At 70.3% G+C, this 54,853-nt stretch carries 59 protein-coding genes and 1 pseudogene (1 of these 60 cut by a window edge); 28 read left to right on the top strand and 32 right to left on the bottom strand.

The genetic code is table 11. The features are described from left to right. Positions 1-192, top strand: the 3' portion of a protein-coding gene (locus tag D5H75_RS44665; RefSeq protein WP_422674066.1) for a Tn3 family transposase. 126 nt of this gene lie to the left of the window's left edge; only the last 192 of its 318 coding nucleotides appear in the window; the start codon falls outside the window, past its left edge; its stop codon occupies positions 190-192. On the opposite strand, the gene D5H75_RS31235 is transcribed toward D5H75_RS44665, so the two are convergent. Further along, positions 158-1,105, bottom strand: coding sequence for an oxidoreductase (locus D5H75_RS31235; protein WP_119930168.1), 948 nt, complete (start codon positions 1,103-1,105; stop codon positions 158-160). The two genes, D5H75_RS44665 and D5H75_RS31235, sit on opposite strands and share 35 nt — an antisense overlap. Before the next feature lie 101 nt (positions 1,106-1,206). Here D5H75_RS31235 and D5H75_RS31230 point away from each other — a divergent pair, with 101 nt between their 5' ends. Beyond that, positions 1,207-1,836 (top strand): TetR/AcrR family transcriptional regulator, encoded by a 630-nt coding sequence (locus D5H75_RS31230; RefSeq protein ID WP_119930167.1) that lies wholly within the window; start codon positions 1,207-1,209, stop codon positions 1,834-1,836. 458 nt (positions 1,837-2,294) lie between these two features. Here D5H75_RS31230 and D5H75_RS31225 read toward each other — a convergent pair whose 3' ends face one another. Then, positions 2,295-2,843: a hypothetical protein gene (locus D5H75_RS31225; protein WP_119930166.1), complete on the bottom strand. Its 549-nt coding sequence runs from the start codon at positions 2,841-2,843 to the stop codon at positions 2,295-2,297. A gap of 85 nt (positions 2,844-2,928) precedes the next feature. Further along, positions 2,929-3,549 carry a hypothetical protein gene (locus tag D5H75_RS31220; protein ID WP_119930165.1) on the bottom strand — a complete coding sequence of 207 codons (621 nt, stop codon included), beginning with the start codon at positions 3,547-3,549 and terminating at the stop codon, positions 2,929-2,931. Positions 3,550-3,703: 154 nt separating this feature from the next. Between D5H75_RS31220 and D5H75_RS31215 the strand changes: the two genes are divergently transcribed. The 4 genes from D5H75_RS31215 (at position 3,704) to D5H75_RS31200 (ending at position 9,572) form a co-directional block, all read left to right on the top strand. Next, positions 3,704-5,098 (top strand): J domain-containing protein, encoded by a 1,395-nt coding sequence (locus tag D5H75_RS31215; RefSeq protein ID WP_119930290.1) that lies wholly within the window; start codon positions 3,704-3,706, stop codon positions 5,096-5,098. Positions 5,099-5,229: 131 nt separating this feature from the next. After that, the gene (locus tag D5H75_RS31210; protein ID WP_119930164.1) at positions 5,230-6,645 is read left to right on the top strand and encodes a hypothetical protein; all 1,416 of its coding nucleotides are present in this window, start codon (positions 5,230-5,232) and stop codon (positions 6,643-6,645) included. Positions 6,646-6,847: 202 nt separating this feature from the next. Then, complete coding sequence (locus tag D5H75_RS31205; RefSeq protein WP_202638682.1) at positions 6,848-8,785, top strand: ATP-binding protein; 1,938 nt, start codon at positions 6,848-6,850, stop codon at positions 8,783-8,785. A 157-nt stretch (positions 8,786-8,942) separates the two neighbouring features. Beyond that, complete coding sequence (locus tag D5H75_RS31200; RefSeq protein WP_119930162.1) at positions 8,943-9,572, top strand: hypothetical protein; 630 nt, start codon at positions 8,943-8,945, stop codon at positions 9,570-9,572. Positions 9,573-9,696: 124 nt separating this feature from the next. Here the strand turns inward: D5H75_RS31200 and D5H75_RS31195 are convergent, their stop codons facing one another. Continuing rightward, positions 9,697-11,916 (bottom strand): sensor histidine kinase, encoded by a 2,220-nt coding sequence (locus tag D5H75_RS31195; protein WP_202638681.1) that lies wholly within the window; start codon positions 11,914-11,916, stop codon positions 9,697-9,699. A gap of 285 nt (positions 11,917-12,201) precedes the next feature. Further along, positions 12,202-12,417: a hypothetical protein gene (locus D5H75_RS31190; protein ID WP_119930160.1), complete on the bottom strand. Its 216-nt coding sequence runs from the start codon at positions 12,415-12,417 to the stop codon at positions 12,202-12,204. Between the two features lie 198 nt (positions 12,418-12,615). On the opposite strand from D5H75_RS31190, the gene D5H75_RS31185 reads away from it, so the two are divergent. From D5H75_RS31185 to D5H75_RS44535, 3 genes are all read left to right on the top strand, one after another. Beyond that, positions 12,616-13,110 carry a ribonuclease H family protein gene (locus D5H75_RS31185; protein WP_119930159.1) on the top strand — a complete coding sequence of 165 codons (495 nt, stop codon included), beginning with the start codon at positions 12,616-12,618 and terminating at the stop codon, positions 13,108-13,110. Positions 13,111-13,408: 298 nt separating this feature from the next. After that, positions 13,409-14,146 carry a GAF and ANTAR domain-containing protein gene (locus D5H75_RS31180; protein WP_119930158.1) on the top strand — a complete coding sequence of 246 codons (738 nt, stop codon included), beginning with the start codon at positions 13,409-13,411 and terminating at the stop codon, positions 14,144-14,146. A gap of 41 nt (positions 14,147-14,187) precedes the next feature. Then, positions 14,188-14,937 carry an ATP-binding protein gene (locus tag D5H75_RS44535; RefSeq protein ID WP_119930157.1) on the top strand — a complete coding sequence of 250 codons (750 nt, stop codon included), beginning with the start codon at positions 14,188-14,190 and terminating at the stop codon, positions 14,935-14,937. A gap of 63 nt (positions 14,938-15,000) precedes the next feature. On the opposite strand, the gene D5H75_RS31170 is transcribed toward D5H75_RS44535, so the two are convergent. Beyond that, the gene (locus D5H75_RS31170) at positions 15,001-15,276 is read right to left on the bottom strand and encodes an STAS domain-containing protein (RefSeq protein WP_242454641.1); all 276 of its coding nucleotides are present in this window, start codon (positions 15,274-15,276) and stop codon (positions 15,001-15,003) included. Between the two features lie 438 nt (positions 15,277-15,714). Here D5H75_RS31170 and D5H75_RS31165 point away from each other — a divergent pair, with 438 nt between their 5' ends. Continuing rightward, the gene (locus tag D5H75_RS31165) at positions 15,715-16,398 is read left to right on the top strand and encodes an ANTAR domain-containing protein (RefSeq protein WP_147425322.1); all 684 of its coding nucleotides are present in this window, start codon (positions 15,715-15,717) and stop codon (positions 16,396-16,398) included. 8 nt (positions 16,399-16,406) lie between these two features. On the opposite strand, the gene D5H75_RS31160 is transcribed toward D5H75_RS31165, so the two are convergent. Beyond that, complete coding sequence (locus D5H75_RS31160) at positions 16,407-17,120, bottom strand: ANTAR domain-containing protein (protein WP_119930154.1); 714 nt, start codon at positions 17,118-17,120, stop codon at positions 16,407-16,409. 268 nt (positions 17,121-17,388) lie between these two features. Between D5H75_RS31160 and D5H75_RS31155 the strand changes: the two genes are divergently transcribed. The 3 genes from D5H75_RS31155 to D5H75_RS31145 all read left to right on the top strand — a co-directional run bounded on the left by D5H75_RS31155 (position 17,389) and on the right by D5H75_RS31145 (position 20,883). Next, complete coding sequence (locus D5H75_RS31155) at positions 17,389-18,930, top strand: radical SAM protein (protein ID WP_119930153.1); 1,542 nt, start codon at positions 17,389-17,391, stop codon at positions 18,928-18,930. A gap of 18 nt (positions 18,931-18,948) precedes the next feature. After that, positions 18,949-19,854: a hypothetical protein gene (locus tag D5H75_RS31150; protein WP_119930152.1), complete on the top strand. Its 906-nt coding sequence runs from the start codon at positions 18,949-18,951 to the stop codon at positions 19,852-19,854. Positions 19,855-20,073: 219 nt separating this feature from the next. Continuing rightward, a complete protein-coding gene (locus tag D5H75_RS31145) occupies positions 20,074-20,883 on the top strand; it encodes an SAM-dependent methyltransferase (protein ID WP_119930151.1) in 810 nt (269 codons plus the stop codon). Between the two features lie 155 nt (positions 20,884-21,038). On the opposite strand, the gene D5H75_RS31140 is transcribed toward D5H75_RS31145, so the two are convergent. Continuing rightward, positions 21,039-22,202 carry a hypothetical protein gene (locus tag D5H75_RS31140; RefSeq protein ID WP_119930150.1) on the bottom strand — a complete coding sequence of 388 codons (1,164 nt, stop codon included), beginning with the start codon at positions 22,200-22,202 and terminating at the stop codon, positions 21,039-21,041. A 128-nt stretch (positions 22,203-22,330) separates the two neighbouring features. Continuing rightward, positions 22,331-23,056: a hypothetical protein gene (locus D5H75_RS31135; RefSeq protein WP_119930149.1), complete on the bottom strand. Its 726-nt coding sequence runs from the start codon at positions 23,054-23,056 to the stop codon at positions 22,331-22,333. Positions 23,057-23,619: 563 nt separating this feature from the next. Here D5H75_RS31135 and D5H75_RS31130 point away from each other — a divergent pair. Next, complete coding sequence (locus D5H75_RS31130) at positions 23,620-24,153, top strand: hypothetical protein (RefSeq protein ID WP_119930148.1); 534 nt, start codon at positions 23,620-23,622, stop codon at positions 24,151-24,153. Positions 24,154-24,472: 319 nt separating this feature from the next. Here the strand turns inward: D5H75_RS31130 and D5H75_RS31125 are convergent, their stop codons facing one another. Then, entirely contained in the window at positions 24,473-26,002 is a 1,530-nt protein-coding gene (locus D5H75_RS31125; protein ID WP_147425321.1) for an MFS transporter, read from the bottom strand. 77 nt (positions 26,003-26,079) lie between these two features. Between D5H75_RS31125 and D5H75_RS31120 the strand changes: the two genes are divergently transcribed. Then, positions 26,080-26,970, top strand: coding sequence for a sigma-70 family RNA polymerase sigma factor (locus tag D5H75_RS31120; RefSeq protein ID WP_119930146.1), 891 nt, complete (start codon positions 26,080-26,082; stop codon positions 26,968-26,970). Positions 26,971-27,367: 397 nt separating this feature from the next. Here the strand turns inward: D5H75_RS31120 and D5H75_RS31115 are convergent, their stop codons facing one another. Further along, positions 27,368-27,820, bottom strand: a complete 453-nt coding sequence (locus D5H75_RS31115; protein WP_242454636.1) for a MarR family winged helix-turn-helix transcriptional regulator — start codon at positions 27,818-27,820, stop codon at positions 27,368-27,370. A 94-nt stretch (positions 27,821-27,914) separates the two neighbouring features. Between D5H75_RS31115 and D5H75_RS31110 the strand changes: the two genes are divergently transcribed. Beyond that, positions 27,915-28,754 (top strand): alpha/beta fold hydrolase, encoded by an 840-nt coding sequence (locus tag D5H75_RS31110; RefSeq protein ID WP_119930145.1) that lies wholly within the window; start codon positions 27,915-27,917, stop codon positions 28,752-28,754. Between the two features lie 250 nt (positions 28,755-29,004). Here the strand turns inward: D5H75_RS31110 and D5H75_RS31105 are convergent, their stop codons facing one another. From D5H75_RS31105 to D5H75_RS31095, 5 genes are all read right to left on the bottom strand, one after another. Further along, positions 29,005-29,376: a recombinase family protein gene (locus tag D5H75_RS31105; RefSeq protein WP_277949990.1), complete on the bottom strand. Its 372-nt coding sequence runs from the start codon at positions 29,374-29,376 to the stop codon at positions 29,005-29,007. A gap of 18 nt (positions 29,377-29,394) precedes the next feature. Next, a complete protein-coding gene (locus D5H75_RS43640) occupies positions 29,395-29,736 on the bottom strand; it encodes a hypothetical protein (RefSeq protein ID WP_242454634.1) in 342 nt (113 codons plus the stop codon). Next, on the bottom strand, positions 29,733-30,380 hold the full coding sequence (locus D5H75_RS31100) for a phosphotransferase (RefSeq protein ID WP_242454633.1): 648 nt from the start codon (positions 30,378-30,380) through the stop codon (positions 29,733-29,735). Before D5H75_RS31100 ends, D5H75_RS43640 begins: the two co-directional genes overlap by 4 nt. Before the next feature lie 449 nt (positions 30,381-30,829). Next, positions 30,830-30,982 (bottom strand): hypothetical protein, encoded by a 153-nt coding sequence (locus D5H75_RS42080; RefSeq protein WP_202638678.1) that lies wholly within the window; start codon positions 30,980-30,982, stop codon positions 30,830-30,832. A gap of 150 nt (positions 30,983-31,132) precedes the next feature. Further along, positions 31,133-31,504 (bottom strand): MerR family transcriptional regulator, encoded by a 372-nt coding sequence (locus tag D5H75_RS31095; protein ID WP_119930288.1) that lies wholly within the window; start codon positions 31,502-31,504, stop codon positions 31,133-31,135. Positions 31,505-31,558: 54 nt separating this feature from the next. On the opposite strand from D5H75_RS31095, the gene D5H75_RS31090 reads away from it, so the two are divergent. Both D5H75_RS31090 and D5H75_RS44660 read left to right on the top strand, forming a co-directional pair. After that, positions 31,559-32,857, top strand: a complete 1,299-nt coding sequence (locus tag D5H75_RS31090) for an MFS transporter (protein ID WP_277949989.1) — start codon at positions 31,559-31,561, stop codon at positions 32,855-32,857. 254 nt (positions 32,858-33,111) lie between these two features. Continuing rightward, positions 33,112-33,255 (top strand): annotated as a pseudogene (locus D5H75_RS44660) (helix-turn-helix domain-containing protein); the annotation flags it as partial. Here D5H75_RS44660 and D5H75_RS40975 read toward each other — a convergent pair. The 8 genes from D5H75_RS40975 to D5H75_RS31045 form a co-directional block, all read right to left on the bottom strand. Continuing rightward, positions 33,233-34,321, bottom strand: coding sequence for a sensor histidine kinase (locus tag D5H75_RS40975; RefSeq protein WP_202638677.1), 1,089 nt, complete (start codon positions 34,319-34,321; stop codon positions 33,233-33,235). The pseudogene D5H75_RS44660 and the gene D5H75_RS40975 overlap by 23 nt on opposite strands. 41 nt (positions 34,322-34,362) lie before the next feature. After that, a complete protein-coding gene (locus D5H75_RS31070; protein WP_119930143.1) occupies positions 34,363-35,052 on the bottom strand; it encodes a response regulator transcription factor in 690 nt (229 codons plus the stop codon). A 177-nt stretch (positions 35,053-35,229) separates the two neighbouring features. Beyond that, on the bottom strand, positions 35,230-36,291 hold the full coding sequence (locus tag D5H75_RS31065; protein ID WP_340137783.1) for an ABC transporter permease: 1,062 nt from the start codon (positions 36,289-36,291) through the stop codon (positions 35,230-35,232). Further along, a complete protein-coding gene (locus tag D5H75_RS31060) occupies positions 36,288-36,989 on the bottom strand; it encodes an ABC transporter ATP-binding protein (protein WP_119930142.1) in 702 nt (233 codons plus the stop codon). The genes D5H75_RS31065 and D5H75_RS31060 overlap by 4 nt, the downstream gene beginning before the upstream one ends. Continuing rightward, on the bottom strand, positions 36,986-38,026 hold the full coding sequence (locus D5H75_RS31055; protein ID WP_119930141.1) for a peptidoglycan-binding protein: 1,041 nt from the start codon (positions 38,024-38,026) through the stop codon (positions 36,986-36,988). Before D5H75_RS31055 ends, D5H75_RS31060 begins: the two co-directional genes overlap by 4 nt. Further along, positions 38,023-38,355: a hypothetical protein gene (locus D5H75_RS31050; RefSeq protein ID WP_147425319.1), complete on the bottom strand. Its 333-nt coding sequence runs from the start codon at positions 38,353-38,355 to the stop codon at positions 38,023-38,025. Before D5H75_RS31050 ends, D5H75_RS31055 begins: the two co-directional genes overlap by 4 nt. Positions 38,356-38,648: 293 nt before the next feature. Next, positions 38,649-39,020 carry a hypothetical protein gene (locus D5H75_RS44655; RefSeq protein WP_147425318.1) on the bottom strand — a complete coding sequence of 124 codons (372 nt, stop codon included), beginning with the start codon at positions 39,018-39,020 and terminating at the stop codon, positions 38,649-38,651. A 77-nt stretch (positions 39,021-39,097) separates the two neighbouring features. Continuing rightward, positions 39,098-39,781, bottom strand: a complete 684-nt coding sequence (locus tag D5H75_RS31045; protein ID WP_119930139.1) for a carboxymuconolactone decarboxylase family protein — start codon at positions 39,779-39,781, stop codon at positions 39,098-39,100. Between the two features lie 74 nt (positions 39,782-39,855). Between D5H75_RS31045 and D5H75_RS31040 the strand changes: the two genes are divergently transcribed. Continuing rightward, a complete protein-coding gene (locus tag D5H75_RS31040) occupies positions 39,856-40,506 on the top strand; it encodes a TetR/AcrR family transcriptional regulator (protein ID WP_119930138.1) in 651 nt (216 codons plus the stop codon). Positions 40,507-40,592: 86 nt separating this feature from the next. Here the strand turns inward: D5H75_RS31040 and D5H75_RS31035 are convergent, their stop codons facing one another. Further along, a complete protein-coding gene (locus D5H75_RS31035; protein WP_242454631.1) occupies positions 40,593-41,324 on the bottom strand; it encodes an acyl-CoA-like ligand-binding transcription factor in 732 nt (243 codons plus the stop codon). 57 nt (positions 41,325-41,381) lie between these two features. Here D5H75_RS31035 and D5H75_RS31030 point away from each other — a divergent pair, with 57 nt between their 5' ends. The 5 genes from D5H75_RS31030 to D5H75_RS31010 all read left to right on the top strand — a co-directional run bounded on the left by D5H75_RS31030 (position 41,382) and on the right by D5H75_RS31010 (position 44,890). After that, on the top strand, positions 41,382-42,035 hold the full coding sequence (locus D5H75_RS31030; protein WP_119930137.1) for an acyl-CoA-like ligand-binding transcription factor: 654 nt from the start codon (positions 41,382-41,384) through the stop codon (positions 42,033-42,035). Between the two features lie 104 nt (positions 42,036-42,139). Further along, entirely contained in the window at positions 42,140-42,607 is a 468-nt protein-coding gene (locus D5H75_RS31025) for an MFS transporter (RefSeq protein WP_202638676.1), read from the top strand. A gap of 8 nt (positions 42,608-42,615) precedes the next feature. Next, on the top strand, positions 42,616-42,933 hold the full coding sequence (locus D5H75_RS31020; RefSeq protein WP_119930135.1) for an MFS transporter: 318 nt from the start codon (positions 42,616-42,618) through the stop codon (positions 42,931-42,933). After that, complete coding sequence (locus D5H75_RS31015; RefSeq protein WP_119930134.1) at positions 42,930-43,760, top strand: alpha/beta fold hydrolase; 831 nt, start codon at positions 42,930-42,932, stop codon at positions 43,758-43,760. The genes D5H75_RS31020 and D5H75_RS31015 overlap by 4 nt, the downstream gene beginning before the upstream one ends. A gap of 623 nt (positions 43,761-44,383) precedes the next feature. Then, positions 44,384-44,890, top strand: a complete 507-nt coding sequence (locus D5H75_RS31010) for a tyrosine-type recombinase/integrase (RefSeq protein ID WP_242454630.1) — start codon at positions 44,384-44,386, stop codon at positions 44,888-44,890. 206 nt (positions 44,891-45,096) lie between these two features. Here D5H75_RS31010 and D5H75_RS31005 read toward each other — a convergent pair whose 3' ends face one another. Genes D5H75_RS31005 through D5H75_RS30995 form a run of 3 tightly spaced genes read right to left on the bottom strand, consistent with a single transcriptional unit; the run spans position 45,097 to position 47,790 of the window. Continuing rightward, positions 45,097-46,368: an SGNH/GDSL hydrolase family protein gene (locus tag D5H75_RS31005; protein WP_242454629.1), complete on the bottom strand. Its 1,272-nt coding sequence runs from the start codon at positions 46,366-46,368 to the stop codon at positions 45,097-45,099. Positions 46,369-46,412: 44 nt separating this feature from the next. Further along, positions 46,413-46,775, bottom strand: coding sequence for a nuclear transport factor 2 family protein (locus D5H75_RS31000; RefSeq protein WP_119930132.1), 363 nt, complete (start codon positions 46,773-46,775; stop codon positions 46,413-46,415). 13 nt (positions 46,776-46,788) lie between these two features. Further along, on the bottom strand, positions 46,789-47,790 hold the full coding sequence (locus D5H75_RS30995) for a zinc-dependent alcohol dehydrogenase family protein (protein WP_242454628.1): 1,002 nt from the start codon (positions 47,788-47,790) through the stop codon (positions 46,789-46,791). A 100-nt stretch (positions 47,791-47,890) separates the two neighbouring features. Between D5H75_RS30995 and D5H75_RS30990 the strand changes: the two genes are divergently transcribed. Then, positions 47,891-48,637: a TetR/AcrR family transcriptional regulator gene (locus D5H75_RS30990; protein ID WP_242454627.1), complete on the top strand. Its 747-nt coding sequence runs from the start codon at positions 47,891-47,893 to the stop codon at positions 48,635-48,637. Positions 48,638-48,955: 318 nt separating this feature from the next. Here the strand turns inward: D5H75_RS30990 and D5H75_RS30985 are convergent, their stop codons facing one another. Beyond that, a complete protein-coding gene (locus tag D5H75_RS30985; RefSeq protein WP_119930130.1) occupies positions 48,956-49,354 on the bottom strand; it encodes a VOC family protein in 399 nt (132 codons plus the stop codon). 93 nt (positions 49,355-49,447) lie between these two features. On the opposite strand from D5H75_RS30985, the gene D5H75_RS30980 reads away from it, so the two are divergent. Then, entirely contained in the window at positions 49,448-50,437 is a 990-nt protein-coding gene (locus D5H75_RS30980; RefSeq protein WP_119930129.1) for a helix-turn-helix transcriptional regulator, read from the top strand. Between the two features lie 39 nt (positions 50,438-50,476). Here the strand turns inward: D5H75_RS30980 and D5H75_RS42075 are convergent, their stop codons facing one another. Beyond that, positions 50,477-50,614 carry a hypothetical protein gene (locus tag D5H75_RS42075; protein WP_202638675.1) on the bottom strand — a complete coding sequence of 46 codons (138 nt, stop codon included), beginning with the start codon at positions 50,612-50,614 and terminating at the stop codon, positions 50,477-50,479. 574 nt (positions 50,615-51,188) lie between these two features. Next, positions 51,189-52,109: an NmrA/HSCARG family protein gene (locus D5H75_RS30975; protein WP_119930128.1), complete on the bottom strand. Its 921-nt coding sequence runs from the start codon at positions 52,107-52,109 to the stop codon at positions 51,189-51,191. 86 nt (positions 52,110-52,195) lie between these two features. Between D5H75_RS30975 and D5H75_RS30970 the strand changes: the two genes are divergently transcribed. Beyond that, positions 52,196-52,816 (top strand): TetR/AcrR family transcriptional regulator, encoded by a 621-nt coding sequence (locus D5H75_RS30970; RefSeq protein WP_119930127.1) that lies wholly within the window; start codon positions 52,196-52,198, stop codon positions 52,814-52,816. 525 nt (positions 52,817-53,341) lie between these two features. Here the strand turns inward: D5H75_RS30970 and D5H75_RS30965 are convergent. Continuing rightward, positions 53,342-53,806, bottom strand: a complete 465-nt coding sequence (locus D5H75_RS30965; RefSeq protein ID WP_202638674.1) for a MarR family winged helix-turn-helix transcriptional regulator — start codon at positions 53,804-53,806, stop codon at positions 53,342-53,344. A gap of 80 nt (positions 53,807-53,886) precedes the next feature. On the opposite strand from D5H75_RS30965, the gene D5H75_RS30960 reads away from it, so the two are divergent. Then, complete coding sequence (locus D5H75_RS30960) at positions 53,887-54,735, top strand: alpha/beta fold hydrolase (protein ID WP_202638673.1); 849 nt, start codon at positions 53,887-53,889, stop codon at positions 54,733-54,735. Positions 54,736-54,853: the final 118 nt, after the last annotated feature.

Below are 54,853 nucleotides of genomic sequence, written 5' to 3'. Positions count from 1 at the left end.
AACCGGCTGTCCTCGGTCACCCTGCTGCGCCGCCTGGGCAACCACCCCCGCAGGAACCGGCTCTACCGCGCCTTCCGCGAGCTCGGCCGCGCCGTCAGAACGATTACGCTCCTGCGGTACCTGTCAGATCCAGACCTTCTCGAGCAGATCACTCAGGTCACCAACCGCAACACGCTGGCAAGGCGTAGGTGACTCCGGTCAGGCGTTCGGACAGTTGCCACAGGTGAGCGGCCGTATCGATGTCGCGGATGGCGCGTTCGCGGGTGCGGCGTATGGGCTCGCCGCGCAGTTGCAGCGGCCCGTCGGGAACGATGTAGCTGCCGCCGGGCAGGTCCGGTACCGTCGCCGCGAACAGCGAGGTCTTCGCTCCTTCCGGCGTCGGGCGGAAGGCTGCGCGCACCAGCAGGCGCGTAAGAGTCGCGTACAGTCGACCTCTGTCGCTGTTGGCACCGCCGGTGAGCACGTTGGTGCGGGTGAGCCCGGGGGCGACGGCCATGCTGCGCAGCCGCAGCCCGGCAGCGTCGGCCCGGCGCTGCAACTCCATGGCGAAGTAGAGGTTGGCTCGCTTGGACTGCACATAGGCGAACGCCGAGCGATATCTGCGCTCGGCGTTGAGGTTGCGCAGGTCGAAGCGGGCGAAGCGCTGGCCTTCGCTGCTGACGGTTATCACCCGTGGGTCGGGCGCGGCGAGCAGGTGCGGCAGCAGCAGGCCGGTCAGGGCGAAGGTGCCCAGGTGGTTGATGCCGAACTGCGACTCGAACCCGTCGGCGGTCCGGGCGTACGGCACCATCGCTACCCCCGCGTTGTTCACCAGCAGATCGAGCTGGCCACGGTCCCATCCGGCGGCGAACTCGCGGACGGAGGCCAGGCTGCCCAGGTCCACCTGGCGCAGTTCCAGGTGGGCGCCAGGCACCTCGCCTTGCATGCGGATCAGCGCGAGCCGGCCCCGTTCGGGGTCGCGGCAGGCCAGGACGACCTGCGCGCCGCGGCGGGCCAGTTCGCGGGCGGTGATGTAGCCGATGCCGCTGTTGGCTCCGGTCACCACCGCGACACGGCCGGTCTGGTCGGGGATGGTGTGGAAGGTCCAGGCGGGAGGGCTGTGCATGATGTGCCACCTCAGAGGAATGGGGACCAACGCATCGCAACTTCGAGTTGCGATAGATTGATCCTGTCATTCGCTCTCGAATATCGCAACATGGAGTTGCAATGTGGTCTGGTCAACCCCCTGCCCGGCCGGTCGGCCGCGGCGCCAAAGTACGCGCCGCCGTCCACGCCGCCACCCTCGCCGAACTCGTGGACAAGGGCTACGCCTCGATGACCGTCGAGAACGTCGCCCAGCGCGCCGGGGTCCACAAGACGACGGTGTACCGCCGATGGAAAGATCGCGAGAGCCTGCTCACCGACGCCCTGGCCGAACACATGGCGACGGACATCCCCGTGCCCGACACCGGCTCGATCGAGACTGACCTGCGGGCGCTGGCGCGCTCGATCGTCCAAGCGCTCACCAGCCCGGCCGGGCAGGCCATCCTGGCCGCCATGTTCACGGGGGCGGCCCATCTTCCTCAGATCGCCGCAGCCCGCCGACAGGTGTTCGACGACCGGCTCGCCAGAGCTGAGCCGGTGCTGAGGCGTGCCATCGAGCGCGGCCAGCTTCCCGCGGACATCGATCCCGCCGAGGTGCTGAAGACCCTGGCCGCGCCGATCTACCTGCGTCTGCTCATCACCGCCGAACCGGTAGACGAGACGACCGCCGACCAGGCGGTGCGCGTCACGCTCGCTGCCGTGCGCGCGGGTGCCCTGCGGCCGGGGCGCCACGACGAGCCGGTCGGTGAGTGAGGACGCGGGTCTGATGCAGTTGCGGTCGCCCCCTGGCACCGGCAGACCTCCGGCAGCGCTCTTCCGCGAGGTCTTGATGAGTTGCCGCCGCTTGTAGCCAAGCTCGGCCTGATCGCCGTCGTGGACCCATCAGCGCCCAGCCCTTGCGCACCACGAGGCCCGACAGCAGAGGTCATTCTTTGTTGGAATTTTCGCCCATCATAGCCGCCGTCGAGAAACGTCCGCTAACCAGCAACTTCCTCAGCACGCGGCCCGTTTCTGCCGTCTTCTCCGGCGGCACCCGCTGAGGTGGTTGCTGCGCCGGTCGATCCGTGCCGACGTCCGCCGCCTGGCCGGCTCTTGCGCTTCTTGACCCCGGCACTACCCCGTCGACTGGCCCTGGTGGCCGGAGGCCGGGGCCGGGGAGTCTCGTCTCACCGCACCGTCAGCAGACCCGGCGGATCGCCACGTCGCTGCGATCACGGCCGTGTGGTCCAGGGAACCTCGCCGAGCAGTCCTTGAGAAGCGAGCCAGTCACGGTCGAAGAAGCGGCCCGTAATCCGCCCCATGATGCACAGGTACATCTCCAATTCCTCTTCCAGCGAGTCGTAGCTCAGGTCCTGCCAATACGCATTGAACTCCTCATAGGCGAAGAACTCCCCGAGGATGTCCCCGTCGAACGCATACTGGATCTGCTCCATCTCCTCGTCATCGCCGAAGATTTCGAAGACGCGATGGCCACCAGCGCTGAGCCTCTCCATGGTGTCGGGAATGATCCCCGCGACAGCCAGAACGAGGGACCAGGCGGGGGTGAGCGAGGTGATCCAAACCTTGTGCGGCCACGAGGTGGGGTCGTATGAGGTTGTGGCGGTCTGGAGACCACAGGTCACCATGGTGTCCGAGACGACGTGCAGCCGCCGGGCCACCTCGCCGATATCTCCGATGTCGATCCACTGGGCGTTGAAATAGGCATCGAGCCCGGCCTCCAACAGCAGGCGCTGCTGGTTCTCCGCTGGAAACGTTGTCATGCGGGTCGTCGCCCTTTCATTGACAGGAAGCCCCCGGCCGAACGGCGGCGCGAGGGGACGGTTCGGCGGTCTCCCGCCTCCCGAGCTATCCGCGGTACCAGGTCCCGGGGATCAGGTAGCAGGCCTGCGGGGCGTCGAGCCAGCCGGGGCCGAGTTCCCGGCCCACGATCCGGCCCGCGACGATGAGCGCGGAGGTATAGCTCTGCCCGATCCCGGCCCAGTCGTCCATCTCCTCGGGCTCGGCGTCCGGGTTCGCCTCGATGTCGCGGCCCAAGAACGGCAGCCCGCCGGCGAGGTCACCGAACCGGTCGGGCACGCCGTCCATCATGAACTGCCAGTCCTCGGCGAGCACCCCGTCGCGGGCGTAGCTGAGCCGCTCGCCTCCGCCGATGTGCCAGCCGACGGCGACCGCTTCCCGGCCCCCCGTTCCTGAGAGCGCGACGGCGCTCTCGGTGACGGCGATCACCCCATTGAGCCGCAGAACGAGCGACCAGTCCGCGGTGAACGGCCCCGCGAACAGGAGCGTGTGCGGCTCTTCGAGGTGGCTCCACGCGGACATCACGCCCTCCGCAACGCCCACGTGGGTGCCCGCGCCGAGGGCGTGGGCAGCCGCCTGCGGACTGACGCCCTTGGACCACACGGCGCTGAACTGGGGGGTCAGCCCGTACCGGTCGAGCAGGGCGTGCAGGTACGTGTCGTCGTCCATGGTCTCCTCCAGCGGTGGGGCGGGGGCCTGGCAGCGTAACGGAGGGGGCGGACAAGTCGCTGGCCCCGGCCTGGCCGGACAGGAGCGCGCGGCCGATGCCGGGCGGCCGCGCGTCCGGCATGCGGGCCGGATGGGGGAGCGGACGGTCGCGGGCATGTCCGGGCTACCTGATTACTACGAGATCCTCGGCGTGCCCTCTGACGCGCCCCCCGGCGACATCGCCAAGGCCTACCGTCGCACCGCGGCCCTCGTGCATCCGGACAAGGGCGGCAACGCGGGCATGTTCCGCATCGTCCAGGTGGCCTACGAGACGCTGAAGGATCCCGCCGCGCGAGCGGCCTACGACCGGCGGCGGCTCAGCGGCGCCGGCCACCGCGAGGACCCGGCGGGCGCGAGCGCGCCGCCGGGAGGCGGCGCCGCGGGCGGTGAGCGGCGGGCCGGCCAGGACCGCGCCGGCGCGCCTCGCGGGGAACCGGGGCAGCGCCCCGGCGGACCCGGCCCAGCCGGACCGCGCGCCGGCGGGCGGGGGACCCGCGCCGGCGCCGGGGAACGCTCCCCACGGGGCGGTACCCGCGCCGCCTCCCACCCGGCCTGGATGCGGGCGCACACCCCGGCCGCCGGCGGTCCCCAGGTACGGCCCGCCTTCGGATACCAGTGGCGGCTCCTGGCCGGCAGCCTCATCACCGACCTGGCGTGCGCCGCCGCGCTGGCGGCGGCCTGGCCGCGGCAGTTGCCGGCCGCGCTGCTGGTCACCGGCCTGATCGCGCTGCCCGCCTTCGCCGTGGCCGTCGTGTTCCGCCGGCGCCGCCGCTGGGTCCTGGCGGTTCTGGCGGTCTGCGCGGCCGGGCCCCTGATCGCCGCCATGTGCGCCGCCTCGGCCACCATCTGGACCCCGGCGGCGGCGATCATCGCCGTGGCCGGGGCGGGCGGACTGGGCCTGGCGGCCGCCGAGCTGCGGCACGCCCGGCTGCTGGACGCGGCCGTCCCGCGCGACTCGCTGCGATTCCAGGTGTTCAACGAGGCCGGCGCGGGACTGAAGGCCCCCGCCGACCGGCGACTGGCCGCCGCAGGGGCCGCCGTGGCCGAGCAGCTGGCCATGCTGCCGGGAACCCGGATCGTGCACGCGGTCGCGGTGCCGTCCGCCGCGGACACGGCCGAGTACGTCGACCACGTGATCATCCGCGACTCGCTGGCGGCCGCCGTGGTGAACTGGCCCGGCCCGTCCGGCCGCTACACCTGGTCCGGCAAGGAGCCGCTGCGCGTGGACGGGGAGATGTTCGCCGACGGCGGGGCCGGCCTGGACGCGGCCGTGGCGGGCCTGAAGCGGCTGCTGCCGCCGGGGACGGACGTGCGGGGCTTCGTGGCGGTGCACCCCCAGGGCCGGGGGATCCGCACCTACGACAACGGCGACCTGGTGGAGCGGTACGCCGCCGACGCCGCCGCGGTCCGTGACGCGGTGGGCGACTGGCTCGCCCAGGCCCGGCCGGTGGTCAACCGCCGTGCCTTCGCCGCGCTGCTGCCCCACCTGTGCCCGCGCACCCCGGCGTGATCCCGCCTCCCGCATCGGGCGCCGCGGCCCCGGGACAGGGATCGGGCCGCCCGCCCCTGCTGGCCCCGCCGCGCCCGGCCCTCACGGTCGGCCGGGACCTGTCAAGCCAGACCCGAAGGAGAACATCGCCCATGGCAGGAAACCCCGATTTCGCGCGGCTGCGGGCGCAGCTGCTCGCGCACGAGCCGGTCCCGCCGCGCGCGCTGGTCGACAAGGTCCGGCCGCGCGTGGAGGAGGCCAGGCGCCACTTCGGCGCCGGCCGGGCGATCCTGGCCCGCGAACTGGCCAACGTCACCACCATGGTCTACACCTCGGCGGTGCCGACCCTGGCCGTGTGCATGACGGGTGACTACCACCGCCTGCTGCTGGTCAACCCGTGGTTCGCCGAGTCGCTCGACGCCTACGGGCTGTCGTTCGGGCTCACCCACGAGGGCTACCACCTGCTGTTCGCCCACCTGTCGATGGACACCGCCGGGGACGAACTGCGCACCCTGGCGCAGGAGATCGTCATCAACCACCTGTGCCTGCGCCGCTCCGCCCAGCCCGACCCGCACACGGGCTCCATCCGGCCCGGGCTGATGCCGATCCGCACCCTGCCCGGGGGCCGGGTCGAGACCGTCGGCATCGACCCGAACGAGCAGTACATGCGGTACGCGGCCCAGCTCCGCGACGCGGGCATGACGCCGGTGCCGTACGAGACGTTCGTCCGGGACGAGCTGACCTGCCGCGCCGAACTGGCACGCATGCCCAACCCGCCCGGCAGCGCCCCGCAGGTGTGCGCGCACCACGCCCAGGACGGCTCCGGCGACGGCTTCCCGGGCCACGTGCTGGACCGGGACCACCTGCGCGACGCGGTGGAGGCCGCCGTGCGCGGCGCGGTGCACGACGCCGTGCACCGCGACGACCAGCGGGCGCGCGAGGAGCTGGAGGAGGTCATGGGGGTGACCGCCGGGCAGGAGGCCGCCGGCCGCCTGTGGGGCCTGACCGGGGCCGGCCGGCTCCGGGGGGACACCGCCGCCGGCGGCGACACCCAGATGTGGAAGACCTACCTGGCGACCGCGCTGCACGCCCGCTGCGTGCCGGGCGCGCGCCTGGTGTGGAACCAGAAACGCCCCTGGGACCTGCAGATGTCCTGGCGCGGCGACGAGCTCAAGCGCAAGGTCCTCATCGCGGTGGACGCCTCCGGGTCGATGGAGACGCGGGTCCTGAACTGGATCGCCGAGCACATCGGGGAGGGCCGCGACGACCTGATCCTGGAATGGCTCGCCTTCGACACCGAGGCGTACCCGTTCCGGCCGGGCGAGCCGCTGCGCGGCGGCGGCGGCACCGACGTCAAGGCCGTCTCCGACTACGTCGACGACAAGACCGGGGACGAGGGCTACGACGCCATCCTCGTCGTGACCGACGGCTACTTCGCCTCCCCGGACGGCGGCGCCTGGCCGCGCGACCCCGACCGGTGGATCCTGCTGATCACGCCCGGCGGGACCACCTCGCGCCACCAGGACCACTTCCACACCGTGCTCGAGGTGGACATGCCCGAGTCATAGCGCACAGGACACCCCTTTCCCGCCCTTTCCACGGCCGCGCGCGCATCAGCCGATGCCCGCGCGGCCGTCCACGTCCTGCCCGCGCCGCGCCCGCGTCCCGCTCACCGGCGAACGGGCGCGGGCGGTCCTGGTTGCCGGCGCGGCGGGGGCGACGACGGTCCGGGGACGTCCGCACAACCCAAAGCGAAGGGGGAAATCCCTGATGTCCCACCGTGCCGGCGCCGCCGCCGGGCAGCCCGCCACCTCGCCGGTGGACCTGTCGCGCGTGTGCCGATTCGGCGCCAACGCGACCTTCCCCGAAGGACCCGACCCCGACTCGGTCATCGGCAAGAAGGTCGTCGAGCGCATCCTGGACGCGATCGAGACCCAGACCATGGTGCGCTTCCTCAGCGGCCCGGGCGTCGGCAAGTCCGCGACCGTCCGCTCGGTCTGCGAGGCCGCCGGATACGACACCTTCGTGATCAACGTCCCCTCGCTCTACCCCGAGCGGCTGGCGATCCCGATGCCGGTGCAGCACAAGGGGACGCGCGTCCTGGAGACCGTGCTCACCAACGACCTCCTCCGGCGCGAGCGCCCGCTGGTGCTGATCGTGGAGGAACCCAGCCGGGCCCCGTCCCAGGTCGTGGCCTCCCAGCTCATGGAGCTGTACAACGGCAGCATCGCCGGCGTGCCCATCCCGAACCTGGCCGCCATCATCGCCTGCGACAACGACGCCTCCCACGCGGGCGTCAGCGTGATGGACCTGGCGCAGGGCAGCCGCTGGCGCACCGTCGCGGTCACCCGCGCCGACACGCCGTTCAAAGCGGCCCTGGCCGACAGGTTCCCCGACGTCGACCTGGCGCCGGCGTTCGAGGCCTACGAGCGGATCGAGACCCGGTGGCCGGGAGCGCTGGACAAGCTGCAGCCGCGGACCCTGGAACACGTGCTGTACAACATCCTGCGCGGCCAGCCCGCCGAGTGGGGACTGCCGCTGCTGGCCGGCCCCCGCGACCACCTGCGCGACTCCGAAGGACGCGTCGTCACCCACGAGGCGCTGCCCATGCTCGCCGCGGCGCTGAACCGGCCCTACCTGCGCGACGCGGACATGGCCGACAAGACCCGCACGGCCGTACGGCGCGCCATCACGGAGGGCCGGACCCTGCTCATCCAGGGAGCGCCCGGCGTGGGCAAAACCGCCTACGTCACCTCCGTGGCCGCCGAGTACGCCGACCGCTACCGCGTCGTCTACCTCAACGGGCCCAACGACTCGCCCGACAACCGCGTGGCCCCGATGCCGGACGGCGAGGGCGGGTTCGCCATGTGGCTGACCCGAGACCTGCGCGACCCCGACGACCCGCGCGGCATCATCGTGATCCTGGACGAGATCTGGCGGGCCCGCACCGCGGTGATGAACATGTTCCTGGAGGTGCTGCAGGAGCGCACCTTCTGCGGGGTCGACGTCAACATCCACGCGATCATCGCCATGACCAACCCCCGCGAGGTGCACGGCGTGCCCATGCACGTGGGCAAGCCCGACCGCGCGCACGCCGACAGGTTCGACATGTCCATCGACGTGACCTCCGACCTGTCCCTGGCGTACGAGTGGCTGATCGACGCCTACGGCGAGGTCGCCGAGGTCGTCATCGACTGGCACAAGGAGTGCCTGGACGACACGGCCCGGGTGTTCGCCAACCCCCGCGTGCTGGAGGGCATGATCATCGCCTGGCGGCGGGAGCTGGACAAGCAGGACAGCAGGCCCGGCTACAAGGCCGACCAGGAGGTGCTGGAGGAGTGCGTGCCGCTGCTGCGCGAGCGCGCCCCGGTGCCCCTGCACGACCTGTACGCCATGCTGTCCAAGCGGACCGTCCCGCAGATCAGCCGCATCCTGCGCGACCTGGACCGGTACGTGGAGCTGCTGGCGCAACGCGACGAGCACGGCGGCCCCGTGCACGGCGGCGCGCACGAGGAGGTGCTCAGCGCGATCAAGCAGTGTGAGCTGTCGCAGCTGCAGAAGGCCCGCGAGGGGATCCTCGCGCTGGTCCGGCACCTGCCCCAGCAGTTCAAGTTCAGCCTGATCTCGGGCAACAAGGGCGATCGCCAGCGGTACTTCATCGACCTCTTCGTGGAGGTGGAACGGCAGGCCGCCGCGCGCGCTCGCTGAACCCTCCGGCAAGGCCCCCGTCCACCCGGACGGGGGCCTTCGCACGCCGCCAGGGGCTCGGCGGCAGCGGATCCGGCGAGCAGGGGAGGCGTCGCGCGCCGCGCCGCCACGGTCGGGCCCGCCAGGCCCGAGGGCCGTGACCAAAAGGAGCAACGACATGCGCTACGCGACCACGACGGCGTGCTATGTGCTGGACCTGAACGTGTGGGTGGATCTCGCCCAGCGGATCGACCTGCGCCGGGTGGACCGGCCGGCCGAACTGGGCCGCGCCCTGTCGGCCCTGCTGGACACCTCCCCCGCGACGCGGGCCGAGGAAGGACTGCACGCGGCGGCGCGCCTGGTCGAACAGGCGTGCCGGGGACGCGGCGACGGGGCCCGCCTCTTCGCCTCCCAGGAGATGATCACCACCTTGCGGCACGTGCTGTCGCGCGTGATCAGCGACCCGATGCCTCCCGCCCTGGCCGCCCGCTACTGCGCGGTCGTGGCGATGGTGTGCGAGGTGTCCGGCGGGCGGTGGAACGTCGACCCCCGCAGCGTGAACGACCCGGCCCGCGGGATCTTCCCGGAACTGGTGGGGGACGCCTACGGCCAGATCGACCACGAGGACCTGGGCGTCATCGCCACGGCGCTGGCCGTCCGGCGGGACACGGGCGGGCCCGGCGTGGTCCTGGTCACCTTCGACCGGGGCCTGCAGGGCGTCGGCGCCTCCATCGCCGGCCGGGACGTGCTGGTCCTGTCCCCGCAGAAACTGCACCGCGTGACCTCAGCCCTGGCCCGCCGGGCGTGAGACCGGCAAGGACATGCCGGCCACGGGCCGTACCCGAGCGACACCCCGGACGAGCCTGTCCGGGGTGTTCCCCTGAGCGGGGACCGGGCGAACCGGCCCGCCCTGCGCGCGGCCCGCGGGCCGGTCACCGTTGCATCAGGGGCAGTTTGAGCTCGAAGCACGCCCCGCCCGGATACCCCGCGAGCAGCTCGATGGAGCCGTTCATCGCCGTCATGAGCGTGCGGGTGATGTACAGCCCCATGCCGCTGCCCGGCGCCGAGGCCGTGCGCCCCCGGTAGCGGCGCTCGAAGATGTGCGGCCGGTCCCGCGGATCGATCCCCGGGCCCTGATCGACGACCATCACACTGGCCCAGGCGCCGCTCTGCGCCACCACGATGTCGACCGGCGCGCCGGGCGCGTACCGGGTGGCGTTCACCAGCAGGGCGATCAGGCACTGGCGGAACCGCACCGGGTCCCCGACGGCCTTGATGCCCGGCGTGAGCTGCTGGACGGTCACGCGCGCCTGCGGCACCGCGGCCACGGCCGAGGCCACGATCTCATCCACCACCAGCGGCTCCAGACGGGCGTGGAGCAGCGGCCCGTCGGGGTCGGTGAGCGAGGTGACCGTCGCCAGGTCGCTGAGCGTGCGGTCGAGGGTGAGGGTGGCGTCGTAGATGTGACGGCCCCACTCGCGCCGCTGCGCATCCGGCATCGGCCCGTCGGCCATCAGCAGCTGCGCGTAACCCCGGATGGGAGTCAGCGGGGTGCGCAGCTCGTGCTGCACCGCCTGCAGCAGCGTGGCGCGCATCATCTCGATCTTGCGCGCGTCGTCCTCGTCGACCAGCACCATGCCGTGGACACCGGTGAGCGCGGCCTCCTGCGGCGTGGTCGCCGCCGCCTGAACCCACCGAGGCTGGCCCGTGGCCGTGGACCGGAGCCGCAGGCTGCCCTGGGCGCCCTGGCGCAGCGACACCGGTGACCCGTCCGCCGTCTCCAGCCGCAGCACCTCATCCTCCCGCCGGCCCAGCGCGTGCCCGGCCGGGACGCCCGACATCGCCGCCATCGCCTGGTTCCACACCACCACGCGGCCCGCGGCGTCCGCCGCGGCGATCGCCACCGAGGCGTGCTGCACGACCGAGTTCAGCCGGGAGATCTCCTCCCGCTGCAGGTAGCCGCTGCGAATCTCGGCTATCAGATGCCCCAGCGCGCCGGACATCGCCTTGAACGAGGACATCGAGATCGGTCCGATGGCCAGCGCCCGCGTGATCCAGCCCTGCTCGGTCGTGTCCCAGCCGCAGATCAGATGACCGGCCATCCGCCCGTCGGGCGAGACCACCTCGGCCTGAATCCCGTGCCCCCACCCGCCGGGCAGCAGCGCCGCGGGGATGCGCTGGGGCTCTGGCGAGGAACTGCGCATCCACCCGGGGTAATGGCGCGGGCTGGAGATGTAGGCGGCGTTCCCCGCCTGCTCGGAGGTGTGGACCCACACCTGGCCGTGCGGCAGCGCCGTGTGGAACCACAGCTCCTTGGCCCCCATGATGCGGCGCAGCTCGGCGCAGATCGCCGCCAGGTCGTCCGGAGTGCGCACCTTGGCCGCCAGCTTGTCCGGGACGCCGAGCAGCTGCTCCGCCCGCTGGATCATGTCGCTGTGCACGTACGCGGCCCGGGTGCGCAGCCCCACGATGACCGCGGGCAGGACGGCCAGGACCACCCAGGCGGGCTGCTGCAGCCGCGACCCCAGCGCGATCAGGATCGCCATGCCGGCGCTGTTGAGGCCGACCTCGGGCAGCCTCAGGGGCAGCAGGTGGCTCTTGAGCGGCCTGGCGGGGGTGTCCTGCAGGATGCGGACCGCCGGCTCGGCCAGCAGCCCGTGCACGATGGGGAACCCCAGGCCCGTGCAGGCCACGACCGCGACCTGGAGCGGGCCGAGGGAGGCGTGCGGGAGGCCGGCCGCGGTGGCGGCGAGCGCGAACACGCCGACGGCGATCCCGTTGACGCTGAGATTGCACAGGTACTGGCGCCATTCGAAGGGGCGCCGGGCGCGGACGACGGCCATGACGATGACGCTCAGCGCCACGAACGTCGACCCGGGGACGGCCAGGACGCCGACGCAGTTGTACAACGCGATCACGAAGGACAGCTCCAGGCCGGTCCCGGCCTCGCGCTTGAGCATGAGCGCGACGGCCTGGAAGGCGAGCCCGAGACCGGCGATCCCGGCCATGAGCGGATCGGCCTCCCAGGGAGCCCCGCTGGTGGCGGCGAGCGCGCCGCACAGGGCCACGAACGCGGCCGCCATGACGAGCGTGAGCTTGGTGAAAGCCCTGGCCTGCCGCTTGGAAAGCACGGGGATGGTTCTGGTGATCAACCGGGCTCCATAGTGTCGCATGCCATTCGCGGACCGTACTCGCCGGTAACAGATGATCGGCGACAACCGTAACAGGGACCACGACCGCGATCGCGATCTTGTGCCGCGGATCGGCGCCGGCGGCGGACGGCCGCCCGGGGGCACCGGCCGCTGGCTTGGGACGACGGGGGAGCGAGGCGGCGTCACCGAGAGACAGCTCACACCGAATCGGCCCCACCTTAAAGTGGGGCCGACGCTCAGGGACCCGTCGTGCCACCGCCCCGCGGCGTCACGACGGGTCGACGGTCAGGCGTGTGGCCCACCCCGGGTGTCGCCCGGCCGATCCGGCTCCGCCCGGGGCTGCCAGCCGATCACGTGGCCGCGCTGGACGCTCAGGGTCCGTGCGGCGCGGCGCCGCTCGACGCCCTCGAGCCCGCCGAGGAACTCCTCGATCTGGCGGAGCATCGCGGACAGCCCCCCGTCGCGGCGGCGCCGCCGGCCGAGCGCGAGGCGACGGCGCAAACGTCGGTAAATGATGTCCTCCCTTTGTCCCAGGCCGTCGTGGCCGGCTCTGCGGCTTGCCCTTACCCCTGACAGCGCGCCCGGCGTCGCCAACGACAGCGCCGCCCCCTGCGGCGGCGGGCCGCGCCCGCACTGTTGCGGAGCAGACCCGTCCACCGCGCAGAAAGGAGCGGGACGCCCCGGGGCGCCCCGGCACCCATGACATCGACGACCACCGGGCGGCGGACCGTGGCCGCCTGCGACGGCTCCTCGCTCGCCAACCCCGGGCCCGCCGGCTGGGCCTGGGTCATCGCCGGCCCGGACGGCTCCCCGGTCCGCGAGGCCTGCGGAGCCTTCGACCGCGCCACCAACAACGCCGCCGAGCTGACCGCGCTCGCCGAACTGCTGGAGTCCACCGACCCGCGCACGCCACTGGAGATCCGCATGGACTCCCAGTACGCCATCAACGCGGCGTCGGTCTGGATCCACGCCTGGAAACGCAACGGCTGGCGCACCGCCGCGGGCAGACCGGTGCTCAACCTGGACCTCATCCAGCGCATCGACCGGCTCCTGGCCGGACGCGACGTCCACTTCGTGTGGGTGCGCGCCCACCGCGCCGACGGCGACCCGCTCAACCGCCACGTCGATGACAAGGCCCGCCAGGCGGCCCAGGACCGACGCACCGCCCTGGCCGCGGCCACGTCACCGCCGTGACGAGCGCTGCGTGGCCGTACGGAGGCACCCGCGGCCGTGGCCCGTATCCGGCAGCGGCCGCGGGCGGCTCGGCGGTGCGCCGAACTACCGCGCATTCGCCTAATCGGGCGAATAGAGCACCGGGATAATGCCTCGCTGCGGTGGAGAGCGAGGAGCGCGGCCTGTCTCACCGTGGTGGAAGACGCAGTGACTCCGGTGGGTGATGTCCCACGGCCCGTCTTTCGGAGAAGCCGGTGCCTCGTTCCAGGTGGGGACCGTTCTTTGTTCCTTCTTTGAGGTGTAGGGGTAGTGTGTCGCCATGGGCGGACCTCTGGCCCCCGGGTGGGATCAGTTGCTGGCCAGGACCTTCGTGGCGCTGGCGGACACATTGGTGACCGATTTCGACGTGATCGACCTGATGCAGATGTTGTCCGAGCGGTCGGTGGAATTGCTCGGTGTCGAGGCCGCCGGGTTGCTGCTGACTGACCGGCGGGGGCATTTGCGGGTGATGGCGGCGTCGAGCGAGCAGTCGCGGCTGCTGGAGCTGTTCCAGTTGCAGAACGAGCAGGGGCCCTGCCTGGACGCCTTCAAGACGGGCCGGCCGGTGCACTGCGCCGATCTGGGCGGCCCGGAGGGGCGGCGGTGGCCGCGGTTCGCCGAGCAGGCGCATGAGTACGGTTTCGTGGCTGTGAGCGCGTTGCCGATGCGGCTGCGCGAGCAGGTGATCGGCGCGCTGAACCTGTTCCGCGCTGTGCCGGGCCCGCTCACTCCGGAAATGGTCGGCCTCGGGCAGGCGCTGGCGGACGTGGCCACGGTGGGGCTGTTGCAGGCGCGCGCCCTGCAGCATGCGAATGTGCTGATCGAGCAACTGCAGACGGCGCTCAACAGCCGGATCGTGATCGAGCAGGCCAAGGGCGTGCTGGCGCAACGGCACGACTTGTCGATGGAGCAGGCCTTCGCCGCGCTGCGCGCCCATGCCCGCAGCCATAACCTGAAGCTGACGGACGTGGCCCGCGCCGTGGTGGCCGGAGAAGTTCAGCTTCCCGGCTCAGTCTGAGCAACCCCCGGTTCGGTGCGCCTGCGGGTCTGGGCGGCACCATGCGGCCCGGTTACAGTGTGGTTCCTGCCGTTAGCGATGTACCGCTTGCGGGTATCGTGCTACGGCGCCCGCGAGAGCGGGCGGTGAGTGTGCCGCTCTGGACCCCGGCGGCTCGGCCTGAGGTGATCGAGTCGCGAGGAAGAACACGATGTCCGCGGTGCATCCCGAAACCCAGATCGGCGCACGCTTGGGTGCGCCCCCGCCGCCCGGGCGTTCCCTGCCGCCTGTGGCCTGTCCCATCCGCCCCGCGGCGGCGACCCCGCGCCGCCTTCTCAGGCCGCCTGCGATCGGCACCGGTCGCCTGGCGGTACCGGTGGACTGGGAACTCGGCCATGAGTAGCGCCGAAGAGGCCACGTTTTCGTGTCAGGCCGCCGGATGGCGGCTGCCCGCCGGAGCCGAGGCTGTGACCCGGGCACGGGAACTCGCCCGCGCGACGCTGGCGCGGTGGGGGCTGGAACCGGCCACGCCCGAGGCCGTACTGCTGATCAGCGAACTCGTCACGAACGCCCTGGTCCACGGGCGTGCGCCGATCCACCTGCACCTGAGCTGCGACGGCAACCCGCGGATGCTCCAATGCCAGGTCAGCGACGCCAGCCCGGAGGAACCCCGGCAGCACCCCGCGGACTCCGGGGAACCGCATGGGCGGGGTCTGATGATCCTGGCCGCCATCGCCTCCTCTCACGGCTGGCATGTCGTTCCCGGGGGCAAGGCGGTCTGGTTCACGTACAGGATCCCCGACCGGTCGTGAAAGGTGCCCGCCCGCCCAGGTTGCTCGCACGCCGCACACTCGTGGCTTGGCCCCGCCCGGCGGTCAGCCTGAGGCCGCGGAGGCGAAGTGCCCGTCCAGGGCTGTCAGGCGTAGCAGCCAGGACACCCGGTCCGAGGGCGCGGCGAGGAGCAGGCGGGCACTCAGCGGGCGAGCGCGCAAGTCCGCGTCGAGCAGTGCCTGCAGGCCATGGTTGTCGATGAAGGTGACCCCGGCCAGGTCCACGACGATCTCCCGGGGTGCCGAGCCGTCCCGGTCGAGGAGCTTCATCAGGCAGCGGCGCAGATCGGGTGCGGTGAAGATGTCGATCTCCCCGGCCACTCTCGCCAAGGGCGGCCCGCATCGTCCTGGACGACGAGGGTCATTGCGAAGTGCTCGTCCATGGCGGCCTCTCGCGCCACCTTGTCGCACGGCCCGTCCCGTACGGCAGCGAACGTGTCCACGGGCCTCATGCGGGACCGGGCCCGAGCCTCGGTGACGCATCGTCAGCGGATGCCGCCGGGGTCTGGAGCAGCAGGATCTTCAGGTGAAGCACAAGAAGCGAATGCTACGCGTAGCATATCGGAGACAACTCGTGCAGGGTCTTCGGTCGGCGACATCGCCGCCCCCGTTCCCGGGGGCACGGCCTGCGGTGAGACCGGCGCCGCCTGCGCCGCCGGAAGAAGCGCGCATGGCGAGGGCGTACGGTGGACTCGAGGGCACCGATTCGGCAGGCGGTTAGGTCTGGTGGTCAACGAGGCGCAGGCCAGAATCTGGGCGTTGATCTCCGATCATGCCGTCAAGCGCGGTGGCCCGATCTCCGTCCAGGACGTGTGCACCGCAGGTGCTGAAGCGATCGCGGTCGACGGCGTTGGCCTGTCGCTGCTGGCCGGGCGGCGACTCGAGCCGCTGCACGTGGTGGGCAGGCTGGGCCGCGAGGTCGTGGAGGCGGAGCTGACCACCGGGGACGGGCCTTGCGTGGAAGCCGCCACCGGCGACGGCCCTGTGCTCTCCGAGGACCTGGCCAGCAGCGCAGCGGAGCGGCGCTGGCCGCTGTTCTGCCAGCTCGCGGCGGCCGCGGGCATCAGGGCCGCGTTCGCGTTCCCGTTGATGACCCAGGCCGTGCGGGTCGGTGTCCTGGTGCTGGTCCGCCACCGTCCCGGAGCCCTGGCCGCCGCCGAGTACGGCCACGCGCTGATTCTCGCCGACATCGCCCTGCTGCTCGTGCTCAACGACCAGGTGCAGATCAACGAGTGGGCGGACCCGCTCCAGGAGCCGTTCCTGGGCGCCGAGATCCACCAGGCCGCCGGCATGGTCTCGGTACAGCTGAACGCCACCGTCGAACACGCCCATCTACGACTGCGCGCCCACGCCTTCCTCCATGGGGAGTCACTGTCCCAGGTGGCGCGGCAGGTGGTGGAGCGGCGCCTGCGTTTCACCCCCGACCCCTCGCCACACGCCTGACCCGCCCCTCAGCTCTCATCGGTCATCTCCGGGGCACGCGGCATCCTGCGGCGGGAGACGATCTCGCGTGCCAGTTCGCTCACCGATCGGCCGTGCAGGTAGGCGTAAGCGCGCAGCCGTACGCGCGCCTCGGCCACCTCCAGGTCGAACCGGGCGGCCAGCATGCCCGACGCCTGGTGCACCACCGCCGGAAACCCGTACGGCGGCTCATCCAGACTCAACCCCGCCAGCACACTCGGATCGGGATGAGCACGGAAGACCAAGTCCGCCGCCAGCTCGGCGAACGCCGCCACCTCGCCCACCAGCTCCCCCAGCGGCGGCCCCGGGACACACCAATACAGATCCAGCGCCCCGAGCCGGACCCCGCTCGCCTGCACCGGCAATGCCAGCAACGCCCGCGCCCTAGCGGACGCGACCAGCGGCACGAACCCCGGCCACCGCTCCCCCTCAGCCCGCAGATCCGGCACCAGCACCGGCTCCAGCCCCGCATAGGCGTCCGCGCACGGCCCCTGCCCGACCGTCAACTGCGCCTCCTCCACCAGCACGGCCACCTCATCCGACGCGCACGCCAGCTCACGCAGCCCCGGCCCGCACACCAGCGTCAGCCCATACCCCTCCGCCCCCACCCGGGCCGCCGCCACCGAGCACACCACCTCCAACGACACCGGTCCGCCCCGCGCCGCCGCAGCCGCCAGCCGCCACGCACGCTCCCGATGCTCCATCTCCCCGGCATACCCCCCACGACCTCGCCGAAGCGAAGCTGCTGATCGAGGAGGTCAGCCCTGGTCGGCCTGGCCGGCGCCGGGCGGGGCACCGCGTCTACCGGGCGTTCGGCGTCCGGCTCACGTACCACCCCGACCCCATCGCCGCCGCCTTCGATCATCCCGACGGAGTAACGGAACGTGTTCGAGGTCGTGGCGGACCTTGCCTGCAAGCGCGGGGCGTTCACGGGCAGAGGGGTACCAGCCCCAACCCAGAGAGCGATACCCGATGATCGAACACCAGATGCTGGCGGCGCTCGCCCGGCTGGGCGTGGCCCGGATCCACTCCGTGCGCGCCGGCCACGCCTGCAACTCCTCCAGCACCCACTCGATCGTGCTCCTGCCCCCCGGACAGGAGCACTCGGCCGACCAGGGCCTGGAGCCGGGCGAGGAGTACTTCGGCGACCACCCCTTCCTGGCCGCCGGCGGGGAGGCCAAGCTCCGCTACTACAGCGCCGTCCTGGCCGGCCTGAACGAGCCCGAGGCCCGGCGCGTGGCCGACCACGTGCTCGAGCGGGCCGGACTGGATCGCGCCGCGGACTGCTCGGGCCTGTACGACGACATTCTGCCGAGGCCGCGTGAGCGCTGGACCGGACGGCTCGACCAGGAGTTCCTGCGCGAGCTGGCCGTGTTCCTGGACCAGCCCGGCGTGGCCATCGTCGGCTCCGGCGACGGCCACGACCCGCACCACGACCCGGCCCAGATCGCCCTGTACGGCGTGCTGCGGCCCCGCCGCGAGGTCATCACCCGCAAGGACGTCGACCCCGTCACGGGGGAGTCCTGGTGGGTGATGTACGACTCGGCCGACGGGACGCGGGTGCGGTTCAGCCTCGATCTGGACGCCATCCGCGCCGGCAGCGTCCCGGACGGGTACCGGCACACGTTCGGCGGGTACGTGCCGAGCAGGTCACCCTTCCCGGAGCTGGTGGACGTCAAGCTCACCGACCGGTGCCCGTACGAGGCCGACTGCGGCTTCTGCTACATGGCCTCGACCGTGGCCGGCCAGGAGGGGCGGCCGCACGACATCGCCAAGATCCTGGACGTCCTGGCCGGCATGGGCGTGTTCGAGGTGGCCTTCGGCGGCGGCGAGCCGACGGCGATGCCGCGGTTCGGGCAGATCCTGGCCGCCACCCGCTCCCGCGGCATCACGCCGAACTTCACCACGAAGAACTACGGGTGGCTTCGCCGGCCGGACAAGGTCGAGCAGTGGCTCGGGCAGGCCGGCGCGGTCGCGTTCAGCGTCAACAGCATCGCGGAGGCGCAGCGGTTCGTCTCCTGCCTGCAGGACTACCAGCGCAATGTCAAGGACGAGGTCACCGCCCGCGGGCAGCGGCTGGGCGAGATCACCGTCCAGACGATCCCCGAGGTGGCCGGGCCGCAGACCCTGCGCCACATCCTGAGCCAGGCCAAGGGACGGTTCCGCGTCACCTTGCTCGGCTACAAGGCCACCGGTCGCGGCCGGGACCATCCGTCCTCCCGCGGGCGACGCCCCGGCTGGTGGATCGACACGGTCCAGGCGGCGGGCCTCACCTGTGTCGGCATCGACACCGTGCTCGCCGCGCAGTCGCGCGAGCAGCTGACGGCGGCCGAGATCCCGTCGTGGATGTTCCAGACCGAGGAGGGCCGGTTCTCGGCCTACGTCGACGCGGTCACCGCCCGCATGGGCCCCTCCTCGTTCTGCCCGCCGGAGCAGATGAGCGCGCTGGACCTGAGCCGGCCCACGGCCGAGCTGATCGACCGGTTCGCCGGCGTCTACCGCGCGTTCGCGTGAGCAGGGAGGGCGACCACCATGGCGTTGGTGTGGGAGAGCGATCCCGATGAATTCACCCTTCCGCTGCGCTGGCTGGGGCCCCTGCCGGTCACGCCCCTGACCGGTCGCGCCTGGACCGTCCACCGCGACGGCTGCGCCGGGCGGCCCGGGACCCGGGTGGCGGACCTGCCCGACGGGGCGCTGCTGGCCGGCTGCTGCGTCTGCGCCTCGGCCGCCGCCCTGCGGCGGCTGGAGACGACCGTCACCCTCTGGCGGCTGACCGCCCCCGAGCACCTGGATGAGCTGGAGTGGGCTCCCAGTTCCGGGATCGTGCACTGGGTCCCCGACTGGCACCGCCTGCTCCCGGAGTCCGAGCGCGAGCGGAACTATCTGCTCGGCCTGCAGGAGGAGGCCCGGTCCCTGACCGGCGCGCTGCGCGAGCTGGGACCGGGCGTGGCCGAGGAGTTCGACGCGGCGGCCGCCCGCTGGACCGCCGGACTTCGCCGGCAGGCGCTCACGCGCCTGGACGCCGCCACCGCCTACACCCCCGGGCCGCAGGCGGTCCCGGTGGCCGTGGAGTGGGACGGGCTGGGCCTGCTCAAGCTGGACCGGCCCCGCCGAACCCGGCCACTGGCCGTGCACGTCTCCGTCGACGCCGCGACCGCGGCCGCCGTCATGATGGTCGAACCTCAGGACCTGGCCGCCTACCTGAACGAGAACGCCCTGACCAGGTCCTACGACCGGCGGCAGGACCGGTGGGCCGACACCCCGGCGTACCCGGGAGTCACCTCCCTGGCCGACCTGGATCCCCGGATATGGCGGTCGGAGCAGACCTGGCAGCTCGCGCTGGCCGCCCACACCCCCTCGGGCAGCCACCCGGACGGCCTGGCCCGCCTGCTGGCCGCGGTGCACGCCATCGTGAACCCGAGCACCGCCGCCCCCTGATCAGGGCAGGCGCACGCGCCGCCGTACGGCGATGAGTTCCCGGTCGGTCGAGCCAGACCGACCGGGATACGCCGTTTCGCGGCCCGTGCCCGGTTCAACGCCCGGCAGCGCCGGGCGTTGAACGCGTTTTCCGGCCGACTCCCTGACGGGGGGCGACACCGGCCGTATGATCACCCCGTCAGCTTCCCCGACACATCCCTCATGAGCGGATATCCCTTTATGGATCAGGACGCACCCGCCGGGATCGACCCGACCACTCCGAACATCGCCCGCGTCTACGACGCGGCCCTCGGGGGCAAGGACAACTTCGCGGTGGATCGCCAGATGGTCGAGCTCGGACGGCAGGTCGCCCCCGATGCCCCGGACACCGCCCGCGCCAACCGCCAGTTCCTGCGCCGGGTCGTCCGCGAGCTGGCCGCGCGCGGGGTCGAGCAGTTCCTCGACATCGGCTCGGGCCTGCCGACCGTGGGCAACGTGCACGAGGTCGCCCAGGCGGTCAACCCGCACGCCCGCGTCGTCTACGTGGACTTCGACCCCGTGGTCCTGGCGCACGGCCGCGCCCTGCTGAGCAATGACCACACGACCATCGTGACGGCCGACGTGCGCGATCCGGACCTGCTCGGCCACCCCGGGATCACCTCGCTCCTGGACCTGCGGCGGCCGGTCGGGCTGCTGATGTTCGCCATCCTGCACCACCTGGACGACGACGAGGACCCGGGCGGCATCGTCGCCCGCCTGCGCGACTCGCTGGCCCCCGGCAGCCACCTGGCCATCTCCCACTTCCACCTGCCCGTCGAGACGGCCCCCGAGCTGGTGCCCGAGATCCAGGAAGGCGAGCGGCTCTTCAACGCCACCCTCGGCACCGGCCGCTGGCGTACCCGCGCCCAGATCACCGAGTTCTTCGGCGACTTCGAGCTGCTCGACCCCGGCGTGGTGCCCGTCAACGACTGGCGCCCCGAGGGGAACGAAGTGAGGCTCTTCCCGCCCACGCACCACGGCATCGCCGGCGGCGTTGCGCGCAAGCACTGAACATCCCGAGCCGGGCAGCACCGATGGGGTACGGCGCACGCCGTACCCCATCGGCCCGGCGGGCACGAGTGAGCCCTCGCCGATCTCGGCGAGGGCTCACTGGCGCGCCCGGGAGCCGAGCACGGCTCGCGGGCGAAGGAGGGGCTTCTCCCGGCTCAGCTGCCGGTGAGCGCGTCGGCGGCACGCGCCACCTGCGTGGCGTGGGGGCCGCACAGGTCCGCGCACCAGGCGCGCAGGTGCTCCTCGCGGGGGATCGTGTTGTCCAGGATGGTGATCATCCACCCGGTTCCCCACCAGGCCGCGGCCTCGGCGCTTTCGTCCAGGACGCCGGCGACCGCCTGCGCGCTCACCCGGCGCCAGTCGTGCCCGCGCAGGGCGCGCGCGGCGGCGGCGAGCGGGGCGGGTGGGCGGGGGCCGGTGACCGCGGCGGCGATCTGGTCCGGGGCCATCTCCCGCAGGGCGTGGCCGAAGTCGCTCAGGTCGGCGCGCACGCGATCGTGGCCGGGCAGGAACGCGGGCGCGAAGTGCACGAAGGCCTCCCACACCTCGGCGCAGGCCTGCTCGGCCAGTGTCCGCTGCCGCTCCCGCAGGTCGGGCAGGGGCACCGAGATCCGGGAGATCCGGCGCAGCGCGGAGGCCAGCGACAGCCGCCGCACCAGGTGCGCCAGGTCGATCTCCGGTTCCGCGCGGGCGCCCATCGCGCGCGCGAGGCTGGCGTTCAGGCGGGGGCCGAGCAGGTGCAGGGCGCCGTGCCTGCCCGCCGTGTCCGAGTCGCCGCCGTCGTCCGCGCCGATGAGGAGCGGGAGCGCGCCGCCGCTGGGGGTGAGCACGGTGTGAAACCGGCCGGAGCGCGTGACCGCCACCGCGATCTGCACCGCCGCGGCGCCCGCGGCGTAGGTGTCCACGACGTCCCTGGTGTCGGGGGTGCCCTGGACGACCAGGATGAGCGCCTGGACGCGCGGGTCGTCCACGTCGGTCCCGATCAGCGCCTCGTCCCAGGGGTCCGGGAGCGGGCCATGGTGGCCGATGGCGATCGCGTAGCGCGGGCCGGCGCCGGGCGGCAGGTGCTCGGCCAGGGCGGCGGGGGAGGACAGGGTGAACAGGTGCGGAGGGTGGTCCGTGCCGAGCCGCCGGGCCAGGTGCGCCAGCAGCACGCGCCAGAACCGGTCGCCCCGCGGCCCCGCCGGGAACCCGTCGGGGTCGAACTCCGGCATGGGCGGCGCAGGCCCCAGCTCGGCGTCGAGCGCGGCCAGGACCTCCGTGTCCGGGCCAGGGCCCGGACGCGCGCCTTGGGTGTCCTTGTCGTCGTCAGCAGGCATGAGCCGTCCGTTCCTTGGCATCGGTTGTAGCAGGGCCGACCGTCACCGCCATGGCGGCCGCGGCAACATCTGCCCGGGGGAGGAGGTGGGGTGGGACCGCAGAAGGCCCGGCGGGCCGGGCCTTCTGGTCACGCGTCGGGCCGCTGGTCCTCCAGGGCGGGAGGGCTGCCGCCGTAGAACTGGCACATGTCGGTGATCTGGCGTCTGCGGACGCGTTCGAGCGCGGCGACCACCTCCGGGCCGAGTTCCTCGTACAGGTCCTCGGCGCCCTGGCTGGAGGTGAGGGTGCGGACCAGCATGCGGTACGCCTGCCGGTTCAGCGTCGCCCGGTCCCAGGCGCCGATCGCCAGGAACAGCACGCCGTGGTCGGCGGCCTCCTCGGCCAGGACCATCTGCAGGCCCGGGCTCAGCGCGTCCGGGTCGAACTGGTGCAGCAGCCCGGTCACCAGGCCGGACTCGTCGGCCAGCTTGCCGAGGTCGACGATGGCCGAGAACAGCTTGTCCTCCACCGATCCCTTGGCGGACTGCGTCTTGACCTCGAAGGCCACGTTGACGCGTCCCTTGCTGGTCTGGATCCCCGGGACGGGCAGGCCCTTGATGTGGACGCCCAGGTCCACCTCCTGGGCGCGCCCGGAGATGCGCCAGTACTCCAGCGGGGGGTGGGCGATGGGTGTCAGCCCGAGGGAGCGTAGGTAGCTCGCCGCGTCCTTCTCGGTGGTACGGCCGTTGCGGCAGGCGATGTGACCGCCCTGGAGCGGGCCGCCTTGCGCGGGGTGGGCGCGGCGGGCCGGGGCGGGGATCGGCCGCGGTGCCGCCGTACGGGGGGAGACGGTCCCGGCGGGGGAGCTCGTCACGTGTTCCTCCTTCGTCAGCCAACCCGCGCCGCCCGGTTTCCGGGGGCGGGGTCGTCGTGAAGAAGGCCGCGGTTGCGCAGAGGGGGACCGACCGCACCGCGGCGGCGGTCGTCCCGTCCTGCGTCCGGTGCCGGCGCCCGCTGCTCGGAGAGGCGGGCGCGGCAGGCGGGCCGGAGTCCGGCGGCCGCCTGCGCGGATGGTTTGCGGACGGACTCACAGGTCGTGAGCGCGCGTGCCGGGCACCGTCGTGGCGTCGCGACGCCCGGGAAGCGCGCCTCATTCGGGACCGTTTCGAATCTACTTTGTAAAGGCGGGTCCTCGATTCGAAAATGATCATGAGGTATTCACTCGGAACGACCAAACGAGCAAATCTTCAGCAACGCGAGACCCGATGCGGGGTCGTTCCTCGCGCCGGCCAGGGCTTTTCGTGGGACGCCGAAAGGCCCTGGGCGAAGCAGCATGGTCTGCGCTGCACTTGCCTGGAAGCCACGACGCAGGAGGGGCAAGCGATGCGCACATCGACAGCAGGAACGGGAGCGCGCCGGCGGCGGGGGATGGCGGCAGTGGTCGCGGCCGTGGCGCTGGCCGCGACGGGGGTGATGGCCGCGGGGCCCGCCCACGCCGCCGACTACGACGGGCGGCTCCCGTCCGCGGTACCGGGCTGCGGCAGCAACGTGCGGGCGACGACCACCAACCAGGAGGCGTACGACGACACCATCTCGCTCTACGCGAACGGCGTCTACTACGGCTGGGCCGAATGGCGGGTCGGCACGTCCGGCATCTGCAAGAACTACAAGTGGATCCGGTTGCACCTCACCCGGGCGGTCGACTCCACCTGGACAAGCCCGTTCGGGATCAGAACGGTGGACATGCAGCCGGGGGACAACCGGTCGACCAGTCTCGACATCGGGAGCCGCGGGGCCGGAACGGTCGACAGCGAGGTTCTGTGGGCGCCGACGGTGCCGCTGATGTCGCACCTGCTGGGGATCGTCAACACGCCCGGCGCGGAGGCGTACATCAACTACTCGCGCGGCGGGGGCCCCGCCCAGAGCTTCTGGACCTGCCCGCCGTCCCAGGCGGGCCGCTGCGGCCGCTGACCCCAGGGCGGCGGGCAGGGCCAGGGCGTGGCGCTGGCGGCCATCTTGGGGGGCGAAAAGGGGAGGCGGAAGGTGGGATCGGATTCACTGGGCTCGACGGCCTGTTTCGTCAGGACGGACACGGGTTCTGATGGGATCCCCTGGGGGGCGTAATCAGCCGATTACGCCCCCCAGGGCCCGAGGCAAGTCTGTGGATCAGGCTCTCATCGGACAGTCCTGCGGAGATGTTTCTCGTGGCACACGCCGACCTCGCCGATGACGACGACCAGTTGGGCGACCTTGAGTCGGGCTCGTGGAGCCGGCGCTGCGTTGAGGTGACTCACAGCCTCGGCTCCGCCGCCTCGGCCGCTCCAGTGGCTGCTGTCGGTCTTTTGAACGCCTGTAGTGATATCCACACGGCGACCAAGAAGCTCGCGACGCAGACGCCGAGAGCGACGTGGTAGCCCACTTCGAACGCACTGCGCGCGGTGGTCTCCATGTAGGAGGGGACTCCGCGGAGGTTCCCGGTGGCGATGGAGCCAGAGGCGGGGTGCATGCGCCCGAATCGAGATCCAGCCCAGGTGTGGTGGGTTGCCGCCGCGCCGATGGCGCCGACAAGCGCGAGTCCTGCGGCGGTCCCGAGCTGGCGGGAGGAGTTGAGCACGGCAGAGGCGGCACCCGCGACAGGTCCGGGAATGTCGCGCATCGCCACGTGCGTGATCCCGGGAACCAGCAGTCCGAAACCGGCTCCGGTGACCAGGTATCCCATGCCCGCAGCGACGAATGGGGTTGTCGGCGTGAGGATGCTCAGTGCCGCCACACCGAGAGCCCCGGCCGCGCAGCCCGTGGTGACGATGGCCCGTGGCGTGAAGCGTTGGCTGACTTTGCCGGCCATCTGCGCGGCGACCAGGAACGGGGCGTTCATCAGCAGCCACGACAAGCCGGTGTGAAGTGCGGACCAGCCCAGAAGGTTCTGGAACATCAAGGTGACGTAGTAGAGCGTGCCGCTGAAGGCCACGTAACTGGTGAAGTAGATGGCGCAAGCACCGATGAACGCTGAGTTGCCGCGTACGGCTCTCGGCACCAAGGGCTCGCTGGTGTGGCGTTGCCATTGCGCGAACGCTGTGAGGACGAGTCCGCCGACGATGAGCGGCACCAGGGTTCGGGCTGGGTCCCAGGGGGTGTCGGTCGCGGTGATCAGTCCGAAGGTGACTGACGCCAGCCCCGCCGACGCCAGCAGGACACCCGGCACGTCGAGCGGCCGCGGTTGGGTCGTCGCGGCGACGCGCGGGACCGTCAGGGCGATCAGGGCGACCGTGACGACGATGATCGGAAGGTTGACCCAGAAGATGGTTGACCAGCCGGAGAATGACAGCAGTAGGCCGCCCACGATCGGGCCCGCGCCGAAGCCGATCCCGCCGATCGCCGCCCACCAGCCGATCGCGTGACCGCGCTGTTGCGGCGGGTAGGTGTCCGCGAGGACGGCAAGGGTGAGCGCCAAGATGGCCGCACCCCCAACACCTTGACCGACGCGCGCGCCCACGAGCGCGGCCGGGTGGGGTGCCAGCGCGGCCGCCGCAGAGCAGAGGCCGAAGACGACGAGCCCGCCCAACAGGACCGGCCGGTGGCCCAGCCGATCACCGAGTGCGCCCATCAAGGGGATCAGCGCAGCCAGCCCAAGAGCGTAACCGCTGATGATCCATTCCAACGCGCCGGGAGCCGCCCGCAGCTCATGCTGGATCGTCGGAAGAGCGACATTGACGATGGTGACATCGAGTTGGATCACAAAGCCGGCCAGGCACAACGCCAGCAGCGCGATACGTCGTCGCTGTCGGGCATCTATGGTTGGCCCTGAATGGGTCGGGGACATCACATCGTGCTCCTGTCACGTTCTCGCTGATAGGCGTGTCACAGGCACTGACACCCCGCAACACGAGGACGTGACCGATGGACTCCCCTGAACAACTCAGCCGACACTTCGAGGGCAACCGTCAACGGCTGACCGCGCTGGCCTGCCAGATCCTCGGCAACAGCGCCGATGCGGAAGACGCCGTCCAAGATGCCTGGGTCCGTCTCAGCCGCCCCGGCGCGACAGACGTCGCCGCCATCGCCAACCTCGACGGGTGGATGACCACAGTCGTCTCACGGACTTGTCTCAACAAGCTCAGGGCCCGAGCCGCGCGTCCTGAAAGTCCGACAGACGCGACCGGGCCGCGACTCCGGCTCCGGCCGGATCAAGCCCTGGGCCCAGAGGATCAAGCTCTCCTCGCCGAACAGGTCGGTCTGGCGCTCCACATCGTCCTGGAAAGCTTGGCGCCACCCGAGCGCCTTGCGTTCGTGCTCCACGACTCCTTCGGGATGCCGTTCAGCGAGATCGCCACCGTGCTCGGGAAGTCAACTGAGGCGACCCGCAAGCTCGCCAGCCGCGCCCGGCGACGAGTGCATGCCGTCGATCCGGCCGAGATTGAGACCAACCCCGCCAATCAGCGCAGCGTGGTCAACGCCTTCTTCGCAGCGACCCGCGACGGCGATCTCGACACCCTTCTCACTCTGCTGCATCCCGAGATCACATTCCACGCCGACGGCGGTGCCACCAGGCCTGCGGCGACCGCCACGATCCGCGGACCGCAGAACGTGGCGGAACGGGCGGCGACGTTCGCCATCCCAGACGCCACGTTCCAGCCGATCACGATGAACGGCAGCGCCGCCGTCATCGTCTACACCGACCAGCATCCCGTCTCGATCATGGCCTTCGTGATCTCTCACCACCAGATCATCCAGATCTACTCACTCCTCGACCAGGCACGAATCGACCAGTTGATCAACACCCCCGGATAGGGCAGCAGTCCAGCGCAACCAAGACCCCGGCATGCCCCGCTCACTCAGCTACTCAACCAATGTCCGGGTGGCGGTGGCGGAGGGCGGGGATGTCGGCGCGCCATGGTCCGCGTTGGGCGGTGAAGGCCCGAGTGGCGTCCTTGCTCAGGTTCAGCCGCTCGCCGGCGACCTGCTGGTAGGTGATCTGGCGCCCGAGATGCCGCTGATCAGGTGCACGGCGGCCTCCGTATGGGCGCCTCCAACGCCACTCAGCTGCTGCGCCTACTTTGGGGCTGGGGTCAGCTTCGGGAGCGCTTGGTGAGAAGGCGCCGGCCCTTCACGGTCGGCGGCGGCCGCGATCCGCACGGCTTGGCCGGCGCGCTCCCCCCTGTGGTTCAGCAGCTCGGCCGCGTGGCGCTCAGTCGCGCAGGCGGCTGAGCGCCTGGGGAGACAGGTTCCGGGCGAGTTCCTCCAGGAGGGCGATGATCTCGGCGATCCTGTGCGGGTCGTCGATGGCCAGCGCTTTGGCCAGGGCCGCGTCGATGGAGGTCGAGCGGACCTGCTCCACGCGGCTGGAGATCTCCGGGGCGGGTTGGATGCAGAGTCGTCGGCGGTCGCGGGCATCGGGTTCCGTGACGACGGCACCCGCCTCCCGCAACCGGGCAACCGCCGCCGACACGGCGCTCTGAGGCAGGCCGGTGCGGGTGACGATCTCGCTGATCGCGCTGCCGGGATGCGTGCGGATGTCGCTGACCACGATCAGCACGGTCCGGGCGCTCCCCGGCTGGTCGCCCAGCCCCTCGGTGGGCAGGGCCTCTTCGCCGATCTTCATCAGGGTGCGCCCCAGAAGGAACAGGTCCACTCCGTTCACGTGATCGAGATTACATCAAAAGAGATGCATCAGGATTGATGTATCAACAATGATGGAATACGGTGATCGCGAACCAAGGCGAAAGGACCCTCCCATGACCACGACAACCGGCTCCCTGGCTGTCCCGGGCGCCAGCCTCTACTACGAGATGCGCGGCGACGGCCCCACGCTGCTGATCTCCCAGAGCGGCGAGGGCGACGCCGGACGCAGCGCCGATCTGGTCGATCAGCTCGCCGGCGCCTGCACCGTGATCACCTACGACCGGCGCGGCCTGTCCCGCAGCACCCTGGACGACCCCAGCAGCGGTGTGACGATGACCGAACACGCCGACGACGTCCACCGGCTGCTGGCCGCGGTCACCGACGAGCCGGCCGCCATGCTGGGCTGCAGCCTGGGCGCGGTCATTGGCCTCCATCTGGCCGTCCGGCACACCGGGCAGCTCAGTACCCTCATCGCGCACGAGCCGGTCGCACCCCGCCTGCTGCCCGTTCCGGACCGGGCCCGGCATGAGGCCGAGCTGGCCGAGATCCAGCAGCTCTACCGGGAGGAAGGGCTCGCGCCGGCACTCAAGGCGGTCGCCGAAGTCCTGGGCATCGACCCGGCCAGCCCCGACGCCGAGCCCGACCTGACGCCGCAACCCATGACCTCGGGGCGGATCGCCAACTTCGGCTTCTTCATCGAGCATGACCTCACCGCCCTGATCAACGACACCCTGCCGGTCAACGCACTGGCGCACACCCCTACCCGCATCGTTCCCGCCGCCGGCCGTACCACCCCGCGCACCGTCTTCGACTACCGCTGCGCACAGGAACTGGCCGCGCTGCTCGGCGCCGAGGTCACCGAGTTCCCCGGCGGCCACAACGGGAACACCACCCACCCCCGCGCCTACGCCGTCCAACTGCACCAGATCCTGCAAGCGGCGAAGGCTGGCTGACGCTCAGGGCAGCAGTACGCCAACGCGCTTGACCGTGCGGATCACCGCGGCGGTCACGACTCGCACCCCTCCCGGGGAGCCGCCCGCCCGGTCAGGGGGTCCCATGGCATCTTCCGAAGATCTACCACATTCGCCTGAGCAGCGGTTGTAGCGGCGCGTGGGCCTGGCCGGGCACGACGAGCACCGCCACACCGTCCGCTCGATGATCTTCGATGGCTGCGGCGGGCCGCCAGGTAGGGTTGGCGTCGGTCTACCTCGGTTCTTCGGGGCCTTGGATGATGCGGTGGATGGTGGAGCGGCCGACGCTGCATTCGGTGGCCAGGTCGGCCAGGGAGACCTCGCCTTCGGCGTAGCGGCGGCGGATGGAACGCCGGGCGGGCGCGGGGAGTTTGGACTGCTCGCCCTTGAGCTTGCCGTTCTTCTTGGCCCGGGCCATGCCCGCGCGGGTGCGCTGGTGCCCGATGTTGGCCTCGAACTCGGCGACCATGGCCAGGGCCTGCAGGAACAGCCGGCCGACCGGGTCGCTCCAGTCGCAAATCGAGGCGCCCATGCCGAAGCTGGCCCTCCGCCGCCGAAGCCGGCCCCAGCCCCAAGGTAGGTCTTGATGGCACCGTGGTGCCATCAAGACCTCATAGCGGTCTCACGGTAGGAGCGCCAGGGCCTGCTCGGTGTTGTGCTCGGCGATCGACTGCATGAACGACCGGTCGGGGAAGTCTCCGTCGAGGAGGCGCAGCGGACCGGCCACCAGTGACAGGCGCATCGCGAGCATGAACAGATCGAGGCGTTGCGGATCGAGACCGGGCTGGGACAGGGCCGCGTATCGCTCGCCGAAGCGGAGCCGGAGGAAGACGTGCTCCCACTCCACGTCGAAGTACATCAGCCCCTCGATGTCGATCAATACGGCGTGCCCGTCACCGTCGACCAGGACGTGGTCAGGACCCAGCTCTCCGTGGATCAGCCCGTACTCCTCGCGCGGGGTCACCCGGACAGCCAGTTCCCGCAGCCGGTCGCCCAACGCGCCGGCCGCTGCCGCGATCCTGCCGTCCCGTCCGCCGCCTCCTCCAGGTCCCGCAACGCACGTTCGAGCACCAGAGCCTCACACGAGGCGCCACCCGCTGTGACGCCCTGCTCCAGCAGGTCCACCCGGCCATACCGGGGGGAGTGGTGGCGGTGCATCACCTTGAGCGTCCCGGCGAGGTCGCCCAGGGCGGCCGCCGCACGCGCGGGATCGGTGTCGAAGAGCCCCTCGAGCGGGCCGCCACCGACGTCCTCGACTACGGCGACGTCCGCCCGGTAGCGGTGCCGGCGGTCATCGGTCAGGAATAGTCGTGGAACCCGCACCCCAAGTCTGTTCAGGCTCCGCTGCGCGGCCAGGAAAGCTAGCAGGCCGGACGCCGGCGCAAGTGGGTCGGCGGTGCCGACCTCTTGCGCGGCAGGCCAGAAGTTCTCCGTCTCGGCCCAGCTGTACACGACCACGCTCGCCACGCCAGCTCCATCAACGCGGACCCGGTACACGCCCTTCTTGCTACCCCCGCGCAACCGGTCCACCGCGGCAACCCGGCACCCCGAACCCAACGCCTCACGCACAAGTCCGGACAGGTCTTCGATCTCGGCGAATCTCCGCATCCCCACAACCTAATGAAGACGTCGAGACGCCGACGTACCACGATCGCGCTGCCACGCCTTCGCAGGGGTGTCGGGATCAGAGCAGCTGTTCCGGGAGACCAAGGAGCTCGGCCACACCGGCAGTCTCACTCTGCTCTACCGCCGTAAACGCCGCCCTCACCCTCCCGCGCGGCCGCACCGAAGGCGTCCACACACGCACGAAAAGGATCATGCGCCAGATACGCGGACGCGCCGGGTTCGATCTGCTACGCCACCGCATCCCGCTGCCGTGACAGTCACCTACCGCCACCACCGATTACGGGCCAGCGCCTTCTGGACCCCTCTCACCCTGTACGGACGGCCGGAACTGGACATGAACAGGCACCTGGACCTCGCCTGGCCGCGCAGCAGACGACCACCGCCACAGCGTAGACCTCGGCCCCGTCGCGCCGCCGCGCGGTAGAAAGTCCTCACCAGCAGCGGTCGGCGGCGTCGCTGCGCCCTTGCCGGTAACCGGCCATCCACGCACGGGCGATCACGTTCGTCAGCGCGGTGTTCAACAGCTCGTTCGCGGTCAAGCCGCCCGGCGAACTCCAGCGCCTGCTCGGCGGGCTGACGCCCATCGGACCTGACCATGACGACGGCATGCTCTGCGGCGGCCTGCCAGCGGGCGCTGCCCTTGGTGAGGATGGACATCGGCGAGGCACCGTCGCAACGCGCGATCAGAATCCCCTACGAGCCCGGGGCCGCTCAGGACGTACTGGAGCGTCTCATCAGGAAGCTCGGATCTCGTGGCTCACGGCCTCGAGGTAGTCGCTGATGGCCCGGTGGTTTTTCGTGAGGCATTCGATCTTCTCTGCCATGCGGTCGCGTTCGCGTTCGAGTGTCGCAATCATGTCTGGGGTGACGTACGGCAGGTATATCGCCCTCGAGCCGTCCAGGCAGGGAAGGATCTGCTTGATGATCCGGGTGGGGAGGCCGACTTCGAGGAGGCCCCGCACTTGCCGCACCCGGTCGACAACGTAGTCCTCGTAGCTCCGGTACCCGTTGGGGAGCCGTTCGGAGTGGATCAGCCCCTGTTCCTCGTAGTAGCGGAGCATCCGCACCGGCGTGTCCGTGCGCCGGGAGAGCTCACCGATCCTCATCCCCACCCCCTTCGTGTCCGGGCTCCGACGCAGCCGGACTTGACCCTCACACCAATGTCATACATTGACGATCAGGGTATGACACGAACGCATACATCACGAACGGATACATCACCATCCCCTTCCGCCGCTGACGCACGGTTCCCGCTCGCGGGTCTGCTGGCTCTGGCCGCCACGGGGTTCATCACGCTCCTGACGGAGACGATGCCCGCTGGGATGCTGTCGCAGATGAGCCGCGACCTGGGAGTGAGCGAGGCGGCCACGGGGCAGAGCGTCACGGTCTTCGCGATCGGGGCGATTCTCGCGGCGGTCCCTCTCACGAGAGCCACGATCGGCTGGCGACGCAAGCACCTGCTGCTGTTCGCGATCTCCGGGTTCGCGGTCGCCAACACGGTCACGGCCTTTTCCGACAGTTTCGCGCTCACCCTGGCCGCGCGGTTCCTCGGCGGCATCGTCGGCGGCATGCTCTGGGCGCTCCTTGCCGGTTACGCCCGGAGGATGGTTCCCGCGCACCAGCGCGGCAAGGCCATGGCCATCGCGATGGCGGGCGGGACCGTGGCACTGTCCGTCGGGGTCCCCGCAGCCGCGTTCCTGGCCAAGGCCGTCGAATGGCGATTCGCGTTCGGGATCATCACGCTGGTCACTCTCGCACTGATCGTATGGGTGATCGCCACCGTTCCGAACTTCCCCGGCCAATCCAAGGGCGCACGACTGCCGCTGGCCCACACGTTCCGTCTGCCCGGAGTCGCCCCGATCCTCGTCGTGACGTTGATGTTCGTGTTCGCGCACAACATCCTCTTCACCTACATCGCCCCGTTCCTGACTCCGCTCGGCATGGCGGGTCAGGTCGATTCGGTGCTGCTCACCTTCGGCCTGGTCTCGCTCGTGAGCATCTGGCTCACCGGCGCACTCATCGACCGGCACCTGCGCAAGCTCATGATCCTGGCCTGCGCGCTCCTGGCCACAGCCGCTCTCATCCTGAGCGTCTTCTCTGGCAACCCCGCCCCCGTGTACGCCAGTGCGGCCCTGTGGGGACTCGCGTTCGGCGGTGCTTCAACCCTGCTGCAAACCGCGATCGCTGACGCCGCGGGCGCAGCGGGCGACGTCGCACAAGCACTCCTCACCACATGCTGGAACATCGCGATCGCCGTAGGCGGGATCATCGGCGGTGTCACCCTCAACGTGCTGGGACCCCCCTCCTTGAGCTGGATCACGCTCGCGCTCCTGCTCCCGGCGCTCGCCATCGTCATCGGCGCACGTCGACACGGATTCACCAGCCGCACATTCGAACGCGAGACCGCCTCCGAACCGGACGCGGGACACCAGACAGCCGAAAACGGCGCGCTGGCGTGATCGGTGGCGTCGCCTCTTGCATCCGCCGCCTTGTGGCGAGCTGCGACGCTGGCCGGCGGCGGTGTCCCACGGTTTGTTGGATAAGGTCATGCTGGCGTCCAGCCTGCCTTTGGCAAGCCCGTTGGCAAAGCCCCCTTCCGTGACCTGCCTTCTAGCGGTCGTCGCAACACCCCGGTCTGGGGATTGCGATGGGAGAGTTCGAGATCCGCAAGATCCGAACGAAGGGAGCTCCTCCGATCAGGCGACCGGAGGAGCTCCCTTCTGGCGTGTCCCGCCCCCTACGGGAAGACGAGCGGGTCTACATCGCGGACCGGGCGTGGGCCAAGGCTTCGATCCGGGAGATCGCCCGCGAGCTGGGCCGTGCGCCCTCGACCATCAGCAGGGAGATCCGGCGCAACCGGCATCCCTTGTCTGCGCTTCCAGCACTGACCCCATGTCCGGGAGGCATACCGTCACGGCGAGGCCGCCGCCGGTGCGGGGGACGGCATCGATCGTGCCTCCGTGGACGCGTGTGATGGCTGCCACGATCGACAGGCCGAGGCCCGCGCCGGACACCGAATCGGTACGGTCGCTGGTGAGGCGCCGGAACGGCTCGAACAGCGATGACACCACCTCGTGGGCGATCTCCTGCCCGGTGTTCTCCACGGTGAGGACCGCGCCTTCGTTGCCCGTTCCGGTCCGGACGGCGATGAACCCACGCTGGTCGTTGTACTTCTCGGCGTTCTCCACGAGATTCGCGATCAACCGCTCCACCAGAACGGGATCGCCGGAGGTGAGGGCCGGTGACAGGTCCACCGTCGCGCCGGGGTGCTCGCAGAGGACACGCCGGGCCAGGTCGGCCAGATCGACGGGCTCTGCGTTGGTCAGCGTGTGTTCTGCCGCGGCCAGCATCAGGAGTCCGTCGATGAGCCGATGCTGGCGGCTGTTGGAGGCGAGGAGTTCATCCCGGGCCTCCAGCAGCTCCTCGGGAAGTTCGCTGAACGCCACCTGCAGCAGCGCCCGGTCCAGCGCCAGGGGTGTCTTGAGCTCATGGGAGGCGTTGGCGGCGAACCGGCGCTGAGCATCGGCCGAGCGCTCGAGCCGGTCGAGCATGTCATCGAAGGTGTCGGCGAGCTCCTTGAGCTCATCGTCGGGGCCCTGCATCGCGATCCGCTGGTGGAGGTTGGACAGGGACAGCCGGCGGGCCGTGGAGGTGACGCTGCGAATCGGGCGCAGGACGCGTCCGGCCAGCCACCAGCCCAGGATCACGGAGACCACCGTCAGGACAGCGATGATGATCGCGGTGGCGGCCCATTGGTACCTCAGGAGTTCATACTGCAGCTGAAGGTCGCCTTGGAACACCACTTCCTGGTCGACTTCGCCAAAGGCCGGTGTCCCGGCGTCCGAGGGCTGAGGTGCCCGCCCCGAGACGGAGACGCTCACCCCAAGCGCGCTGCTGAGCAGCAGATTCACCGCGAGCAGCATGACCACGGCCATGATGAGGAAGGGGCTGGCATAGAGCGCGGTCAGCCGGACCCTGACGGTGCTCCGTGCCCGGGGTCGACGAGACGGTAGCCCGCTCCGATCACGGTGTGAATCACCGGTGGCGGTCCCAGCTTCTTGCGCAGCGTCGCCACCGTGACCCGCACGGAGTTGGTGAAGTAATCGACGTTCTCGTCCCATGCCTTCTCCAGCAGATCCTCGACACTGACGACGCTTCCGCCCGAGCGCATGAAGACCTCCAGCACCGTGAACTCCTTGGGGCTCAGAGCCACATAGCGCCCGTTGCGATGCACTTGGTGGTAGGCGGGGTCCAGGGTGATGCCCGCCATCTGCAGAACCGGCTGGAGCCGGGCCGGCACCCGCCGTGCCAGGGCTCGGATCCGGGCGACGAGCTCGGGAAAGTCGAAGGGCTTGGCCAGGTAATCGTCAGAACCCAGGCTCAGCCCTTCCACCTTCGACCACAGGTCGCCCGCGGCGGTGAGCATGATGATCCGTGCGGGGACCTGCGCCTCCATCAGCCTCCGGCAGACATCGTCACCGTGGATCTCGGGTAAGTCCCGATCGAGCACGATCACGTCGTAGTCGTTGGTCATCGCCCGTTCCAGGGCCGCGTCCCCGTCATAGACGACGTCCACGGCCATCCGGGCCTTGCGCAACCCGGTGCCGATGATGTCGGCCAGGCCTTTCTCATCTTCGGCGACCAGCACGCGCATGTTCGACGCTCCCGGATGTCGGTCGTCATGGTACGTCTCAGGCGGACAGGGCCAGTGTCGGCGACATCCGAGCGGCCCGCATCGCCGGGTAGAGTCCGGCGATGGCGCCGACGGCGAGCGTGGCGCCGAGTCCGCCGCCGATCACCCACGTGGGCACGACCGGCGGCAACCCTTGTGTCAGCGCGAACCCGAAGGTGCCGGCCACTCCCAGCAGCGAGCCGGTGAGCCCGCCCGCCCCGGCCAAATCAGGGATTCGGCGAGAAACTGGATGCGGACCTGGGCGGTGGTGGCCCCGAGCGCGCGACGCAGGCCGATCTCACGACGCCGCTCTAGCACCGAGATGATCATCGTGTTGGCGATGCCGACCCCGCCCACCAGCAGGGCCACGCCGCCGACACCAAGCAACAGGCTGGTGAACGCCCCCGCCACCGCGGCCCTCGCCTCCAGAGCGTCGGAGGGGCGGCTGACCGTGACCTCTTCCGGATGCTCCGGGTTGGCCGCGTGGTTCAGCAACGCCCTGACCTCCGTGACTTTCCCCTCAGCGATCTTCGTGTAGACCAAGGTGGGGTGTCCATCGAAACCGAGGAAGGCATCCGCCGCGGCGAAGCCGACCAGCGCGGCCACGTCGACGTCCTCCGCCAGTGGCGATTCGGCCAGGACCCCGATCACCGTCCACCACTGACCGTTGATCCACACCGAGTCTCCGGCGGTGGCGGCGAGCCGTGTGGCGGCCGTGGATCCCAGCACCACGGTGCGTTGCGCCGCGGTGGCCGTATCGTGCCACCTTCCGCTGCGGACAGGGGTCCGCAGGACCGCCAGCAGATCCAGGGATGTGGCGCGGACCTGAAGGCCAGCGGTGCGCGTCGAAGGGATGCGATCGTTGCGGTAGACGGCCTTGCCGGTATCGCCGGTCTGACCGGCCATGGCGACATGCTCCACGCCCCGGATCATCCGGGCCGCGTTCTTCGGCAGCCTGGCCTTCTTCTCGGAGAACTGCTTGCCGGGAGCGACGGTCAACATGTTCGTCCCCAGCTCATCCAGAGTCTCCATGACGCGAGCCTGGCTGGAGGAGGAGATGCCCAGCACCGCCACCATGGTCGCGATGCCGATGGCGATCCCCAACGCGGACAGCACGGCCCGCGTGGGCCGGGCCCGCAGCCCCGCCACACCCACCCGCGCCACATCCTCCAGGGTCATCCGGGCCGGGGTCAGCCGTGCTCTGCCGATCCGATCCGTCATCGGAGAGCTCCCATCCCGGCGGCCTCGGAGGTCTCATCCGCGACGACCAGGCCGTCACGGATGTGGATCCGGCGTGGCGCGGCGGCCGCGACCTCCAGGTCGTGCGTGATGATCACCACGGTGGCTCCGGCGGCGTTCAGATTCCGCAACGTCGCAAGAACCTCTGCCCCTGATGCGGTGTCAAGGTTGCCGGTCGGCTCATCGGCCAACACCAGCGACGGCTCCCCGACCACGGCGCGGGCCACGGCGACCCGCTGCCGCTCCCCGCCCGACATCTGATTCGATCGGTGCTCGAGCCGATCCGCCAGGCCGACACGCTCCAATGCCTCACCCGCCCGCCGCCGGCGTTCACGCCGCGCCACCCCGGCATACAGCAATCCGTCGGCGACGTTGTCGAGAGCGGAAACTCCGTCCGCGAGGTGGAACTGCTGGAAGATGAACCCGATGTGCTGGGCGCGCAGCGCCGACAGCTCGTGATCGCTCAGCTGCGCCACGTCGTAGCCGGCGATGCGCACCTGGCCCTGCGACGGCCGGTCCAAGGTGCCGATCATGTTGAGCAGGGTCGATTTGCCCGACCCGGACGGGCCGACCATGGCGACCAGCTCTCCGGTATCCACGCGCAAATCCACTCCTCGCAACGCCAGAACGCCACCGGGAAACTCCTTGGTCACCTTGGCCAGCTCGACGACGGCGGTCATAGCTGGGGAACCTCGACTCTCACGCCCTCCGACAGGCCGGCACCGGAGATCTCGACGCGGCTCCCGGTGAACAGGCCCGTCTCGACCGGCACCACCTGCCGGGTTCCGCCCCGCACCACCCGCACACCGTACTGGCCGCCCTCTCGCGCGATCAGTGCCTCGACCGGCACCGACAGCACGTCCTCGCGGCGCCCGGTTCGTAGCTCGACCGTGACCGGCGCCTGATCCAGCCTGCCCAGTTCGCCGCCCACCTTGACACTGACATCGATCGTTGCCGGACTGTCCGCATCCTTCCCGGGCCGTGCGACGGTCCCGACAGAGGAGATCGTTCCAGCGACCTTCTTGCCGTCCGGCAGTTGCACCCTCACCCTGGCGCCCTTTCGAGCGAATCGCTGGTTGGAGGTCTCGAGTTTGATGGTGATAGCCCGTTCGGTCCTGGTTGTCGTCACCACCGAACCTTCAGCGGCGTCCCCCGCCTGCTTGGTGTTCTCCGCGATCCGAAGCGCGCCCCTCGAGAAGATCACTTGGTTCACCTCCGCCCTGCCCGTCGCCACCAGCCCCTTATCGCGCTGCCAGGCCCACACCGCCTGGGCGGTCACAGCGGTAAAGGTCTTGTCGACCGTGCCGGGCTTGTATCCCAGCTTGACCAGGTTCAGCTCCAGCTGCTGGACATCCGGGCCGGTGGCGCCGATACCAAGGCGCCGGTACATCGGGACGGCGCCGTACATCAGGAACACCGGTTTTCCCTCCACCTTGTACAGCCAGCCGCCCCGACGCACCACCGTTCCCTCGGCGCGGGTGGCCGTGACCACCCCGCTGGCGCGGTTCGGCTGGATGCGGCGGCCCGCGTACCCAAGGGTGCCGCTGACCTGTTTGGTGTCCACCATGTCGGAACGGATGATCGGCACGGACGACGGCTGTGCACCGTTGGGGCTCGTCGCCGGCGCTGCCGTACGACCGGGGAGGTTTATGAACCCCACCACAGCCCCGCTTCCGATCACCGCCACGCCGCCCAGCAGCACCGCCGTGCGCCTCACTTGGAGTTCCCAGGCGCCTGCTCCTTGCACGCCTGCTGCGCCTGCTGAACCACCGGCGTGTCCTCGGTCATCCCGTCCGGCAGCTTCACAGCGACACCGCCGTCGGGATCCTGCTTCGGGTCCGGCATGTCGACTCCCGCCCTGCGCATGCACGCGACGTACTTGAGCGCGGTGTCCATGGCCTGCTTCTTGTCCTCGGGCGACATCTCCTCACCGGCCGGGGCGTACTGCTTACAGGCCGACTTGGCCGCGTTGCTCTTCTCCGGGGAGTCCGCCTTGATGTCCAGCCCGTCGCTCCGCTCCGTGACAGTGAGACCCTGATCCCGCAAGCACGCCGCGTACTTCGCCTGATCACCGGAGTCCCCCTGAGCCCCGGGGCCACCGCCGCATGACACGAGGACCGCTGAGGCAGCGAGGAAGGCTGCTCCCTTCAGGGCAATCTTTATGTTCGCCATGCCCCGCAGCATGCTGGACAAGGGTTTAAAAGAAGCTAACCAGATCTGCTTAACCCATCTTTAACTCAGGCCGCGATCCGAGCTCGACTCCGGCCATCTTCGCAATCTTGAAAAGTCGGCTGTGTGGGCGAGCGTTGCGGGCTCCGCCGGCCCAGTCCTTGGCGAAGTCATCGGTGGCCATAACCGCCTACGCTGTTGGTGGCCGGTGGATTTGACCACGTCGCCCGTTTCCAACATGAAAGGGAACGGCCTGTCACCACCCGCGCCGCCTGGCACGTCTGCTGCTCACTCACCCCGACCGACTCCGTGAAAGCGACACCGGCCTGGTGCGGGAACTCACCGCCACCTGTCCCGAGGTGACCGAACTCGCCCGCCATGTCCGCGACTTCGCCGCGCTCCTCACCCCGGCTGAAGGCAACGATGACAAGCTCACCGCCCAGATCACCACCATCCGCGTCGCCGACCTGCCTCACCTGCACGGCTTCGCCAACGGCATCGAGCTCGACCGCGCCGCCGTGAACGGCGTTACACGCGGCCAAGCGGCGAAGCTGCTTGCTCCGCCGCTTGGACTCACATCGTTTCTCCAGGTCAGGCCCGGGAGCGACTCCCTCGCGTCTCAGTCCCGGGCGGCGCCGAGTTCGATGAGCAGAGTGTCGAGCACATGCATGGCGCGCCATGCCTTGGTCATGCCGAACTGCGCGGAGAACCGTACGACGGCACGGGCCTCCTCCGGTGTGGCGCCGGCGCCGAGGGCGCGCGTCAGGTGGGCGCGGAAGCTTTCCTGCAGGGTCTGGAAGAGCACGTCGACGGTCATCGTGATGAACGCGCGCTCACGGACCGACAGCAGCCGCATGCCGGCGCGCATTCGCGACTGCAGGTCCATGTAGGTGCTGAACGGTGCGTCGAGGGCGGCCACGGCCTGCCGCATCGGCGCGGGGAGCGGGCTACCCGTACCGTTGGCGTTCACCTCGTGGCCCTGGCCGGTGGGGGCGGGCAGGGCGTGCTCCCGTTCCAGTTCGGTCAGGCGGGCGAGCGCCGCAAGGGCGGCGGGGTAGCCGCTGTCGTAGGGGACGAAGCGGAGCATTTCGCGCAGGGCGTCGGCCGACAACCCGGAGTCGGCCGCCATCGTCACGTGCTGTTCGAAGGGCAGGCCGAGAGTCTGCTGGCAGACGTCGGCGGTGAGGCACAGCAGGACCTTCTCGCGCCTGGTGAGCTCCGGGATCTCATCCCAGAGCAGGTGGTCGGTGGCGGCGCTCATCTCGGCGAACAGCGAGTCCAGTGCCTTCACCTGGTTGTCCATGGAAATCCTCCGTATGTGAACGGCTGTAGCGCTACGACTGTAGTGCAACGCTCGTTCGCTTACAATAGGCGTCCATGGACAAGACCACCTCCGCCCCGGCCGGCCCTCGCGATGGCAGGCAGGGCCGCAATCCGCGGGGCCAGGGCGAGCGGCTGCGGGAGGACATCATCAGCGCCGCCCTGCGCCTGCTGGACGAACTCGGCGACGATCAAGCCCTGTCCATGCGCGCGGTGGCACGGGAGGTCGGCGTCGCGGCGACCTCGGTGTACATCCACTTCGCTGACCGGGACACGCTCGTACTGGCCGCCCTGGAGAGATTCCATCGCGAACTCGTGGAGGCCGTCGATCAGGCCGAGACCGGTGCCGCCGATCCGGCGGGGAAGCTGCGTGCCCGCGTCCTGCTGCTGGGCAGGTGGGTCCAGCAGCACCCCGGCCTGTACAAGGTGCTGCACGAGAGCACGCTCAACCAGCGGGCGGCCATGTCGTTCAAGCAGGAACTGGCGGAGCGCACCACCGCCGCGGTGCAGCGATGCATCGACGCCGGGCTCACCCCGGCCGACGACGCGGCAGTGATCTCACTGGATCTGCGGGCGGCCGTGCATGGAGCTGTGTCGATGCGGGTCAACCAGCCCGGCCTGCCATGGCCGCCGCTGGAGGAGCAGGTCGATCGTTTCCTCGCCAAGCTCGTCGGCCTCACGCCCACCCCCGGCTGCCGACCGGAATGACCGTCTCGTGGGCGAGGAACGCCTCGGCCGAGGGCAGGCCCTGGTCCACCAGCGAGTTGAGGACCTGGTGCCGCCTCACCCGCTGATCATGCTGTTAGGAGTTCCAAGTTCGGCCCGCACCGCATCCTCGACGGCCTCGAGCAGTCACGAGGGATACGGGCTACTGTTTTCGTCGTTCCCGGGGCCGGTGGAAGGGGAAGGCCCCTCGTCACTTGGTCGAGCGCGTCCTGGAGCAGCTCGCCGTACGCCGTCGGAGGGCTGACGCGCAGCCACAGATCGGTCGTGGCGGAGACGGCGACGCCGCTCGTCCCCGCCACGAGCCGTGGAAAGAGGTCGCGCTCGAGATCGGCGCCGGTGCGCTCGGCCACGGCGGCGGCCAACTCCTGGTGGGCGGCCATGCCGGCTTTGGGGAACTCACCTCGCAGCGCTGGATGTCCGGTCATCAGCCGGAGACCCTCCGCCCAGCCAGCGTCGGGCTGGGCATCCTCGCCCTCGCTGCCGAGGGGCGCCCCGATGAGCGTGGCGTTCCTGATCGCCTCCCAGACAGGCTCACTGGATGGGTGAACGCGTAGCTCGTCCGCGATCCGCGCCGCGTGTTCGAGGTGACGGTCGGCGATCGCCTCGGCCTTGCTGGAAGAGCAGCTGTTGAACGTACGGTGCGAGAGGCCAGCCTCCGCGGCGATGTCTTCCACTTTGACGTCGTCATCCACTTTGACGTCGTCGAAGCCGCGGTCGATCGTGAGCCTGATCGCCGCCGGCTGAGCGCGATCCGGGTCTCCCGCTTCTTCTGCTCTCCCAAGCCTGTGCGGCCAGTGCAATCAAATCTTCTTGACGAGAAAACTTTCTCAATCAGAAAACTTTGCTATGGTGGCAGTGTGACCACCGAACGCACCCCTGCCGGCGGCCGGCGCCCTGGGCTCCGGGAGCAGAAGAAACGCGCGACCCGCGAGGCGTTGACCCTCGCGGCCCTGCGGCTGGCGCTGGAACGGGGACTGGACAACGTGCGTGTCGAGGACATCGCCGCCGAGGTGCAGGTGACGACGCGGACGTTCAACAACTACTTCTCCACCAAGTACGAGGCCCTGGTGGCGCGCCATGTCGACCGGACGCGGCAGGCAGCCGAGGCGCTGCGGGCGCGCCCGGCCGACGAGCCGCTGTGGGAGGCGATCGACCATGCGGTGCTCTCGCCGCTGACCGAGGCCGGACGGGCCCATGAGAGCCCGGCCCCGGAAGTGCTCGACGGCATCCGATTGATCGCCGGTGAGCCCGCGCTCCAGGCCGAGGCGCTCAAGGCCACTCTGGCGGCCGACGGGGAGTTCGCCGCGGCGGTCGCTGAGCGGACCGGCACCGACCCCGATCGCGACATGTTTCCGCGTCTGGTCGCAGGCTCGGTGGCGACCGCCATCCACGTCGCTACCGATCAGTGGCTACGCGCGGATCCGCCCGTTCCGCTGATCCCGCTGCTGCGGCAGGCGCTACGGCAGTTCGCCGCGGGGCTTCCGGCCCCGTCGGCCGACTCGCCGCGATAGCGCGCCGCACCCGTCCACCACCAGCCGGCCCGAGCGGCCCCTTCGAGGCCGCTCCATCCGGCATGCCTTCGATCGGCCGTGCCGGAGCAGAGGAAAGATCCCCTATGACGATCCGGGAACGAACGCGCCCGGCGAACGATCTGGTCTGGTTGATGATCGCGGTGGTGCTGGGAGCGATCATGATGCAGCTGGACGCGACCATGACCAACATCGCCTACGACACGCTGCTGCCGGAGTTCCCGTCGTCACTGCTGACGATGCAGTGGGTCGGCACCGGATACCTGCTGGCGATGACGGCGGTGATGGCGTTGTCAGGCTGGGCGCTGGAACGCTATGGCGGCCGAACGATGTGGACGGCGTGCATCGTCGTCTTCCTGGCCGGCTCGGTACTGTGCGGGGTGGCGTGGTCGGCGCAGAGCCTGATCATGTTCCGAGTGATCCAGGGACTGGGCGGCGGCATGGTCCTGCCGCTGGGCATGGCCGTACTGGCTCAAGCGGCCGGACCGAGCCGCCTGGGGCCGGTGATGAGTGTCATGGGCGTCCCGGCGGCGCTGGAGTCGGGGCCGTCATGACTCCGGCCATGGCCGCCGCCATCGGTGACGTCGCCCCGGCCGCCCTTCCCCGCGCCAGCGCCGCCAACAGGGTCATCATGCAACTCGGCGCTTCCATCGGCAGCGCGGTGATCCTCATCGTCCTGCAAGACCGGCTCAACCGGCTGCCCGATCCGCTGAAGCCGGACCCGGCGGGACTGGCCGACGCCTACGCCACCACCTTCTGGTGGATCCTCGCCTTCGCCGTCACAGCCATCTTCATCGCACTCGCCATGCCGGGCCGCGAACCCGGCCGGCACCACACCCAGAAGCCGGCAACCGCCGCCAAGAGGGAGACAACCACATGACCATGACCCAAAGCATTCGCACCGAAGGCGCGGACATCGTCTACGACTATGAGGGCAACGGTCCGCTGCTGCTGATGATCTCCGGTGGCGGTGGGGCAGCCGAGCACTACGCACGGATCTCCGGCTTCCTCGCCGAGCACTACACGGTCGTCCGCTACGACCGCCGAGGCAACTCTCGCAGCACCGGCGACACCACCATCGACCTGGACATGGCCCAGCAGGCACGCGACGCAGTCGCCGTGATCCGGGCCATGAGCGGTGAACAGGCTTATGTCTTCGGCAGCAGCGGCGGCGCCAACATCGCTCTCCAACTCGCCACTGACCACCCGGATGTCATCCGCGCGCTCGTCGCCCACGAGGGCCCTACCTCACCGCTGCTGCCCGATGCCGACACCTGGCTCGCCTTCGCCGAGCGCGTGCACAGCACCTTCACCACCGAAGGCGCCGAGGCTGCATTCAAGATCTTCGCCTCCGCACTCGTCGGCTTCGACGGCGCCAACCCCCAACAGGCCCGTGTGGCCGCGGGTGAAATGACGACCAACGCCGAGTTCTTCATGGCCCGCGAATACCTCCCGCTCGCCACGTTCAGTCCCGATCTCGACACCATCCGCCGCAACAAGGTCCCCATGGTCACCGCCGCCGGACGCGAAAGCGACAGCGCCTACTACGCCCGCACCGCCCGTATCCAAGCCGAACGCCTGAGCTGCCCGATCCTCGAATTCCCCGGAAACCATCTGGGCTTCATCTTCGAGGCCGCGAGCTTCGCCACCACACTCCGCGGCGCCCTTGACGACCTCACATCCGGAACGGCGTCCCAGCGCCGATAGTGCCGGACCTGACGCGTGGCACGTCCGCGACCCTGGTGTCGGCGTACAGGTAGTTGTGCAGAGGGCGGTACGCCCAGACGTGCCGAGCCCGGCGTACGCCGCAGCGCCGGGGCTACCCGATAGCCGCAACCCACCGAGCAGGGGCCGCTGTCAAGGGTGGGCGAAGCCCATCGCGCCAGCGACGCCGAAAGCGCCCTTGACGACGGCCCCTGCCCCGACACCGCTTCATGAGCGGGTGGCGCCCGCCCCATCGAGAGCCTGCACTCCATGCACGTAGCTCGGCACGTTCACGTGTACGCGCCTATGCACGTTAAGCCGTGCGCCGACAGCTGGCGATCGGCTGGGCCACGGCCGATCCACGCAGCGCCATCGTGACGGGCCTGGCGACAGGGGCGGCCTTCGGGTTGACCCTCGATGCCACCGCCTGGGTCCGCAGCGCGATCGGCATATCGCCGGGGGAGGGAAGAGGGTAAGACCCAGGCATCGTGCCCTATCCGAACCAAGCCGCGACCCAGGACGTACGCCCGGCACCCGTCGCGATGTACCGGATAACGTGCTGGAGTCGCGCACCACCCTGGCGAGCCGGTCTCCTGGTCGCCGCGCCGCACTGATTGCTCATGTACGTGAGCATCGACCGCACCATCGCCCGGCTCGGCCGCGACCGGCCGCTCGCCGACGTCGCCGACGCCGGGATCGGCACCGCGCTCGCCCAACTGTGGGGTGCGAGCGCGCCGGCGACCTGGAACCGCAACCGCGCCGCCATCACCTCCTGGCTCACCTGGTGCCACACCAAGAAGCACTGGGCCGCGCCATCGGTCCCGGCCGACGCCGGACGTCGCAAGGAGAACGCCGACGAGACCCGCGCTGTGGCCAAGACCACGATCCACCGGCTGCTGTCGCGCCGCGACCTGCGCGAGCGGGCGCTGTGGCGGATGCTCTACGAAACGGCGGCCCGAGCCGCCGAGATCCTCGCGCTGAACGTCGAGGACCTCGACCTAGAGCCCCGGCGTGCCCCTGTTCGGTTCAAGGGTGGCGCCGTCGAGGGGGCAACGCAGTGTGGAACCGAACGGAATCAGGCGCGAGCCACGTTCGCCAGACTGAGCCAGCCGCAGTTCGCTGACCACCAGTAGCAGCCGCGTTAACGCCGGATTCCGTTCCAGTACGTCCACGCCCAGTTCCACATCCGACTTGGCCAGCGTCTTGTCGTCCGTGGTCGATCGTGCCAGCGGGCAACTCGTCGGCCAGCGCCAGGATGACGGTGTTGCTCGCCGCGAACGCCTCCACCGCGGCGGCGTACTGGGTGACCATGGCTGTTCCTGGGGTCCTCAACCCCGGTTCAGCCGAGGTCGGCCGGGTGGATGGCGCCCGCGATGGCTCGGTACCCGGCGTCGTTGAGGTGGAGGTGATCGCCTGAGTCGTAGGCGGGGTTGAGCCGGTCGCGGTCGGCGGGTGAGGCGGTGATGCGGTCGAGATCCACCACCGCGTCGAACGGAGCAGAGGCGCGTATCCAGGCGTTGATGGCCTCGCGCTTGGCCTCACTGCGGGCGGTGTAGTAGGCCGATCCCTTGACCGGCATGAGCGTCGCGCCGATCACGCGCACTCCCTTGGCGTGGGCCATCTGGATCAGTTCGCGAAGTCCTGCGATGACCTGGCCGGCGGAGACGTCGGGATAGGGGGCGAAGATCGGGGAGGGAGGCGCCGCCGCCAGTTCGCCGATGCCGATGTCGTTGATGCCGGCCAGGATGATGACGGTGCGTACGCCTGGCTGGCCGAGGACGTCTCGGCGAAAGCGGGCGGTGGCCTTGTCGCCGAACCATGCCGAGTCGACGGTGACGCGGTTGCCGGCGATGCCTTGGTTCAACACGGCACGGGGCGTGCCGGCGCCGGCCAGGCGTTCGGCGAGTTCATCGGGGTAGCGGTTGTTGGCGTCGGTGCTGCTGCCGGCTCCGTCGGTGAGGGAGTCGCCGAAGGTGACCACGCCGCCACGACGCCCCGTGGGGATCACGTCCACGCCGGTGAGGTAGTACCAGGACTGTGAGGTGTCGGTGAAGGCGGCGGCGTCGGCGTCGGCGGTGTGATCGCCGGCGGCCCGGTAGGTGGTGGCAAGGGCTTGGGCGTGATACGTGGCCGGGCCGGTCGGCCGGTTCGCGAAGAACGTGATGGTGACCGAGTCCAAGGCGGCCAGATTCAGCGGCACCGGGTCGGTGGCGAGATCGGCCCCGGCCGGGACGGTGAAGGTGTGCTTGCCGCGGACGGTCAGGTGGCGCAGCGATCCCGGCTCGATGGCGGCCCCGCGGTCGGTGCGGGCGAGGGTGGCGTGGTCGATGGTAAGCGGGCTGGTGCCGTAGCGGTTGGACAGCCGGATCCGAGCGGCTTTCCCGCCCGCGCTGATCCGGACGATCTGGCGCACGGTCTGGCGGGTGAAGCCCTGCTGTGACCAGTTGGGAGCGAAGCTGGCGCTGGGGCGCTGTGGCGCGGCGGTCCAGGTGGCGCTCCAGCCGGGTCCGGGTCCGGTGGCGGTGGCGGTGGCGGGCTGCCGAGCGGTGTCCGGAAATGCGGCAACGGTGCCGGTTATCAGGGCGCAGACGGTGATAGCCGTGACGGTCAACAGCCGTCGTGTAGCGGAGGACATGGTTCTTCCCGGGTGGTTGGTCAGCTGTTGGCGGCGTCGAAGAAGGCGTACAGGTGGCGGATGCGCCCGTCGGCGAAGACGGCGACGTCGGAGCCGGTTGCAGCGGGGGTGCCGGCTTCGGGATCGCCGAAGCGCCAGAAGAAGCGGGCCTGATGGTGGTGCGCGTCGACCGGAGCGGTCAGGCCGAAGCGGAAACCGGGCGGAATCCGCTGCTGCAGGGCGGCGAACGCCCTATCCAGCGCGTCGTGTCCTTCGACGGCGATCTCCGGGTCGGTGTAGGTGCAGTCGGGGGTGAGGATCTCCTCGATGGTGGCGCGTCGCCGGACTGCGTCGGTGTCGTTGATGGCGTCGATGAACCGGTGGATGAGATCGGCGTAGCTCATGGGTTTCTCCTGGTCAGTGCTGAACGGTGACGACGATCTTGCCGACCTGGGCGTTGGACTCCATGTAGCGATGGGCCTCGACGATGTCGGCCAGGTCGAAGGTGCGGTCGATGATCGGCGCGAGCGCTCCGGCGCGCAGGCCGTCGGCGATGAAGGTCTCGGCCCGGCGAACCCGCTCCTCATCGGCGAACAGGTGGAAGATGGCGTAGCCGTAGACGTTGATCGGCCACCACATCGGCAGCGGGGTGGGCCGTCCGTCCAGGGAGCCGTAGACGATCAGCATGCCGTCCGGGGCCACGGCCCGCGCCAGGTCGGGCAGGCCGGGCCCGGCGACGCCGTCGAAGATCAGCCGCGCGCCGTGCTCGCCGGTGAGGGCGTGCACCTGCCCCGCCACGTCGCCGTCGTCGGCGGCGATCACGTGCTTGGCGCCCGCGGCCAGCAGCCGGTTGGCCTTGGCGCCGGTCCTGGTCACCGCGATGGGCGTGGCGCCCAGGTGGGCGGCGATCTGGACGGCGGCCAGGCCGACGCTGCTAGAGGCGGCCGTGACGACCACCTCATCGCCGGCCTGCAGTCCGCCGACCTCGACCAGTGCGCCGTAGGAGGTGAACGCGGGCACCCAGATGGCCGCGCCGGTCACGGCGTCCATGTGTTCCGGACGGCGGATCAGCCGCTCTGCCGCCACGATGGCGCGGTCGGCGTAGATGCCGTGGACGGACATCCCCTCGTCGTTCGGCTTGGCCACGATGCTGACCGCGTCTCCGGCGGCGTAGCCGGTCACGCCGGGTCCGACGGCCTCCACCACGCCGGCGGCCTCGGTTCCCAGGCGCGAGCCGGGCAGCACCGCGTCGTAGTAGTAGCGGCCGGTGCGCAGGAACACCTCGCCCCGGTTGAGGCCGAACGCGTCGATGCGCACCCGCACCTGGCCGGGGCCGGGTTCGCCGATTTCCATGTCGGCGAGGTAGAGCACCTCGGGACCGCCGAGCTCGTCGAACAGTACTGTCCTGGCTTTCGTCACGAACTCTCCTCTCTCACATAAGTCCTATCGCCGTCCTAAATCAGAACGCCGTTCAAACTTAGTGCGCCGTACTCTAACGTAGCGGTGTAAGCTGTCAAGCGTGCAAGAGCAGACAGTGGGCCGACGGGCCCGGTTGCGGGCGCAGACCACAGCGGAGATCAAAGCCATTGCGCTCAAGCACCTGAGCGAGGGCGGTCCTGACGCCCTCTCGCTGCGGGCGATCGGCCGCGAGATGGGCATGAGCGGCAGCGCCATCTACAGCTACTTCGAGACCCGGGACGCGTTGATCACCACGTTGATCAACGACATCTACACTTCGCTGCTGGACCAGGTGGAGACCGCCCGTGACGCCGTCGCCCCCGACGACATCGCCGGCCGCATCCTGGCCTGGGGGCAGGCCGTACGCCTCTGGGCGCTAGCCAACCCCGAGGGCTTCCGGCTGATCTACGGCGATCCGGTCGCCGGCTACCACGCGCCGGCCGGCGGACCGGCCCCCGAGGCCGCCAAACGTGCCTGCCTAGGACTCACCGAACTGGCCGCCGCCGCCTGGCCGTACGCGAAAGCCACCCAGGCATCCACCGACCACCAGTGGTCGGACTTCTCGCCCGGCCTGGCCGACACCATCCGCGAGCACTTCCCCGATCTGCCCCCGGCCGCCGTCGCCCTCGCCCTGCGCATGTGGGGCCGCATGCACGGCCTGATCTCCCTGGAGGTCTACGGCCACCTCGGCACCCAGACCGGTGACCCCGCCAAGCTCTACCACGCCGAGCTGCTCGACCTGATCAGATCCCTTGGGCTCGGCGTGGAGCATGCGCGCCAGCCGGGGATGCCGCGAACCTCGACCTGAGCCTTTGGGCGATGTGCCGCACAAGAAGATGGAGCGTGTTACAGATAACGCTCCATTTTCTGTAACACGGCCGATCACGACCTGCGGCGACCTGCCGCCGGCCGTACGCGAAGCGGCCCTGTTATCTGCGGCGAGGAGGACGCCGTGTCCGTCGTGACGCCGCTGCCGACGGGGCAGGGGCTGACGGTCCGCGCCGCGGCCGGCGCCTTCCCCGGCACCGTGGCCAACTCCTCACGCTCGACATCGAGGGCCTGGAGAGGACGAGTTCATCGAGAGCCCAGGGATCCAGGGCTCTCGCGTGAGCGGCTGTGCGTGGCGTCAGCGTGCGAACTTTTCGATGGCTGCCGGGGTGACCGGGGTGAAGAAGTTGACGAGGTTGCCGTCGGGGTCGCGAAACAGCAGCGACCGGTTGCCCCAGGGCATCGTGGTGGGCTCGGTGACGAAGTCGGTGACGAAGCCGGTCAGGGCCTGGTGAACGCGGTCCACGTCGTCGACGAGGAACTCGGTGATCACGCTCTGGTTGTCCGCCGGGCGGGCAGAGCCCGGGGCGAACAGCGGGACGGTGCGCGTGCCGGCGATCGCGAGGGTGGCGCCCGCGGTCCTGAGTTCGGCGAAGTCCTCGGTGGCCCATGTGGCCCGCGCCCCGGTGGCTCGCTCGTAGAACTCCACGAGGCGTGCGACGTCGCTGGTGATGATGCGGATCGAGACGAAGTCCATGGCGATTCTCCTTGGCCGTGCTGCAGGCGTGTACGCCGCAGACTAGGAGAAATAGGGGACAGAATCGGTCCTGTATTCCGTTACGCTACGAACATGCCCCGACCCACCGGCCGCGTGCTGACACTCCTGGAGCTGCTGCAGTCGGGCGGCACCCGGACGGTGGCCGAACTCGCCGACCGGCTCGGCGTCGACGGGCGCACCGTGCGACGGTATGTGGAGCATCTGATCGACCTGGACGTGCCCGTGGAATCGGTGCGCGGCCGCTACGGCGGGTACCGGCTCGCCCCCGGCTACCGCTTGCCTCCGCTCATGCTCAGCGACGACGAGGCGCTGGCCGTGCTGCTCGGCCTGATCGCCGGCCGCCGGACAGGGTTGACGACGACGCAGCGCACGGCAAACGAGACGGCCTCGGCGAAGATCCGGCGGGTGCTGCCCCAGCACCTCGCCCGCCGGCTCGATACCCTCCTGGAGGCTCTCGCCTTCACCGATCAGCTCGGCGAGTTCGACACCCCGGACGCCGGGCTCTTGCTCACCATCGCCGATGCGGTGCGCCACCGCCGGCCGGTCTCGATCCGCTACACCGACCGCGACGGCCGCCGCAGCGAGCGCACGCTGCACGCTTACGGGATCGTCGCCCATTCCGGCCGATGGTACGTCACGGGCACGGACCCCCGGCTCGGCGAGGAGCGGACCTTCCGGCTCGATCGCATCGCAGAGGCCAGGGCCCTGTCCGGCTCCTTCGAAGCGCCCGAGGGGTTCGATCCGGCGCAGCGGGTGTTGTCGGGGTTCGCCACGGCCGAGTACCGGCACGAGGTGACCTTGCGGGTCCACGGGACGGTTGAGCAGATCCGCGGCCGCCTTCCCGCCAGCGTCGCGAGCCTGGAGGAGTACGCGCCCGCGAGCGGACAGGACCCGGCGGCCGAGCGCTGGCTACGGGTCGAGCTGCGGGCGGAGCGGCTCGACTGGTTGCCTGCGGTGCTCGCCTCGCTCGACCGTCCGTTCCTCATCGAGCGCCCCGATGAACTGCGCGACCTCGTCATCGCGTTCGCCGATCGCCTCGCCTCCTGCGCCCGCCGAGCCTGACAGCGAGCAAGCAAGGTCAGGAGATGGCGCAGTCAGCGCCTACCGCCTATAGCCGCGCTCCGCCACGATGGCCGAGCCAGCCACGCCGACCTGGCCCAGGCCACCGGCCGGCCGGCGGCCACCGTCGCGCACCGCCCAGCCGGTGGCCTGGGCCAGCGGCGTGCTCTTCTTTGACATCGAACTCGACGCGGCGGTGCTCGGCGTCGCCGTTCAGGCCCTTCTGTGGATGTCGGTCTCGCCGGCACACTTGGACCGGTCGCCACCACCCTGGCCCGGCACGCCGGCTGCCATCCAGTCGCCGAACTCTCACCTGAACCGCGGCGAGGATGGCTCTGGGCTTCGCCCGCGAGTCTCGGCGCCGGGCTCGGGAGTCCGAGCACCGCCCGGATCAGGTGCGGGTGGATGTTCACGAGTTCTGGCACCACTCGTACGGGCGCGGTCTCTTGATCGTGGTCATGCGCGGCGAGCTTGGCATCGCCGTATCGCGGAATCAACGACGTTGCCGGCTCATGCACGCCGGGGCCGCCCGTCGCAAGGGTTGACGACTGGCTCGCATACTGATTTCGAGACGACTGGATCGACAGGGGAGGGCCGGATGCCAGGACGCAGGCTGACCACTCACTTGCTCCTCCGACCCTGGACCACCGACCGTAACCGCTTCACTGTGGTCATGCCGCATCGTGAGTGATCGCGATTGTGTCGTTCGGCGCGCGGGCGAGCGGCCGCACCGGTTTCTGGCGGGTCGGGTGGGTCAGCCTTCGAGGAGTGTGGCGATGGCTTTGGCGCCGCCTTGGTCCAGCCAGCTTGGGAAGTCCAGCAGGTCCGGGTGGCGGTGGCGGAGGGCGGGGATGTCGGCGCGCCATGGTCCGCGTTGGGCGGTGAAGGCCCGAGTGGCGTCCTTGCTCAGGTTCAGCTGCTCGCCGGCGACCTGCTGGTAGGTGATCTGGCGCCCGAGATGCCGACTGATCAGGTGCACGGTGGCCTCGGGGGTCAGTTCGTCGCCTGCCAGCTCCAGGGCCTGGCCGAGATAGGCGGTGGGGTCGGCGAAGGCGAGGGCGGCAAAGGCGCCGATGTCGCTGACGGCGACGAGTTGCACGGGCACATCGGGGGCGAACAGGTGGCGCAGCACTCCGTCGGTGGAGATGCCGCCCAGCTCGAGCCCGGGGATGGCGTGGTTCTCCATGAAGCGCACGGGTCGCAGGATGGTGGCCGGCAGTCCGAGGGCGGCGATGTGCTGCTCGATGGCCCACTTGCTCTCCCAGTAGGAGATGCCGGTGCCTCGCTCGGCACCGCCCACGGAGGCAAAGACCAGGTGGGCAGCGCCGGCCGCGCCCGCAGCCTCCGTCAGGTGACGGCCGCGCCGGATCTCGCGTTCGCTGTCCGGGTCGTCGGGGGTGACGGCGAAGACGCCGTAGGCGCCGGCCATGGCCGCCTTGAGACTGCTGGGATCGTCCAGGTCACCTATCAGCAGCTCGGCGCCCATTGCGGCCAGTCCGCGGGCGGCCGCGGTGACGGGATCCCGGACCAGAACGCGGACCGGCCAGCCGTCGGCCAGCAGGCGCGCGGCGGTGGCTCCGCCCTGTCGGCCTGTGGCGCCGGTGACCAGGACAGGCTTGCCGGCCCTGCTCGCGGCGGCGGTGGAGGAGAGCGAATGCTCCACGGGTGTGGTCATGTGAGGGACCTCCGGAAACGATAAAGTTGAGACTGTCCCGAGAAAATATCGAGACAGTCTCAACTTTTCAAGCGAGGGTTCTGCTTATGAACGCCGGCACACCGCCACCCCGCCGCATGCGGGCCGACGCACACCGCAACTACCAACGGCTGCTGACCGAGGCGGCGGCCGCGTTCGCCGAGCACGGCGCGGACTTCTCCCTGGAGGCGATCGCGCGCCGGGCCGGGGTGGCCAACGGCACGCTCTACGGCCACTTCCCCACCCGCCGGGCCCTACTGGAGGCGCTGATGGGTGATCGGATGCGGGCCCTGGCTGCGACCGGCGCCGAGCTGCTCACCGCGCGCTCACCCTTCGATGGCCTGGTCACCTGGGCGCGGGCGGCAATGGCGCACACGACGATCTATCGAGGGCTCGGCGCCACGCTTATGCAGGCCGTCGAGGATGAATCCTCCGAACTGCACGCGGCGTGCAAAGCGGTGCTCGCTGCCGGAGAGAAGTTGCTGGCCCGGGCGCGAACGGCCGGTGAAGTGCGGCCGGATGTCACCGCCCCGGACCTTTACGCGCTGATCAACGCGGCGGCATGGGCAGGCGAGCAGAGCTCCCCACCCCAGGGAGAACGGCTCCTGACCTTCGGACTGAATGGATTCCGGACCTCAGCCACCGATCAGGCCCTCCCGCTCCCGAAGCTGACCCCAGCCCCAAAGTAGGGATCAATCTTGGGGTGCTGTACTGGCAGGTAAGCCCAAACCCACAATCGTGATCTTGAAGGGCCATGGGTTGCGGTTTGGTGACTTACGGGCAGGTGCGTCAGGTCGCCGCTACGGTGGATGCGGTTCGGGTGTGAAGCTCGCGCGCGGCGCGGCGCAGGCCGCCGCCCGCGCCGCAGTCAGCGGGCCGGGGGACCAGCGGGCCAGGGGATGATCCTGCGGAACTCGCCGCCGGCCGACCGCTCCGGCGGCTGCTCGGCGCGTTCCAGCGCAACGTGCTCGGCCCTGTGCTCGGGCCAGCAGGCGCGAGATCTCCACGCGCGCGGTCCGTCACACGTGATCGGGGCTGGCGCGGCGGACATCTGCGGGAACCGCGCCAAAGCCCGCGCCTCTCACCAGCACCTGGCCACGACGCGTCCTTAATCGCGGGCCGGCCCTACGCGCGGATCAGCGGAGGTGCCCGGTGGCGGTCCAGTGGCTGTCACGCACACACCAACGCGCGCCGCGCTGTGCCGCGAGGGGGGGTCAGCCAGGTTGTGGGTCGGCGGCGGGGACGTGGGAGTCGTAGAGCCGCTGGAGCAGATGGTTGAGCCGCTTGCGTTCGGTGTCGCTGAGAGCATGGAGGAAACGGTCCTGCTCGGCGGCCGCCGCGTCGGCGACGATGGCCAGGAGGTTGTTCCCCTCTTCGGTGAGGGTGATGATGCGGCGGCGGCGGTCGGTGCCGTCGGGGCGCCGTTCGATGAGGTTCGCGGCTGCCAGCGAGTCCAGGACGAGCACAACGTTGCGTGCGTCCATCGCGACCAGCTCGGCCAGGCGCCGCTGGGAGGCCGATCCGTGCTGTTTGAGCGCGACCAGGAGGGTGTACTGGCCCTGGGTCAGCTGATGCTCGTTCAGGAACGCCGTCCAGGAGCGTGTCGTGAGCGAGCCCAGGCGCGCCAGCAAGAAGCCGGTGCCGCGTTCGTAGACGGGCCGTGTGCTGCCGTCCTTCATGGAACCAAGACTACCAGTTAGACATGACACATGTCCTTTGGTAGACATGCGACATGTCTATCAAGTTGCGACACTCCACGGTGTCGATCAGCGATCTCTCGCTGCACGTCGTCGAGTCCGGGCCGGCCGAGGGGCGCCCTTTCCTGTTCTTGCACGGCTGGCCGGAGTCGTGGCGGACGTGGCTGGGCGTGATGGAGGCCGCAGACGCCGCGCAGACCGGCGTGCGGATCATCGCCATCGACCTGCCCGGCATCGGCGAGTCCACCGGCACAGGCGGCGGCGGCTCGAAACTCCGGGTGGCCGAGACGGTACACGCGCTCGTACGGCACCTTGGCCTCACCAGCATGACCCTGGTCGGCCACGACGCCGGCGGGATGGCCGCCTATGCCTACCTGCGGCGGTTCGGCGATGTCGAACGGGTCGTCATCATGAACACGGTCATCCCCGGCGTCGACCCGTGGAACGAGGTGCTGCGCAACCCCCACATCTGGCATTTCGGCCTGCACGCCGTCCCCCACCTGCCGGAGACCCTCGTCCAGGGACACCAGGCGGAGTACTTCGGCTATTTCTACGACGTGCTGTCGGCCGACCCCAGCCGGATCTCCGCCGACACGCGGGCGGCCCACGCCGCCGCGTACGGCGATGATGCCGCACTCACCGCCGGATTCGACCTTTACCGGGCCTTCCCGCAGGACGCCGTGGACAACGCCGCGTTCGCCGAAGCTGGTGCCGTCGACACGCCGCTGCTGTACGTGCGAGGCGACCGTGAGAGCGGCGACATCGACGCTTACGCACGGGGCTTCCGCGACGCCGGGGTGAGGACACTGGTCACCGCGACGGTGACCGACGCCGGCCACTTCGCGCAGGAGGAACAACCCGCCGATGTCTGGCGGATCATCCGCGACTTCGCTCACCGCACCGCGAACTGACCGGTACATCGCGCGAAAACCCGTTGGCGGACCATGGCGGCCGCTGCTACCTTTCTGGAGGCCGTGCAGGAGAACGAGGAGGTGGTACCCGTGAACGCAGTATCGACATGGGTGCTCC

Source organism: Bailinhaonella thermotolerans (genome assembly GCF_003594875.1).
In the GTDB taxonomy this organism is placed as follows: domain Bacteria; phylum Actinomycetota; class Actinomycetes; order Streptosporangiales; family Streptosporangiaceae; genus Bailinhaonella; species Bailinhaonella thermotolerans.
Note: the sequence above shows the minus strand (reverse complement) of the source record. Positions and strands in the feature narration are given on the sequence as shown.

Coding starts and splice junctions, on each gene's coding strand:
- D5H75_RS31065 (WP_340137783.1), bottom strand. CDS start 36,291: ATGACGGATCGGATCGGCAGAGCACGGCTGACCCCGGCCCGGATGACC.
- D5H75_RS31040 (WP_119930138.1), top strand. CDS start 39,856: ATGGACAAGACCACCTCCGCCCCGGCCGGCCCTCGCGATGGCAGGCAG.
- D5H75_RS40975 (WP_202638677.1), bottom strand. CDS start 34,321: ATGCTGCTCGCGGTGAATCTGCTGCTCAGCAGCGCGCTTGGGGTGAGC.
- D5H75_RS31090 (WP_277949989.1), top strand. CDS start 31,559: ATGTCATACATTGACGATCAGGGTATGACACGAACGCATACATCACGA.
- D5H75_RS31150 (WP_119930152.1), top strand. CDS start 18,949: ATGGCGTTGGTGTGGGAGAGCGATCCCGATGAATTCACCCTTCCGCTG.
- D5H75_RS30965 (WP_202638674.1), bottom strand. CDS start 53,806: ATGAAGGACGGCAGCACACGGCCCGTCTACGAACGCGGCACCGGCTTC.
- D5H75_RS31230 (WP_119930167.1), top strand. CDS start 1,207: ATGTGGTCTGGTCAACCCCCTGCCCGGCCGGTCGGCCGCGGCGCCAAA.
- D5H75_RS31235 (WP_119930168.1), bottom strand. CDS start 1,105: ATGCACAGCCCTCCCGCCTGGACCTTCCACACCATCCCCGACCAGACC.
- D5H75_RS30975 (WP_119930128.1), bottom strand. CDS start 52,109: ATGACCACACCCGTGGAGCATTCGCTCTCCTCCACCGCCGCCGCGAGC.
- D5H75_RS31125 (WP_147425321.1), bottom strand. CDS start 26,002: ATGTCCCCGACCCATTCAGGGCCAACCATAGATGCCCGACAGCGACGA.
- D5H75_RS31045 (WP_119930139.1), bottom strand. CDS start 39,781: ATGGACAACCAGGTGAAGGCACTGGACTCGCTGTTCGCCGAGATGAGC.
- D5H75_RS31120 (WP_119930146.1), top strand. CDS start 26,080: ATGGACTCCCCTGAACAACTCAGCCGACACTTCGAGGGCAACCGTCAA.
- D5H75_RS30970 (WP_119930127.1), top strand. CDS start 52,196: ATGAACGCCGGCACACCGCCACCCCGCCGCATGCGGGCCGACGCACAC.
- D5H75_RS31160 (WP_119930154.1), bottom strand. CDS start 17,120: ATGGAGCATCGGGAGCGTGCGTGGCGGCTGGCGGCTGCGGCGGCGCGG.
- D5H75_RS31225 (WP_119930166.1), bottom strand. CDS start 2,843: ATGACAACGTTTCCAGCGGAGAACCAGCAGCGCCTGCTGTTGGAGGCC.
- D5H75_RS31180 (WP_119930158.1), top strand. CDS start 13,409: ATGGGCGGACCTCTGGCCCCCGGGTGGGATCAGTTGCTGGCCAGGACC.
- D5H75_RS31000 (WP_119930132.1), bottom strand. CDS start 46,775: ATGAGCTACGCCGATCTCATCCACCGGTTCATCGACGCCATCAACGAC.
- D5H75_RS31020 (WP_119930135.1), top strand. CDS start 42,616: ATGGCCGCCGCCATCGGTGACGTCGCCCCGGCCGCCCTTCCCCGCGCC.
- D5H75_RS42080 (WP_202638678.1), bottom strand. CDS start 30,982: ATGGGCGTCAGCCCGCCGAGCAGGCGCTGGAGTTCGCCGGGCGGCTTG.
- D5H75_RS31200 (WP_119930162.1), top strand. CDS start 8,943: ATGCGCTACGCGACCACGACGGCGTGCTATGTGCTGGACCTGAACGTG.
- D5H75_RS30985 (WP_119930130.1), bottom strand. CDS start 49,354: ATGGACTTCGTCTCGATCCGCATCATCACCAGCGACGTCGCACGCCTC.
- D5H75_RS31145 (WP_119930151.1), top strand. CDS start 20,074: ATGGATCAGGACGCACCCGCCGGGATCGACCCGACCACTCCGAACATC.
- D5H75_RS31215 (WP_119930290.1), top strand. CDS start 3,704: ATGTCCGGGCTACCTGATTACTACGAGATCCTCGGCGTGCCCTCTGAC.
- D5H75_RS31205 (WP_202638682.1), top strand. CDS start 6,848: ATGTCCCACCGTGCCGGCGCCGCCGCCGGGCAGCCCGCCACCTCGCCG.
- D5H75_RS31220 (WP_119930165.1), bottom strand. CDS start 3,549: ATGGACGACGACACGTACCTGCACGCCCTGCTCGACCGGTACGGGCTG.
- D5H75_RS31095 (WP_119930288.1), bottom strand. CDS start 31,504: ATGAGGATCGGTGAGCTCTCCCGGCGCACGGACACGCCGGTGCGGATG.
- D5H75_RS31070 (WP_119930143.1), bottom strand. CDS start 35,052: ATGCGCGTGCTGGTCGCCGAAGATGAGAAAGGCCTGGCCGACATCATC.
- D5H75_RS31105 (WP_277949990.1), bottom strand. CDS start 29,376: ATGGCACCACGGTGCCATCAAGACCTACCTTGGGGCTGGGGCCGGCTT.
- D5H75_RS44535 (WP_119930157.1), top strand. CDS start 14,188: ATGCGGCCCGGTTACAGTGTGGTTCCTGCCGTTAGCGATGTACCGCTT.
- D5H75_RS31060 (WP_119930142.1), bottom strand. CDS start 36,989: ATGACCGCCGTCGTCGAGCTGGCCAAGGTGACCAAGGAGTTTCCCGGT.
- D5H75_RS31185 (WP_119930159.1), top strand. CDS start 12,616: ATGACATCGACGACCACCGGGCGGCGGACCGTGGCCGCCTGCGACGGC.
- D5H75_RS31110 (WP_119930145.1), top strand. CDS start 27,915: ATGACCACGACAACCGGCTCCCTGGCTGTCCCGGGCGCCAGCCTCTAC.
- D5H75_RS31100 (WP_242454633.1), bottom strand. CDS start 30,380: ATGCGGAGATTCGCCGAGATCGAAGACCTGTCCGGACTTGTGCGTGAG.
- D5H75_RS30980 (WP_119930129.1), top strand. CDS start 49,448: ATGCCCCGACCCACCGGCCGCGTGCTGACACTCCTGGAGCTGCTGCAG.
- D5H75_RS31025 (WP_202638676.1), top strand. CDS start 42,140: ATGACGATCCGGGAACGAACGCGCCCGGCGAACGATCTGGTCTGGTTG.
- D5H75_RS31140 (WP_119930150.1), bottom strand. CDS start 22,202: ATGCCTGCTGACGACGACAAGGACACCCAAGGCGCGCGTCCGGGCCCT.
- D5H75_RS31155 (WP_119930153.1), top strand. CDS start 17,389: ATGATCGAACACCAGATGCTGGCGGCGCTCGCCCGGCTGGGCGTGGCC.
- D5H75_RS31210 (WP_119930164.1), top strand. CDS start 5,230: ATGGCAGGAAACCCCGATTTCGCGCGGCTGCGGGCGCAGCTGCTCGCG.
- D5H75_RS42075 (WP_202638675.1), bottom strand. CDS start 50,614: ATGTCAAAGAAGAGCACGCCGCTGGCCCAGGCCACCGGCTGGGCGGTG.
- D5H75_RS31015 (WP_119930134.1), top strand. CDS start 42,930: ATGACCATGACCCAAAGCATTCGCACCGAAGGCGCGGACATCGTCTAC.